The sequence below is a fragment of the Salipiger sp. PrR002 genome (assembly GCF_010500775.1).
Classification (GTDB): domain Bacteria; phylum Pseudomonadota; class Alphaproteobacteria; order Rhodobacterales; family Rhodobacteraceae; genus Salipiger.
On the sequence record NZ_JAAGOU010000040.1, the window covers coordinates 1 to 45,444 of the forward strand.

The 45,444-nt window shown below is 66.4% G+C and carries 41 protein-coding genes and 1 pseudogene; 15 read left to right on the plus strand and 27 right to left on the minus strand.

Going from position 1 to position 45,444, the window contains the following annotated elements; translation table 11 throughout:
• Positions 1-141: 141 nt before the first annotated feature.
• The 10 genes from G0A00_RS23365 to hmgA all read right to left on the minus strand — a co-directional run bounded on the left by G0A00_RS23365 (position 142) and on the right by hmgA (position 9,707).
• The gene (locus G0A00_RS23365; RefSeq protein ID WP_164184657.1) at positions 142-609 is read right to left on the minus strand and encodes a MarR family transcriptional regulator; all 468 of its coding nucleotides are present in this window, start codon (positions 607-609) and stop codon (positions 142-144) included.
• A 20-nt stretch (positions 610-629) separates the two neighbouring features.
• Complete coding sequence (locus tag G0A00_RS23370) at positions 630-1,937, minus strand: TRAP transporter large permease (protein ID WP_164184658.1); 1,308 nt, start codon at positions 1,935-1,937, stop codon at positions 630-632.
• On the minus strand, positions 1,930-2,385 hold the full coding sequence (locus G0A00_RS23375; RefSeq protein ID WP_164184659.1) for a TRAP transporter small permease: 456 nt from the start codon (positions 2,383-2,385) through the stop codon (positions 1,930-1,932). Before G0A00_RS23375 ends, G0A00_RS23370 begins: the two co-directional genes overlap by 8 nt.
• Positions 2,382-3,422, minus strand: a complete 1,041-nt coding sequence (locus tag G0A00_RS23380; protein ID WP_164184660.1) for a TRAP transporter substrate-binding protein — start codon at positions 3,420-3,422, stop codon at positions 2,382-2,384. Before G0A00_RS23380 ends, G0A00_RS23375 begins: the two co-directional genes overlap by 4 nt.
• A gap of 54 nt (positions 3,423-3,476) precedes the next feature.
• Positions 3,477-4,112 (minus strand): maleylacetoacetate isomerase, encoded by a 636-nt coding sequence (maiA, locus tag G0A00_RS23385; RefSeq protein ID WP_164184661.1) that lies wholly within the window; start codon positions 4,110-4,112, stop codon positions 3,477-3,479.
• Positions 4,105-4,299 (minus strand): DUF2783 domain-containing protein, encoded by a 195-nt coding sequence (locus G0A00_RS23390; RefSeq protein WP_203595495.1) that lies wholly within the window; start codon positions 4,297-4,299, stop codon positions 4,105-4,107. Before G0A00_RS23390 ends, maiA begins: the two co-directional genes overlap by 8 nt.
• The gene (locus tag G0A00_RS23395) at positions 4,299-5,912 is read right to left on the minus strand and encodes an FAD-dependent oxidoreductase (protein WP_164184662.1); all 1,614 of its coding nucleotides are present in this window, start codon (positions 5,910-5,912) and stop codon (positions 4,299-4,301) included. Before G0A00_RS23395 ends, G0A00_RS23390 begins: the two co-directional genes overlap by 1 nt.
• Positions 5,913-6,011: 99 nt before the next feature.
• Positions 6,012-6,962 (minus strand): MBL fold metallo-hydrolase, encoded by a 951-nt coding sequence (locus G0A00_RS23400; RefSeq protein ID WP_164184663.1) that lies wholly within the window; start codon positions 6,960-6,962, stop codon positions 6,012-6,014.
• A gap of 11 nt (positions 6,963-6,973) precedes the next feature.
• Positions 6,974-8,215, minus strand: coding sequence for a fumarylacetoacetase (gene fahA, locus G0A00_RS23405; protein ID WP_164184664.1), 1,242 nt, complete (start codon positions 8,213-8,215; stop codon positions 6,974-6,976).
• 124 nt (positions 8,216-8,339) lie between these two features.
• Positions 8,340-9,707: a homogentisate 1,2-dioxygenase gene (hmgA, locus tag G0A00_RS23410; protein WP_164184665.1), complete on the minus strand. Its 1,368-nt coding sequence runs from the start codon at positions 9,705-9,707 to the stop codon at positions 8,340-8,342.
• Positions 9,708-9,738: 31 nt separating this feature from the next.
• Here hmgA and G0A00_RS23415 point away from each other — a divergent pair, with 31 nt between their 5' ends.
• The 7 genes from G0A00_RS23415 (at position 9,739) to G0A00_RS23445 (ending at position 19,341) form a co-directional block, all read left to right on the plus strand.
• Positions 9,739-10,239, plus strand: coding sequence for a MarR family winged helix-turn-helix transcriptional regulator (locus G0A00_RS23415; protein ID WP_368667740.1), 501 nt, complete (start codon positions 9,739-9,741; stop codon positions 10,237-10,239).
• A 275-nt stretch (positions 10,240-10,514) separates the two neighbouring features.
• A complete protein-coding gene (locus G0A00_RS23420; protein ID WP_164184666.1) occupies positions 10,515-11,462 on the plus strand; it encodes a TAXI family TRAP transporter solute-binding subunit in 948 nt (315 codons plus the stop codon).
• A gap of 57 nt (positions 11,463-11,519) precedes the next feature.
• Positions 11,520-13,616, plus strand: a complete 2,097-nt coding sequence (locus G0A00_RS23425; RefSeq protein WP_164184667.1) for a TRAP transporter permease — start codon at positions 11,520-11,522, stop codon at positions 13,614-13,616.
• The gene (locus G0A00_RS23430; RefSeq protein ID WP_164184668.1) at positions 13,613-13,984 is read left to right on the plus strand and encodes a DUF1850 domain-containing protein; all 372 of its coding nucleotides are present in this window, start codon (positions 13,613-13,615) and stop codon (positions 13,982-13,984) included. The genes G0A00_RS23425 and G0A00_RS23430 overlap by 4 nt, the downstream gene beginning before the upstream one ends.
• The gene (locus tag G0A00_RS23435; RefSeq protein ID WP_164184669.1) at positions 13,984-15,777 is read left to right on the plus strand and encodes an ATP-binding protein; all 1,794 of its coding nucleotides are present in this window, start codon (positions 13,984-13,986) and stop codon (positions 15,775-15,777) included. The genes G0A00_RS23430 and G0A00_RS23435 overlap by 1 nt, the downstream gene beginning before the upstream one ends.
• Positions 15,774-17,078 carry a sigma-54 dependent transcriptional regulator gene (locus G0A00_RS23440; protein WP_164184670.1) on the plus strand — a complete coding sequence of 435 codons (1,305 nt, stop codon included), beginning with the start codon at positions 15,774-15,776 and terminating at the stop codon, positions 17,076-17,078. The genes G0A00_RS23435 and G0A00_RS23440 overlap by 4 nt, the downstream gene beginning before the upstream one ends.
• Before the next feature lie 238 nt (positions 17,079-17,316).
• Positions 17,317-19,341, plus strand: coding sequence for a 3-hydroxyacyl-CoA dehydrogenase NAD-binding domain-containing protein (locus G0A00_RS23445; RefSeq protein ID WP_164184671.1), 2,025 nt, complete (start codon positions 17,317-17,319; stop codon positions 19,339-19,341).
• Between the two features lie 74 nt (positions 19,342-19,415).
• Here the strand turns inward: G0A00_RS23445 and G0A00_RS23450 are convergent, their stop codons facing one another.
• The 9 genes from G0A00_RS23450 to G0A00_RS23490 all read right to left on the minus strand — a co-directional run bounded on the left by G0A00_RS23450 (position 19,416) and on the right by G0A00_RS23490 (position 29,841).
• On the minus strand, positions 19,416-20,765 hold the full coding sequence (locus G0A00_RS23450; protein ID WP_164184672.1) for an MmgE/PrpD family protein: 1,350 nt from the start codon (positions 20,763-20,765) through the stop codon (positions 19,416-19,418).
• A gap of 8 nt (positions 20,766-20,773) precedes the next feature.
• A complete protein-coding gene (locus G0A00_RS23455) occupies positions 20,774-22,510 on the minus strand; it encodes an acyl-CoA dehydrogenase family protein (RefSeq protein ID WP_164184673.1) in 1,737 nt (578 codons plus the stop codon).
• Entirely contained in the window at positions 22,507-23,508 is a 1,002-nt protein-coding gene (locus tag G0A00_RS23460; protein ID WP_164184674.1) for a nitronate monooxygenase family protein, read from the minus strand. Before G0A00_RS23460 ends, G0A00_RS23455 begins: the two co-directional genes overlap by 4 nt.
• Before the next feature lie 7 nt (positions 23,509-23,515).
• Entirely contained in the window at positions 23,516-24,445 is a 930-nt protein-coding gene (locus tag G0A00_RS23465) for a CoA ester lyase (protein ID WP_203595496.1), read from the minus strand.
• 73 nt (positions 24,446-24,518) lie between these two features.
• Positions 24,519-25,313, minus strand: coding sequence for a citryl-CoA lyase (locus G0A00_RS23470; protein WP_164184675.1), 795 nt, complete (start codon positions 25,311-25,313; stop codon positions 24,519-24,521).
• A gap of 11 nt (positions 25,314-25,324) precedes the next feature.
• On the minus strand, positions 25,325-25,990 hold the full coding sequence (locus tag G0A00_RS23475) for a 3-oxoacid CoA-transferase subunit B (RefSeq protein ID WP_203595497.1): 666 nt from the start codon (positions 25,988-25,990) through the stop codon (positions 25,325-25,327).
• Complete coding sequence (locus G0A00_RS23480) at positions 25,987-26,652, minus strand: 3-oxoacid CoA-transferase subunit A (protein ID WP_164184676.1); 666 nt, start codon at positions 26,650-26,652, stop codon at positions 25,987-25,989. The genes G0A00_RS23475 and G0A00_RS23480 overlap by 4 nt, the downstream gene beginning before the upstream one ends.
• A gap of 23 nt (positions 26,653-26,675) precedes the next feature.
• Positions 26,676-28,640, minus strand: coding sequence for a TRAP transporter fused permease subunit (locus G0A00_RS23485; protein ID WP_164184677.1), 1,965 nt, complete (start codon positions 28,638-28,640; stop codon positions 26,676-26,678).
• Between the two features lie 70 nt (positions 28,641-28,710).
• Complete coding sequence (locus G0A00_RS23490; RefSeq protein WP_164184678.1) at positions 28,711-29,841, minus strand: TAXI family TRAP transporter solute-binding subunit; 1,131 nt, start codon at positions 29,839-29,841, stop codon at positions 28,711-28,713.
• 178 nt (positions 29,842-30,019) lie between these two features.
• Here G0A00_RS23490 and G0A00_RS23495 point away from each other — a divergent pair, with 178 nt between their 5' ends.
• Complete coding sequence (locus G0A00_RS23495; RefSeq protein ID WP_164184679.1) at positions 30,020-30,946, plus strand: LysR family transcriptional regulator; 927 nt, start codon at positions 30,020-30,022, stop codon at positions 30,944-30,946.
• Positions 30,947-31,027: 81 nt separating this feature from the next.
• Here the strand turns inward: G0A00_RS23495 and G0A00_RS23500 are convergent, their stop codons facing one another.
• The 8 genes from G0A00_RS23500 to G0A00_RS23535 are packed head-to-tail and all read right to left on the minus strand — an operon-like array spanning position 31,028 to position 39,332.
• Positions 31,028-32,470: a hypothetical protein gene (locus G0A00_RS23500; protein WP_164184680.1), complete on the minus strand. Its 1,443-nt coding sequence runs from the start codon at positions 32,468-32,470 to the stop codon at positions 31,028-31,030.
• Complete coding sequence (locus G0A00_RS23505; protein ID WP_164184681.1) at positions 32,464-33,225, minus strand: enoyl-CoA hydratase/isomerase family protein; 762 nt, start codon at positions 33,223-33,225, stop codon at positions 32,464-32,466. The genes G0A00_RS23500 and G0A00_RS23505 overlap by 7 nt, the downstream gene beginning before the upstream one ends.
• Positions 33,222-34,085, minus strand: a complete 864-nt coding sequence (locus tag G0A00_RS23510) for a MaoC/PaaZ C-terminal domain-containing protein (RefSeq protein WP_164184682.1) — start codon at positions 34,083-34,085, stop codon at positions 33,222-33,224. Before G0A00_RS23510 ends, G0A00_RS23505 begins: the two co-directional genes overlap by 4 nt.
• Positions 34,075-36,195 carry an acetate--CoA ligase family protein gene (locus G0A00_RS23515; RefSeq protein WP_164184683.1) on the minus strand — a complete coding sequence of 707 codons (2,121 nt, stop codon included), beginning with the start codon at positions 36,193-36,195 and terminating at the stop codon, positions 34,075-34,077. Before G0A00_RS23515 ends, G0A00_RS23510 begins: the two co-directional genes overlap by 11 nt.
• Entirely contained in the window at positions 36,192-37,343 is a 1,152-nt protein-coding gene (locus G0A00_RS23520) for a thiolase (RefSeq protein ID WP_164184684.1), read from the minus strand. Before G0A00_RS23520 ends, G0A00_RS23515 begins: the two co-directional genes overlap by 4 nt.
• Positions 37,340-37,720: a Zn-ribbon domain-containing OB-fold protein gene (locus G0A00_RS23525; protein WP_164184685.1), complete on the minus strand. Its 381-nt coding sequence runs from the start codon at positions 37,718-37,720 to the stop codon at positions 37,340-37,342. The genes G0A00_RS23520 and G0A00_RS23525 overlap by 4 nt, the downstream gene beginning before the upstream one ends.
• Before the next feature lie 22 nt (positions 37,721-37,742).
• Positions 37,743-38,162, minus strand: coding sequence for a PaaI family thioesterase (locus G0A00_RS23530; protein ID WP_164184686.1), 420 nt, complete (start codon positions 38,160-38,162; stop codon positions 37,743-37,745).
• 3 nt (positions 38,163-38,165) lie between these two features.
• Positions 38,166-39,332: an acyl-CoA dehydrogenase family protein gene (locus tag G0A00_RS23535; RefSeq protein ID WP_164184687.1), complete on the minus strand. Its 1,167-nt coding sequence runs from the start codon at positions 39,330-39,332 to the stop codon at positions 38,166-38,168.
• A gap of 90 nt (positions 39,333-39,422) precedes the next feature.
• On the opposite strand from G0A00_RS23535, the gene G0A00_RS23540 reads away from it, so the two are divergent.
• The 7 genes and pseudogenes from G0A00_RS23540 to G0A00_RS23570 form a co-directional block, all read left to right on the plus strand.
• Positions 39,423-40,199, plus strand: a complete 777-nt coding sequence (locus tag G0A00_RS23540) for an IclR family transcriptional regulator (RefSeq protein ID WP_164184688.1) — start codon at positions 39,423-39,425, stop codon at positions 40,197-40,199.
• 30 nt (positions 40,200-40,229) lie between these two features.
• Positions 40,230-41,150: an SDR family NAD(P)-dependent oxidoreductase gene (locus G0A00_RS23545; protein ID WP_164184689.1), complete on the plus strand. Its 921-nt coding sequence runs from the start codon at positions 40,230-40,232 to the stop codon at positions 41,148-41,150.
• A gap of 215 nt (positions 41,151-41,365) precedes the next feature.
• Positions 41,366-42,529, plus strand: coding sequence for an acyl-CoA dehydrogenase family protein (locus G0A00_RS23550; RefSeq protein ID WP_164184690.1), 1,164 nt, complete (start codon positions 41,366-41,368; stop codon positions 42,527-42,529).
• Positions 42,529-43,623, plus strand: coding sequence for a CaiB/BaiF CoA-transferase family protein (locus G0A00_RS23555; RefSeq protein ID WP_164184691.1), 1,095 nt, complete (start codon positions 42,529-42,531; stop codon positions 43,621-43,623). The genes G0A00_RS23550 and G0A00_RS23555 overlap by 1 nt, the downstream gene beginning before the upstream one ends.
• A gap of 2 nt (positions 43,624-43,625) precedes the next feature.
• Positions 43,626-44,477, plus strand: coding sequence for a MaoC family dehydratase N-terminal domain-containing protein (locus G0A00_RS23560; protein ID WP_164184692.1), 852 nt, complete (start codon positions 43,626-43,628; stop codon positions 44,475-44,477).
• On the plus strand, positions 44,471-45,271 hold the full coding sequence (locus G0A00_RS23565; protein ID WP_164184693.1) for a CoA ester lyase: 801 nt from the start codon (positions 44,471-44,473) through the stop codon (positions 45,269-45,271). The genes G0A00_RS23560 and G0A00_RS23565 overlap by 7 nt, the downstream gene beginning before the upstream one ends.
• Before the next feature lie 63 nt (positions 45,272-45,334).
• A pseudogene (locus G0A00_RS23570) lies at positions 45,335-45,444 on the plus strand (electron transfer flavoprotein subunit beta/FixA family protein); the annotation flags it as partial.

Genomic DNA, 45,444 nt, shown 5'->3' on the forward strand with positions numbered 1-45,444 from the left:
GAGAGTGACATTCCTGAATTGTTCATGGGTGACATTTTAGCTTTGCCGCTACACCACGCAGTACGGATAATGCGCATTATGTAATGCAATGGGCGCAAAAAACGATGCTGGCCGTTGTCGCCGACCACGCGCCCTTCTCGTCTAGCGGGTCACTGGTCCGTCGCACTCCAAGATGAAGGCGTCGAGCAATGCGATCAGTTGCAGGTAGCGCTCGGGGCCGAACCGCTCGGCGAAAGTGTCGGTGATCTCGCGTGACACCGGGGCGAACCGCGCCACCAGAGCCCGGCCCTCGTCCGTGACCGAGACCACCTGCCGCCGGCGGTTTTCACGGTCCTGCGCCCGCTCGACCAGCGCGCGCTCGACCATAGACTGCAGGATGCGAGAGACCGAGGCAGGCTGCAGGCAGGCGGCCTCGGCCAAGCCCTGCACCGAGCAGGGGCCGCTTTCAATGAGCACGCGGAGGATGCGCCACTGTGGTTCGCTCACCCCGGCCTCGGCCAGCATCGGGCGCAGCTCGCGCAGCAGCGTCTCGCGCGCACGGATGAGCACGATGGGCAGCGACTGGGTCGTTGGTGCGAGCGTCGTCTGGTCACTGATGCTGTCGGTCATGGAACCCCCGGTGTCTTGCGTCAGAGGAGACATAGCGAAATCCATGGCACCAGTACCAGCAGCGCGAGCCGTACAAGATCCGCGAGCCAGAATGGGATGATGCCCTTGAAGATGGTCGAGAGCGCGATGTCCGGCATCACCGAGCGCAGCACAAAGACGTTCATCCCCACCGGCGGGGTGATCAGGCTGACCTCGGTGACCACCACCACGACCACGGCGAACCAGATCAGCAGCGCCTCGGGATCGGCGAGCGGGCCGGTGCCGAAGTCGAGCTGCGCGACGATCGGATAGAACACCGGCACGGTCAGCAGGATCATCGACAGGCTCTCGAAGACGCAGCCCATCAGCAGGTAGGTGCCCACCATGATCCAGATCACCGTCCAGGGGCTGACCTCGGCATCGTAGATCAGGTCGACCAGCGCGTCGGGAAGCCCGGCGAAGTTGACGAAGGCCGAGAAAATCTCGGCGCCGATGATGATGGCGAAGATCATCGCCGAGGCCAGAACCGTCTCGCGACAGGCCGAGACAAAGCCTCTCCAGTCGAGCGCCCGCATCGCCAGCGCGAGGCCCAGCGAGGCGATGGCGCCCATGCCCGCAGCCTCGATCGGAGTGAAGAACCCGCCGTAGATGCCGACCATGATGAAGAGGAACAGGCCAAGCGTGCCGGCGACCCCCATTTTGTCGTGGCGGCTCATCGGCTGCGACGCTCCGGCCTCGGGCGCCAGCGAGGGATCGATGCGGACCGCGACCATCACGGCGATCAGGTAGAAGACGATGCCGATGGCGCCGGGCAGCAGCCCCGCGATGAAGAGCTTGCCGATGTCGCTCTCGGTCAGCAGCCCGTAGATGATCATGATCACCGAGGGCGGAATGAGAATGCCCAGCGTGCCACCCGCGGCGATGGACCCGGCGGCAAGGCTGTCGGCATAGCCAAAGCGGCGCATGGGCGGCATGGCGACGCGGCTCATGGTGGCGGCGGTGGCGAGTGACGAGCCCGAAACCGCCGAGAAGCCACCGCAGGAGAGCACCGCCGCCAGCGCCAGCCCGCCGCGCATCCGGCCAAACACCCGGTCGGCCCCGGCAAAGAGCCCCTGAGCGATGCCCGACCCGGCCAGCACATTGCCCATGAAGATGAACAGCGGCACCACAGAAAGTGAATAGCTCAGCCCGGTCTCGAAGACCGCCGCGCCGACCATTGCCCCGGCGGGCTCCCAACCGCGCAGCCAGGCAAAACCGACACCGCCGACAAGGGCCATGGCAAAGGCGATGGGCACGCGGGCGAAGACCAGCGCCAGCAGCAGGACGATGGCGACAATGGATTCAGTCATGTGAGAGTTCTCGCAGCAGTCCGAAAAGCGCTGAAGCAAGGCAGGCGACGCCCCCCAGCGCGGCAAATGGGGCCAGCGGCACGCCGAGCGAAACCGAGCGCGCGCCCTCGTGCCACTGATCCAGCATCAGGCCAAAGAGGGTCCAGGCGAACCAGCACAGCACCAGCGCCGAGACCGCCGCGGCGAAGAGCCCGAGCGCCCTCTGCACCGGGCGGGGCAGTGCGCCGACCAGCAGGTCGACCTCCACATGCGCCCCGGCGCGGCTGACCAGCGGCAGCGCCACAAAGACCAGCGCGCCGAGCATCAGCTCGGTCATCTCGAAGGCGCCCGAGAGCGGCGCGTTGAGCAGGTAGCGCCCCACCACGTCGATCCCGGTCACCGCCATCAGGGCCAGCAGCAAGATTGCCGCCAGCCCCAGGAGGATCGTTTCGAACCGCTTGGCGATCATTGCGCCGCCGACGTGTCGACGCCGGTCATCTCGCGGAAGCGCGCCAGCGCCGCGGTGCCGTCCTCGCCCTCGGGCAGGCTCTCGGCCCAGGCGGTTTCATGCTGCGCGGCTGCGGTTTTCACCGCCTCGAGCACCGGAGCGGAGGCGGCGTAAAGCTCGATCCCTGCCGCGTCGATCTTCTCCTTCGCGGCATCATCGGCATCGTTCCACGCCTGCCCCACCAGCTCGGCAAAGGCCTCGCCAGAGATCGCGTCGATCGCCTGCTGGTCCTCGGACGAGATCTCGTCCCATTTGTCCTCGTCCATCACCAAAAACCAGCTGGTGTTGTAGAGCCCGCCCGGCACGGTCATCGAGTATTTGATGTCATCCGTGAGTTTGAACGCGGTGAGTGCCTCGTAGGTGAAGGCCACCCCGTCGATCACCCCGCGCGACAGCTTCTCGTAGACCTCGGGCGAGGACATGAAGAGCGGCGTCGCGCCCAGATCCTCGGTCAGCCCCGCGATGTAGCCGCCGGGCACGCGGACCTTCATCCCCTCAAGATCGGCGGGGGTCTCGATCTTGCGCAGGTTGTTGTGCAGCAGCCCCGGCCCGTGCATGAAGAGGCCCAGCAGGTGGGTTCCGGCGTGTTCCTCGCGGGCGTTCAGGTCCTCGGTGTAGACGGTCCAGAACGCCTTGGAGGCGGCAATCGCATCGTCGCCAAGGAAGGAGAACTGCCCCAGCTGCGAGCCAGCGAAACGGTCGTCCTGCGTGAAGCTGTGCAGCCCGTAGGTGATGTCGGCCACGCCGTCGCGGGCCATGTCGAAATGCGCCGGCGGGCTGCCCAGCGGCTTGCCCAGCACGCGCACCGAGACGCGCCCCTCGGTCACTTCCTCGACCTTCTCGGCCCAGGGCTTGATCGCATTGACCACGATCGGATGGCGTGGCGGCAGCCAGCTCGACAGCGCCAGCTGCACGTCCTTGGCCTGCGCCACGCCGGTCAGCGCCAGCAGGGCGAGGGTCGCAAGACCCGTCTTCTTGAGCGTCGTTTGGTACGTCATGGGGGTTCCTCCCTTGCGGGGTCGCGGGCTCCTCCGCCCGGACCCGGTGAAATCTCAGATGGGTGCGGGCTGCATCGCCTCGGGCTCGGCCCGGCGAAAGGCGTCAAGGCTGGCGCAGGCCCCTGCGACGCGGGTGATGCGCGGCAGGTCGCCCGTTTCCACGCCCCAGCGCGCGGCGTTGTAGAGTTGCGGGATCAGGCACAGGTCGGCCTGCGTCAGGGTCTCGCCGATGCAATATGGCCCGGTGTCGTCGAGCAGCGCCTCTACCGCCTCCAGCCCGGGGCGGATGAAATGCCGCATCCAGTCGCCGCGGGTGTCGTCCTGCCCGGTCAGCGCGGCGGCATGGGCCGCGACGCGCAGGTTGCAGACCGGGTGCAGGTCGCAGGCGATGGCCTGTGCAATGGACCGCATCCGCGCGGCCTGCGCCGGATCACTGGGGCGCAGCGCGACGCGCCCGGTGTCCTCGAGGTAGTCGAGGATGGCAAGGCTCTGGGTCAGCGCCAGCCCGTCGATCTCGAGCACCGGCACGAGGCCTTGAGGGTTCCGCGCCAGATGTGCCGCGCCGCGCTGATCCCCTGCAAGCAGGTCGACCGGATGGCTTTCCCAGTCGATCCCCGCGAGGTTCAACGCGATGCGGACCCGCCAGCTGGCGGTCGAGCGCCAGTAGTCAAAGAGCACCGCCTCAGGCATAAGAGCGCGCCGTCCCGAAGATCGTCTTCAGCTCGTCGACGTCGCCGAAACGGTTGGCCAGCAGCAGCACGATCCGCACGTTGAGCGCGTGGCTCTGCGCCTCGTCAAGCCCTTCATGCGCGGCCATCAGCGCCTCGTAGAATTCGTCACCACGGGCACCGAGCCCCATCTCGTAGGTCTCGCGCATCACGCCATCTCCCTTTCGCAGCTGCGGCCCATGGCGCGGGCCAGGGCCTCTCTCAGCGTGGTCTCGGCCACCGCGCCCTTGAACACCGCCGCCGCGTGGCCATCGGGCCTCACGAGGTAGGCAACCTCCGTGCCGTAGCGCTGCAGCGCGTAGCCGCTGCGGTCGGCGTGGGTCGGGTAACCCTTGCCGGACTGACCGATGCCAATACGCCGCACGCCCACATCTGGCAGGTCGATCTCTCCGAAGCCGACCAGCGTGAAGGCGCCCTGAACCAGAGGCAGCAACCAACCGTTGCCCAGCGGCGCATCCAGCATCGCTTCGCCCGGGCGCACCAGCCCCTGCCCCGGCGTCTGCAGCGCAAATCCCTCCAGCGAGCAGGGCATAGACAGCCGCCCCGAGTTGATCAGCCGCCGCGCGAAGGGTTGGTCATGCGCCATTCGCAGCGTCTCGCGGCGGAACAGCGCCTCAGTCTCGGTCTTCGGCGTCATGAAGTTGGTCGAGCGCGAAGAGTTGAGGATGTTTTCGGCTGATCCGTGCGAGCGTTCCTCGTGGTAGCTCTCGATCAGCGCCTCGCCCGCCTCGCCGCTCAGCACCGCCGCGAGTTTCCAGCCGAGGTTGTCCACATCCTGGATGCCGCCATTGCCACCGCGCGCGCCGAAAGGGCTGACGACGTGGGCACTGTCACCGACAAAGACCACGCGGCCATGCACGAAGCGGTCCAGCTTGATGCAGCGGAACTTGTAAACCGAGAGCCAGTCGATGCGGAACGGCTTGTCACCGACGATCGCCTTGATGCGGGGGATCACCTTCTCCTCGCTGGCTTCAATCTTGGCGTCCGCGCCAAGGTCGAGCTGCAGGTCGATGCGGTAGATGTTGTCGGGCTGCGCGTGCAGCAGCGCCGACTTGCCGGGATGGAAGGTCGGGTCGAACCAGAACCAGCGCTCGGCGATACCGTGATCGCCGAAGGGGCTCTCGTCCATCTCGATGTCCGCGATGAGGAACTGCTCTTCGAAGGTCTGGCCGGTGAAATCGAGCCCCATGCGCTCGCGCGTTGCCGATTTTGCCCCGTCGCAGGCCAGCAGCCACTCCGCAGCCAACTCATAGCTGCCCTCGGGGGTCTCAACGGTCAGCGACACCCCATCCGCGCGCGCCGCATGGTGCACCACCTTCGACAAAAAGCGGATGTCGATCAGCTCGGGAAATTCGCGGGCTCGCTCAAGCAGATATTGCTCGACGTAATATTGCTGGAGGTTGATGAACGCCGGGTATTTGTGGCCGTCCTCGGGCAGCAGATCAAAGCTGTAGACTTCCTCGTCGCCGTGGAACAGCCGCCCCACCTTCCAGGTCACACCCTTTTCCAGCATGCGCTCGCCGACACCGAGCCGGTCGAAGATCTCGAGTGTGCGCTTGGCCCAGCAGATCGCCCGGCTGCCGACCGAGACGACGTTGTTGTCATCAAGCACCACCGAGCGGATGCCCTGCAGCGCCAGATCGATCGCCATGGCAAGCCCGATGGGCCCGGCTCCGACGATGGCCACCGGCGCGCCGGTGACGCCACCCTCGAGCTCGGGCGGGCGTATGAAGGGCTCCGGTGCATAGCTATATGCGGGCATGGTCTCTCCTCCCTTGCGCATGCGGTCCAGATCCTCCGCCGGGCCGCACGCGGGTCATCTCATGTGGTGTCCGGCGCGGCACCCCGCGCCGGCTGGTGGTCAGCCCTGCAGGTCGGCCCACATCTGCTGGTCGCGCTCGGCGGTCCAGACGCGCGGCGTGTCGATGCCGCGGGCCTCGTCGTAGGCGCGGCCAACGTTGAACGGCAGGCAGTGCTCGTAGATGGCGTAATCGGCGAACTTCGGATCGCACTCGGCGCGCACCGCGTCCCAGGCCTCCTTGAGCGTGCCGCCGCGGGCCACGACGCGGGCCACGGGCTTGTAGGTCGAGCGCACAAAATCGGCGGTGTTCTCCAGCGCCTGCGCCACCTGCGCCTCGCCCACCAGCGCATCCCCCCGACCCGGCGCGATGGCCTTGGGCTCAAAGGCGGCGATATTGGCCAGCGTCTCGGGCCAGTCGGCGAAATGGCCGTCGCCGCAGTAGCAGGCGGAGTGGAACTCGACGATGTCGCCGGTGAACATCACCTCTTGGTCGGGCACCCAGATCACCGCGTCGCCGGCGGTATGAGCACGCCCCAGATGCATGATGTCGACCCGGCGTTTGCCGAGGTAGACGGTCATCCGGTCGCTGAAGGTGGTGGTGGGACGGGTCAGCCCGGGGATTTCCTCATGCCCCTGAAAGAGCCGCGGGAAGCGGCCGAACTCACTGTCCCAGTCCTCCTGCCCGCGCTCTTCCACCATGGCGGCGGCGGTGTCGGACATGATGATCTCGCGTGCGCCATAGGCCGAGGCGCCGAGCACCCGCACCGCGTGGTAGTGGGTCAGCACCAGATGGCTGATCGGCTTGTCGGTGACCCCACGCACGCACTCGATGACCTTGCGCGCCAGCCGCGGGGTGGCCTGCGCCTCGACGATCATCACGCTCTCGTCGCCGATGATGACGCCGGTGTTGGGATCGCCCTCGGCGGTGAAGGCATAAAGCCCCTCGCCCACTTGCGTGAAGCTGATCTTCTTTTCTTCCATGTCGCCTTGCGACGCGAATGCCTTGGCCATGAGAGCCTCCTTCAGTCCTTGGTCCAGTCGGGCTGCGGCACGGCGGGCAGAACCTTGCCCGAGCACGCGCCGAAGCCGATGCGGTAGCCGTTGCCCTGCGCCGCGCCGCGCAGGGTCAGAGTGTCGCCATCCTCGAGGAAGCTGCGGGTCGCGCCGCCGGGCAGCTCAAGCGGCTCCTTGCCGCCCCAGCTCATCTCCAAGAGCGAGCCGCGGCTGCCGGGCGTCGCGCCCGAGATTGTCCCCGAGCCCAGCAGATCGCCGGTGCGCATGGCGCAGCCGCTGCTGGTGTGGTGGCAGAGCTGCTGCGCCGCCGAGTAGTACATCTCCGAATAATTGGTGCGGGCGATCACCGTCTCTTCCGCACCGTCCGGGGCCAGCGCCACCTCGAGGTCGATGTCATAGAGCAACGGCCCCGGCTCGCGCAGGTAGGGCAGCAATTCGCGCTCGCGCTCCGGCGTCGAGGTGCGGAACGGCGCCAGCGCCGCGGCGGTGACGATCCATGGGCTGATCGTGGTCGCCGTCGCCTTCGCCTGGAACGGGCCGAGCGGCTGGTACTCCCAGGCCTGGATGTCGCGCGCCGACCAGTCATTGAGCAGCACGTAGCCAAAGATCATCTCGTCCGCCTGCGCCACCGAGACCATGCCCTGCGACGGCATGCCGACGATGGCGCCCATCTCCAGTTCCAGATCGAAGCGCGCGCAGGGGGCAAAGCGCGGCAACTCGTCCTGCGGTCCCTTCAGCTGCCCCCAGGGCCTGCGCACCTCCGTGCCCGAGACCACCACCGAAGACGCCCGGCCATTGTAGCCGATGGGGATCGACAGCCAGTTTGGCGGCAACGCATTCTCCGGCCCGCGGAACATGGTGCCGACGTTGAAAGCATGATTCTTGGCGGCGTAGAAATCGGTGTACTCGCTGACCGTGAAGGGCATCCGCAGCGCCACACTCTCCAGCGGCACGAGATGCGGCTCGACCGCGGTGCGATGCGCCTCATCTCCGAGTAGCTCCATCAGCCGCGCGCGCAGCGCCGCCCAGACCTGCGGCCCCGCCGCCATCACGGCGTTCCACGACGGCGCGGAAAAAAGCGCCGGGTCCAGCCCGTGATCCACCGCGCCCACGTCGAGCACGAAGTCCCCGATCGCCACGCCCATGCGCGCGCCTTGTCCGGCGTCGAACACCCCATAGGGCAGGTTGTTCAGCGGGAAATCGCAGCCGGGCGCATTCGCCCCGCCGACCCAGCTTTGCATCAAGCTCATTCTGATCCTTCCGGGCGCGTTCGCTTGGGGCCGCCCGCCCCTTCTTCTCTTTCCAAATACGCCGGGGGTGAATTGGCCGCAGGCCAAGAGGGGGCCGCGCCCCCTCCCCCTTGCAAGCGGCGGCTCAGTCCCAGTTGCCCTCGGGCGTGCCGTCGAAGCGTTTCTTCAGGCTGTCCCAGCAGTCGATGTAGTCGTCCTGCAGCGGCGCTTCCTTGGCAGCAAACCGGGTCAGGTGCTGCGGAAAGCGGGTCTCGAACATGAAGCTCATGGTGTTGTCGAGCTTGCCCGGCTTCAGCTCGCCGAAGCTGGCCTTCTCAAAGGCCTCGTTGTCCGGCCCGTGCGGCAGCATCATGTTGTGCAGGCTCATCCCCCCCGGCACGAAGCCCTGCGGCTTGGCGTCATACTCGCCGTAGATATTGCCCATCATCTCGGACATGACGTTCTTGTGGTACCACGGCGGGCGGAAGGTGTTTTCGGCCACCATCCAGCGCTCGCGGAACAGCACGAAGTCGATATTGGCGGTGCCCTCGACGCCCGAGGGCGCGGTCAGCACGGTGAAGATCGACGGGTCGGGGTGATCGAAGAGGATCGCGCCGACCGGGCAATAGGTGCGCAGGTCGTATTTCACCGGCGCGTAATTGCCGTGCCAGGCCACCACGTCGAGCGGCGAGTGGTCGATCCAGGTCTCGTGGAACTGGCCCTGCCACTTGATCACCACGCGGCTCTTGGCGTCGCGGTCCTCGAAAGCGGCAACCGGCGTCTTGAAATCGCGGCGGTTGGCCATGCAGTTGGCACCGATCGGACCGCGGCCCGGCAGGTCGAACTTCTGGCCGTAGTTCTCGCAGACGAAGCCGCGCGCCGGCCCGTCGATCAGCTCGACCCGGTAAACGAGGCCGCGCGGCAGGATGGCGATCTCCTTGGGCTCAAGGTCGATCACCCCAAGCTCGGTGCAGAAGCGCAGCCGCCCTTCCTGCGGCACCACAAGGAGCTCGCTGTCGGCGGAATAGAAATACTCGTCCTGCATCGAGGCGGTGACGAGGTAGATGTGGCTCGCCATGCCGACCTGCGTGTAGACGTCGCCCGCCGTGGTCATCGTGCGCATGCCGGTGAGCCAGGTCAGGCTTTCCTGCGAGTGCGGCACCGGATCCCAGCGGTACTGGCCGAGGCTGATCACATCGGGATCGACGTTGGGCGCGCTCTGCCAGTAGGGCACATCGATCTTCGAGAAGCGGCCGACATGTTTCACCGCCGGGCGGATGCGGTAGCACCACGTGCGCTCGTTCTGGTGGCTCGGCGCGGTGAAGGCGGTGCCCGAAAGCTGCTCGCCGTAGAGACCGTAGGCGCAGCGCTGCGGAGAGTTCATCCCGTCGGGCAGCGCGCCCGGCAGCGCCTCGGTTTCGAAATCATTGCCGAAGCCGGGCATATAGCCCTCGTGCAGGGCGCTGATCCCCGCGGCGCGCGTCAGCCCCGAGATCTTGCTCAGGTCGTTCATCTCCGAAGTCCTCCCTCGACGTATTGATGACATGTTGTTAGTTACTTTTGTAACTAACAAGGGGATTCTTTCAGCGATGAAAAAATTGGCGCAAACCCGCGAGAGCGATGATTTTTTCGAGCTTTCCAGCTTCACGCCTTACCTGCTCAATCAGGCAGCTGAAGCGCAGAGCGACGAGTTTTCAAGGCACTACCGGAACAGATACGGGATGCTGCGGACCGAATGGCGGGTGCTGTTCCATCTGGGCCGCCATGGCGACATGAGCGCCAAGGAGATCTCGGAAAGCGCCTCGATCCACAAGACCAAGGTCTCGCGCGCGGTTCGCGCACTGGAGGAGAAGCGATTCCTCTCGCGCGTCACCAGCCCGGATGATCGGCGCAGCGAACGGCTGTCACTGCGCCCGGCCGGGCAGGAGGCCTTTCGGCATCTGTCACGGGCCGCGCAGGACTACGAGACCGCGCTTGAGGAGCGCCTTGGGAAGCGCGACGCGGGCAAGCTGCGTGTGCTGCTCAAGCGTCTGAGCCAAACGTGAGCAATGGGTCGGCACAGCCGCGAAACACATGACCCATTCGGCGGATTGCTCCGAGGGTCTCGCCCTCTTGGCGTGATCACCGCGCCGTGGGTCGATGCGCTCGCGGAGCATCCCGGGGCAGAGATCTGCCCCGACCGGGGCGGAAATCTGCGATAAAATTTGAAATTCCGCCGCCTCTCATCTTGCCCCGTCGCCGCCGCTTGCCCATGGTTCCCCCACGCCGCGTCAGGACCCGTCAGGTCATTGACGCGTAAGTATTGTCTGGGAGGACCACCATGATCAGAACCTTCGGGCTCGGCGCGTTGATCGCCGGCAGCCTCGTCGTCTCCGCACCTGCTGCGATGGCCACGGAATTCGTCAACGTGCTCACCGGCGGCACCTCTGGCGTCTACTATCCGCTCGGCGTCGCGCTGGCAGATGTCTATGCCAAGAATATCCCCGACTCGCGCACTCAGGTGCAGTCGACCAAAGCCTCGGTCGAGAACCTGAACCTGCTGCAGCAGGGCCGCGGCGAGCTTGGTTTCGCGCTCGGGGACTCGGTGAAAGACGCCTATGAGGGCAACGCCGACGTCGGCTTCTCCAAGCCGCTCGACAAGCTGCGTGCGATCGCGGCGATTTACCCCAACTACATCCAGATCGCCGCTTCGGCGGATGCTGGCGTGACCACCGCAACCGAGCTGGCCGGCAAGTCCGTCTCGGTCGGGGCCGCCAAATCCGGCACCGAGGTCAACGCCCGCAAGATCCTCGGCGCGCTCGGCATGAGCTATGACGATCTGGGCAAGGTCGAATATCTGCCCTTCGCGGAATCGGTCGAACTGATGAAGAACCGTCAGCTTGACGCGACCCTGCAGAGCTCGGGCCTTGGTTCGGCAGCCCTGAAGGATCTGTCGTCGACGCAGGATGTGACCTATGTGTCGATCCCTGCCGAAGTCGCGGACACGCTCGGCGCGCCCTATGCGGCAGGCGTGATCCCCGCTGGCACCTACCCGGGTCAGGACGAGGACATTCCGACGCTGGCGATCACCAACATTCTGGTGACCAGCACCGACGTGTCGGATGAGCTGGCCTATCAGATGACCAAGCTGCTGTTCGAAAACCTCGACCAGCTCAAGGCCGCGCATGCGGCTGCGGGGGCCATCGACATCCAGAACGCGATCAAGAACTCGCCGATCCCGCTGCATCCGGGCGCCGAAAAGTACTACAAAGAACAGGGCCTGCTCTAAGCAGCCCAATGCGGCGGCCCGGCTCTGGCCGGGCTGCCTGCAGGACGGGAGGACCACATGACCGGACAACACGCGGCCGAGCACGGCCGGGCCGAAGAACTGGCCGAATTGCATGACCCGCTGGCCTCGAGCTTTCCGCCGAGCTTGATCGGGCGCTTCCTCTTCTGGCTGGCAGTGGCCTTCTCACTCTACCAGATTTCCATCGCCGCCCATGTCATCGACCTGCCCAGCCAGGTGATGCGCGCCGTGCACGTCGGGTTCCTGATGGCGCTTGGCTACCCGCTGCTGGCACTTGGGCGCGGCTTTGGCGCGCCGCTGCGCGCTCTGTGCTGGCTGCTTGCCGCCGCGGGCGTCGCGGTCGCGGCCTACCAGTGGATCGAATACACGCCGCTGCTGTTCCGCGCAGGCGATCCCAACACCGCCGACCTCGTCTTTGGCTGCGTCGCGGTTGTCACCGTCTTTGTCGCCGCTTGGATGCTGATGGGCCCGGCGCTGCCGATCATCTGCGGGCTCTTCCTTGCCTATGCTCTTTTCGGGCAGCACCTGCCCTCGCCGTTCAACCACCGTGGCTATGCCTTTGAGCAGGTGGTCGAGCAGATCGCTTACGGCACCGAGGGGATCTACGGCATCCCGACCTATGTCTCGGCGACCTATATTTTCCTCTTCATCCTTTTCGGCTCGTTCTTGGAGAAGGCCGGGATGATCAAGCTTTTCACCGATGTCTCGCTGGGGCTTGTCGGGCACCGCATGGGCGGCGCCGCCAAAGTGTCGGTGCTGTCCTCGGGGCTGATGGGCACGATCTCGGGCTCGGGCGTCGCCAACGTGGTCACCACCGGCCAGTTCACCATCCCGCTGATGAAGCGCTTCGGCTACCGGTCGGCCTTTGCCGGGGGGGTCGAGGCGACCGCGTCGATGGGCGGGCAGATCATGCCCCCGGTCATGGGGGCCGTCGCCTTCATCATGGCCGAGACGCTTGGCGTGCAGTACATCGAGGTGGTCAAGGCCGCGCTGGTGCCCGCCATCCTCTATTTCGCCGGGGCCTTCTGGATGGTCCACCTCGAGGCGGGCAAGCGCGATCTGCGCGGCCTTTCCGCCGATGAGATGCCCTCGGCCCGCAAGGCGCTGAAGGAAGGCTGGTATCTGATCCTGCCGCTGGCCGTGCTGGTCTGGCTGCTGTTCTCGGGCTACACGCCGCTTTTCGCAGGCACCATCGGCCTTGCCCTCACCGGCATGCTGATCCTCGGCGCTGCCATCGCCATGGGCATGAACTCGACCGGGGTGCGGGTGATCTTCTGGATCGTGCTCGGCCTCGCCGCTTCGGCTTTCTTCAAGTTCGGGATCAACGCGCTGCTGCTGGTTCTGGCCCTGCTCATCGTCGCCTGCGCCGTCTTCAAGGGCGGCCGCGAGACGCTGAAGGTCTGCCGCGACAGCCTTGCGGACGGTGCCAAAACGGCTCTGCCGGTCGGTATCGCCTGTGCGCTGGTCGGCGTGATCATCGGCGTGATGACCCTGACAGGGGCGGCCAATACCTTCGGCCAGTTCATCGTCTCGGTGGGTCAGAACAGCCTGTTCCTCAGCCTTGTGCTGACGATGATCACCTGCATCATCCTCGGCATGGGCATCCCGACGATCCCCAACTACATCATCACCTCGTCGATCGCCGGTCCCGCGCTGCTCGACCTCGGTGTGCCGCTGATCGTCAGCCATATGTTCGTCTTCTATTTCGGCATTCTCGCGGATCTGACGCCGCCGGTCGCGCTGGCCTGCTTTGCCGCCGCACCCATCGCCAAGGAGAGCGGACTGAAGATCAGCTTCGAGGCAATCAAGGTTGCCGCAGCGGGCTTCGTGGTGCCGTTCATGGCGGTCTATACCCCGGCGCTGATGCTGCAGGACGGCGGCGCGCTGGCAGGCTCCATCGGCTATTGGCCCGCGGTCGCCTATGTCGTGCTGAAGGCGCTGATCGCGCTCGCGCTCTGGGGCGCCTGCGTCATCGGCTGGCTGGGTCGTCCGCTGGCGATCTGGGAGCGGCTGATCGCTGTCGCCGCCGCCTTCACCCTCGTCGCGGCGCTGCCGATCACCGACGAGCTCGGCTTTGCCCTCGCGGTGGTCTTCGGGCTGCTGGTGTGGCGGCGCAAGGCCCCGGTGTCGGCATGACCGGCTGCCTGATGGCAGGGGCGATGATGATCGCCCTTGGCACCGGCAACAGCTTCACGCTGCAATGGACCCATTCGGTCGAGCGTGAGGAATGGCGCGAGACATGGGAAGTCACCAAAGATCATCGCCTCCATCTCACGGAGGCGGCGGTCAAGGGCTCGGGCGCGGGTATGGAGCCCGGCCCGGGCGGGCATTTCGAAGAGGGCTGGTGGGTCTGGGCGCCGGACCTGCCGCCGGTCCCGGCGCTGACCCTCGCCGCCTCGGGCGAGACGCCCTCGGCCTGGACGCTCTGCGGCGCGGACTGCACGCAGCTCGGCGCCACATCCGGACAGCCGGTGCAGGTCGCGCCCTGCCCCGACGCGGGCTGATGCCCCGCCGCCGCGCCCTGCTGCCGCGCCTGCGCTCGGCGTGGCGCCTGCGGCTCGTTCTGGTCACCCTCGGCGCGCTGCTGTGCGGGGCGCTGGCCTGGCAGGTGATCCTTGCCGAACTGCGGCAGGGTCTCGAGCAGGAACTTCTGGTCAGCCATCGCGCTCTGCAGGCAGAGATCGACCGCTTCCGCTCGCTCCCGCGTGTCGCCGGAGAAGACGCCCGGATCCGCGCCGCCCTGATTGCGCCGACCGATCCGAACGCGATCGACGCCGCCAATCGCTATCTCGAGAAGATCGCCACGCAAACCGGCTCGGGTCGGCTCTATTTGCTGAACCACGCCGGGGTGACCCTCGCCTCGTCGAACTGGAACGAGCCCGACAGCTACGTCGGACACGATTACAGCTTCCGCCCCTATTTCACCGACGCCAGCGCCAACGGCAGCGGCGCGGTCTATGCCATCGGCGTCACCACCGGCGAGCCGGGGTATTTCATCTCGACCCGGGTCGATGATCCCGGCCTTGGCGCGCGCGGCGTGATGGTGGTGAAGATCGACCTGCGGCCGCTGGAACAGGCTTGGGCAGAAACCGGCCAGCGCATTGCCGTCACCGACCGTGACGACGTGGTCTTTCTTTCGTCGCAGCCGGATTGGCGCTATCGCCCGCTCACGCCGCTGCCTGCCGACGCCCTTGCCCGGCTTGATGCCTCGCGGCTCTATGCCCGGTCCAACCTCGACGCTGCCGCTCCGCTGCTGCCCAAAGGCTCCGAGTTGGGCCGCGGTGGTGAGGGCCGCGTCACCACGCTGCGCGGCACACCGTTCGAGAATGGCTGGCGGCTGCTCGCGGCCACGCCGCTCTGGCCCGCGCGCGCGGGCGCCGTGGCCACAAGCGCTCTGGTGCTGCTGGCCGGGCTGCTTGGGCTCGGACTGGCCGACATGCGGCGGCACCGGCGCCGCCTCATCGCCCTGCGTCTGCGCCAGACCGAAGTCATGGAGCGCAAGGTGCGCCAGCGCACCGCCGAATTGGCGCGCGAGATCGATGCCCGCCGTCAGGTCGAGGCGGATCTGCGCGCCACACAGGCGACGCTGGTGCAATCCGAGAAGATGGCCGCGCTCGGGCGCATGTCCGCCGCCATCGTGCATGAGGTCAGCCAGCCGCTCGCGGCGATGGAGGCGACACTGACCGCCGCCGAGTTTGGGCTTTCGCGCGCCCCGGAGCAGACCGCCGTGCGGCTGCAATCGGCGCGCGGGCTGATCCGGCGGATGCAGCGGATGACGAAGCATCTCAAGAATTTCTCGCGGCGCGAGGCCGCGCCGCTCTCGCCGGTCGCGGTGACCGAGGTGGCGCGCTCGGCGCTGGCTCTGGCGCAGCCGCGCGCCGATGCGGCGGGCGTTCAGTTGCAGTTCACGCCGCCGGATCGGCCGCTGATGGTGCGCGCCGGTCAGGCCCGGCTCGAGCAGGTACTGGTCAATCTGCTGCACAATGCCATCGAGGCGGTCGAGCCGGGCCATGGCGAGGTGGCGCTGGCTGTCGAGACGCAGGGCGACGAGTTGATCCTGCGGGTGCGCGACAACGGACCGGGCATCCCGCCCGAGGTCCTGCCGCGGGTCACCGAGCCGTTTTTCTCGACCAAGATCGGCGGTGAGGGGCTGGGGCTGGGGCTTGCGATCTGCTTTGAGGTGGTCCAGCAATTCGGCGGGCGGCTCGACATCCGCTCCGGTCCGGGCGGTGGGGCAGAGATCGCGGTGATCCTGCCGCTGCTCGAAACCGACGACAGCAAAGAGGCCGCCGAATGAGTTCGCTGATCCATGTGGTCGAGGACGACCGCGACCATCGCCTCGCGCTCTGTGATCTGATCGAGGCGGCGGGCTACCGCGCCGAGCCCTTCGCGGGGGGCAGCGAGGCGCTGGCGGCGTCCAGCCGTCCCGATCTCATCCTGACCGACCTGCGGATGCCCGGAATGGATGGTCAGGCGCTGCTTGAGGCGGCGCGCGACCGAGACCCGGACTGCCCGGTGGTGATGATCTCTGGCCATGGGGATCTGGCGCAGGCGGTGCAGGCGATGCGTGCCGGGGCCGAAGACTTCCTCGAGAAACCCTATGACGGCATGCACCTTCTGAGCGTGATCGAGCGGAGCCTGCGCAGCCGCGCCGCGCGGGCCGAGATTGGCCGGTTGCAGGATCGCATCGCCCGCCGCGACGAGGGCGGCCTGCTGGGACAATCGGCGGCGATGTCGGCCTTGCGCGCGCGGATCGCCGCGATCGGCCCCACCGATCTCGACGTGGTGATCACCGGCGAGACCGGCACCGGCAAAGAGCTTGTGGCCCGCGCGCTGCATGAGGCCAGCGCCCGTGCTGCCGGTCCCTTCATCGCGGTGAACTGTGCCGCCTTGCCCGAGAGCCTGTTCGAGATCGAGATCTTCGGCCATGTGGCGGGGGCCTTTCCGGGGGCGCAGGACAAGCCGGGCAAGCTCGAGGCTGCCTCGGGCGGGACGCTGATGCTCGACGAGGTCGAGGCCATGCCCGCCGCCATCCAGCCCAAACTGCTGCGCGCGCTGCAGGAGCGCATGGTGGAGCGGCTGGGAGAGAACCGGCTGCGTCCGCTCGATCTGCGCATCATTGCCACCTCCAAGGCCGATCTGCGTCCGCTCACCCTCGATGGCAGTTTCCGCGCCGATCTCTTTTACCGCCTCGCCGGGACCGAGATCACGGTCGAGCCGCTGCGCGCCCTCGGCGACGACATCGTGCTTTTGTTCAGCCATTACGCCGGACTTGCCGCGGCGCGCTATGGACGCGAGGTGCCGCAGCTTCCCTACACGCTGAAGCAGCGCCTGCTGCGCCGTCCTTGGCCCGGCAACGTGCGCGAGCTCAAGGCCGTGGCCGAGCGGTTCGCCCTTGGGCTCGACATCCCGGAGGAGGCCGCCACGCCGATCACCGAGCCGGAAAGCCTCGCCGAGCGGGTCGCCGCCTTCGAGGCGCGCGAGATCCGTCTGGCGCTGGAGCGCTGCCGCGGCAATACCGAGCGGGCCGCGAAAGCGCTCGGCATCGCCCGCCGCACGCTCAACGACAAGATCAGCCGCTACGGCATCCGGGTGTAAGCTCCGGCGCGCTTGGGCGCGCGAAACCCAATGATGCCTGCCGCGCTCTGGCGATGCGGGCTGTTGCTTTGCCAGAGCGGCCAACAATTCTCTTTGTAAAATGCAATTCGCGTGACAGAATGTTGGCGTGCTGGACCCTTGGCTGGTTGTGGCCCTGACACGGCTTGGCCGAGCGTTGGGCGCGCAGCGCCACGCCCGATCCGGCCGCCATATCGCTCCGACTTCCCGAGGAACCTGCATGACCTCCAATGCCGCAGCCGACCGCGTCCGCATCGAGCACAAGGGCACCGCCCTGATCGCGACGTTCTGCAATCCACCGCTCAACGTCATCGACCAACCGCTCCGGCAGGGGCTCGATGACCTCTGCGCCGAAGCCGAAAGACTGCTTGCCGAAGGGGTCATTGATCGCATCGTTCTCACTGGGTCCGGCAAGGCCTTCGTTGCCGGGGCGGATGTGCGCGAGTTCGACGCGCCGCCGCTGGCGCCGCATCTGCCAGAGGTGCTGACGCGGCTGGCCGCGCTTCCCGCGATCGCGGCGATCAACGGCACCGCGCTTGGTGGCGGCTTCGAGATCGCCCTCGCCTGCCGGATCCGCATCGCCGCGCCCTCGGTGACCATGGGGCTGCCCGAGGCGATCCTTGGCGTCTTGCCCGGGGCGGGCGGCACGCAGCGCTTGCCCCGGCTCATCGGCATCACCAAGGCCGTGCCGCTCATCTCCACCGGGCGCGCGGTTGCTGCCCGCGAAGCGCTTGACCTTGGCATGATCGACGGGCTCGACGACGCGCCGCTGGCAGCGGCGCTGGCGCTTGCAGGGACCGATCTTGCGCGCCCGGCGATCGACGATCTTCCGGCGCCGACGCCCGCTCCGGAGGCCGCCGAGGCAGCGCGCCGCGTCGCACGCAAACGCATGCCGGGACAGATCGCCCCGCTGCGAGCCATCGATCTGGTGGAGGCCAGTGCCTTTGCTCCGGTGCCCGACATGCTGCCCAAGGAACGGGCTAGCTTCCTCGAGCTGCGCAAGGGCGCACAGGCGCGGGCGTTGCGACGGGTGTTTTTCGCCGAGCGCGCCGCAGCCCGTCCGGCTGCGCTGCGTTCTGAAACGCCCGCCCCGCTTGAGACCGCGCTGGTTGTCGGCGGCGGCACCATGGGCCGGGGGATCGCCTATGCGCTCTCGAACGCGGGGATGACGGTAACGCTGCTGGAGCAGACCGCCGCTGCGGCGGAAGCCGCGCGCGCGGGGCTCCAAGACCTCTTCGCGCAGGCCGTGGCGCGTGGCAAAGTCACGCCCGACGAGGCCGCGCAGCGGCTTTCCAAAGGGTTTGCCTTTCTGCACGGCTCCGCCCCTCTGCCCCCGGTCGATATCGCCATCGAGGCGATTGTCGAAGATCTTCCGGCGAAACAGGCGCTCTTTCGGCAGCTGTCCGAAACTCTGCCCGAGCGCACGATCCTTGCAACCAACACCTCCTATCTCGATCCCGACCAAATCGCAGCGGACCTGCACCGCCCCGAGCGGTTCCTCGGGCTGCATTTCTTCGCGCCCGCGCACATCATGTCGCTGCTCGAAATCGTGCGGGCGGCACGGACCTCGCCTGCAACGCTGGCCACCGGCTTTGCGCTGGCGCGGCGGCTGGGGAAAGTGGCGGTCGAGGCGGGCATCTGCGAAGGCTTCATCGGCAATCGCATCCTGACCCGCTACCGGGGCGCGGCAGATCGGCTGTTGCTCGAGGGCGCGCTGCCTTGGGAGATCGACGCCGCGATGACCGGCTTCGGCATGGCGATGGGCCCCTATCAGACGCAGGATCTCTCAGGGCTCGATATCGCCCATGCGAACCGGAACCGTCATGGTGAAGTCAGGCGCTCGCATCCGGACTATGTGGCCATTGCAGACCGGCTTGTGGAAGAGCTCGGGCGGCTGGGGCGCAAGTCCAAAGGCGGATGGTATGACTACACAGAAGGACGCGCCGTGCCATCGGACGACGTGCGGCACCTGATCGAGGCCTGTTCGAGCGAGGCTGGGGTTGTCCGCCGCGAGATCTCTGCGGACATGATCCGCGAGCGCTTGCTGGAGGCGATGATCGCGGAGGCCCGCGCAATCCTCGACGAGGGCATCGCCCGGAGGCCCGAAGACATCGACCTCGTGATGATCCATGGCTACGGCTTTCCGCGCTGGCGTGGCGGTCCGATGGCGCTGGCAGAAGAGCGGGCGCGCGCGGCGTCGCCCGAGGCCCCTTGCGCCGCGCTGCCCGGCCACGCGACGGTCTGAGGCGGCGCGATACCCGCCCCCCCCTGCGCGGCAAGCACCCGCGCAGGGGAGACAATGGCTGGCCCTCTACGTTGTCAGGGCGTGGCGAACTCGCGCGGCTCAACCGCCGTGCGCGCGCCGCCGATCCGTTGCGTCAGCGCGGCCAGCCCTCCCTCGCCCGTTCCAAGCCCGGCGATTGCAGCCCAGAGATCCCCGGCAGCCTCGCGGCCAAGCAGCGTTTCCGCCTTCGCGCGAAGGCGCGGCTGGATGCCAGCAGGATCGGCGTCGGCGAGAATGTCGTGATGGGCCTTCAGGGTCTCGCCGCGGGCGCGCACCGTAACCCATGCTTCGCTGTCGCTCAGCGTATCGTCCGGCTGCACCGTCACGCGGTCACGCAGCGCACAAAGGTCATCGCGCGCGCAGGTGGCATCACTGTAGACCTCGAGCGAGGCGGTATCGACACCGGCCAGCATCATCGCGGCGGTCAGCCGGTAGCTGAATTTGGCCTGTAGGCCGGTGGCGGGCTGGGGCTGGTTGCAGACCGCGAGCCAGCGCGGATGGGTCGCGATGGCAATGCTCTCGATGTCGTGCGGGGCAAGACCGCCTGCCCGCAGGTCCCGCGCGGCCTCGAGCATCGCATGAAGACCGTGGCAGCAGGCATGGAACTTGTAGGAAATGCGCGGGAACACCCAGTCCGTCCCCAGAGCGTCGAGGGCCCCGGCCTCGGCGCTGCCCGCATGGGTCGGGCCGAAGCCCTGCACCCCTTCGATGGCCTCGGGGGCTGAGCTTGCCCCGGCGCGCGCCAGCAGCGCAGACGTGACGCCGACCTCGGCGGCAAAGCCCGCGTTGAGCGGTTTGCCCATGGTACCAAACTGGCTTTTGAGCCCGGCGGCGCGTGTGGCGGTGAGGCAGAGCGCCTCGGCCATCGCAGGGGCATCCAGCCCGAATATGCGCGCTGCCGCTGCTGTCGCACCGAACGCGCCCGAGGTGCCGGTCTGGTGGAACCCCGCCTCATAATGCGACCGCCCAAGCCAAGCGCCGATGCGGCAGGCGGTCTCGAGCCCGACCGCCACCGCGCTCAGGAATTCTGCGGGTTTCGCCTGCGCGGTTTCTGCCGCGGCAAGCGCCGCCGGGATGACCGCGACGCTGGGGTGGCCGATGTGGCCGAAATGGGTGTCATCATAGTCGAGTGCGTGGCTCGTGGCGCCATTGACAAGCGCGGCGGCGGCGGCACCGGCGCGGCCCCCGCCGAACAGCGTGGCGCCTTGGGCCGAGGCTGCCGTCTCGAGCGCCATGCTGCGCGCCGCGCGGGCCACCGGCTCATCCGATCCCGCGATGCCGACCGTCGCCCAGTCGAACAGCGAGAGCGTCACGAAGCTGCGCATCCGCGCGTCCTGAACGGTGGCGTTGACGGCAAATTCGGCGAGGGTCTGTGCAAGTGTCATGGCGTCTCTCATTCGGCGGCTATGCGGGAGATCTCGGCGTCGCACCCGGCGCGTGCCAGCACGTCCGGCAGCCAGTCAGGCTCGGGCGCCGCCGGTGCCAGCGGATCGCGGGTGCCCAATTTTTCCGTCAGCACAAGGTCGGCGAGGCGCTGGCGGTCCGCCGCGATCGCGGGGTGGCTGCCCGCGAGGCGGGCGCCCTCCCACGCAAGGAACACGGCCGAGGCGATGTTGTAGACCGCGCTCGCAGCGCGGCGCGTTTCCGAGGCCTCTGCCGGACCCTCCTGACCAGAGGTTGTGCGCAACAGCGCCGCCACCCGGTCAAGCGCCGCGCCAAGCCGCTCTGCCAGCGGCGCGTCGATCTCGGACAGGCAGGCGCGCAGATGCGCGTCAAGCGCGTCGAAGGCACCCTCGCGCCGCGCTGCGCGCAGGACGTCGAGCGCGACGATGTTGCTGGTGCCTTCCCAGATCGAGCCCAGATGCGCGTCGCGCAGCACGCGGGCGTCGGACCATTCCTCGATGTAACCGCAGCCGCCGCGCACCTCCATCGCGTCGCCCGCCACCTTACGGGCATCGCGGCAGGCGCGGAATTTCACCAGCGGTGTAAGGATGCGCAGCACTTTGGCCTTCTCGGCATCACCGCGGTCCGCCGCATCGAGCACCTGCGCGGTATGGAAGACCATGCTGCGGCCCTGCTCTGCGGCCAGCAGCATCTTGGCCAGTTGCCGCCGCATCAGCGGCATGTCCATCAGGGATTTGCCAAAGGCGCGGCGGTGCCGCGAGATGTGCAGCGCCTCGGCGACCGAGCGCCGCATCAGCCCGGCGCTGCGCACGCCGTTGGCGAGCCGCGACATGTTGATCATGTCGGTCATCTGCTTGAAGCCCTGCCCCGCCTCGCCGACCAGATAGGCTTCGGCGCCTTCGAGGACGATCTCGCCCGAGGCCATGGAGCGCGTGCCCATCTTGTCCTTGAGCCGGATGATCCGGTAATCGTTGAGCCGCCCGTCCGGCAGGTGCCGTGGCAGCAGGAAAAGCGACAGGCCACGGGTGCCACTCTCGCCGCCCTCTGGCCGTGCGAGCACCATTGCCAGCGCCGCATCAGGATTCGAGCAGAACCATTTGTCTCCATAGAGCTTCCAGCCGCCGTCCTGCTGGCGTGCCACGGTCTCGACCGCGCCAACGTCGGATCCCGCCGCCTGTTCGGTCATGAACATCGCGCCCTGGAAGAGGTTGTCCATGTCCTGACTCGTCAGACGGTCGAGGTAGCGCGAGACCAGCTCATTCGAGCCGAACTTGCGCAGGGTGCGGGTCAGCGAGTCTGTCATGCTGAGCGGACAGCACAGCCCGAACTCCGCCTGCACGAAGAGATAGACCAGCGCGTATTTCGCCATCGGGTGCAGCTTGTCAGGCGTGCCAAAGACGCCGCCGCGGTGCGACATGGCGGCAAGGCCGAACTCGCCGAAGGCATAGCGCTCGAGCTCTTCATAGGCGGGGTGTTTCTCGATGCGCTGAACCGCCGCGCCGGTCCGGTCGCGCAGCGACAGGGTGGGCGGGTTCTTGTCTGCGGCCAGTGCCAATTGCTCGAGCCGGTCGCCGACCAATGCGCCCATGCGCTCCAGCTGCGGCTCAAGAACCGGGTGCAGGGATTTTGGCACATAGACCGACAGCAGCGCCGCAAAGCTCGGGTCTGCGTGATAGGCGTTCATGCCCCGGCTGTCGGGGACATTGCTCTGGTGGGTCTGGCTCATTGTGCGTCTCCTCCTTGGCCGCAGAGCGCCGTCTTCGCGGCGTGGTATTCGCGTTCGAGCCGTGCAACGACCTCGGCGGCAGGTTGCAGAGCGCGCGATTGCGCCACGGCCTGCCCCGCGCTCCAGACCTGCGACCAAGCGCGCGGCCTGTCGGGATCGGTCTTGGCCCCCATGCGGCGCGGCTGCGCCAGCCGTGCCTCATCGAGATCGACCCCCGCCGCCTCGATGCTCGGCGCGAGGTAATTGGCATGGGTGCCCGAGAACAGCGGCGTATAGAGGATCTGGTCCGAGGCCGCCGCGACGACCATCTGCTTGTGGCCCTCGGGCGCGATCGCCTCTTCGGTGGGAATGAACACCGTTCCGGCATAGGCGAAATCGCAGCCGAGCACCTCAGCGGCGAGGATCGCGCGGCCATTCGCAATGGCGCCCGACAGTGCCAGCGGCCCGTCGTAGAAGCTGCGCACCTCCTCAACCAACGCAAAGGGGCTGAGCGTCCCGGCGTGACCGCCCGCGCCAGAGCAGACGAGGATCAGCCCGTCGACCCCAGCCGCAACCGCACGGCGCGCGTGGCGGGCCTTGACCACGTCATGAAACACCAGACCGCCATAGCCGTGCACCGCCTCGACCACTTTGTCGGGCGCGGAAAGCGAGGTGATCACCAGCGGAACGCGGTGACGCACGATGGTGGCGAGGTCTTCGTCGAGACGGGTGTTGTAGTCATTTACGATCAGGTTCACGCCAAAGGGCGCGGGCGTCTCGCCGGTCTCTTGCCGGTGGGTGTCGAGCTGGGCTTGGATCTCGGTCAGCCATTCATCGAGCTGCGCCGCGGGGCGCGCATTGAGCGAGGGGAAGGTGCCGATGATGCCCGCCTTGCACTGGGCGACAACCAGATCCACCCCCGAGGCCAGAAACATCGGAGCGCCGATCAGCGGCAGTTTCAGGCCAGCCCGCAGCCCGGCGATCTGGTCCTGTGGCGCGATGTGGCGTTGCTCGGTCATGCGATCCTCACTTTCCTGATGGTCCTTGGCCGGGCCGGTCCCGGCCCGCTGGTTGCTGGCGGGCAGAGGGCGCGCTGACCGGAACAGCGATCGCCGATCCTTCGACAGTGCCCTGCCTAGTCTGCGCCTGACCGCGCAGCAGGAGCCGACGCGCCCGCACAACCACCGGCGATCCCAGCACTTCCCCCTCGGCATCGGGCAGCGCGCTGTCTTCTGCCTCGAGCGCATGGCGCGCCCAGTCGAGGTCTTGCGGCTGGGTGCGAAAGCCCGCCCGCGCCGGCGGCAGCTGTCGCGGATGGATCAGGCATTTTCCGCCAAAGCCCAGCTCGCTTGCATGCATGGCGTCATCGGTGATGGCGTCGGCGTCGGTCACGCTTATGGTCACCCCATCGAGCGGCGCCGGGGCTCCGGCCAGCCGTGCCGCCTGCACGAGGCGGCTGCGCAGCGGCAGCAGCGCAATGCGGGTGTGGGCACAGCCCAGATCTTCGGACAGGTCGATGGATCCCAAGGCCAGCCGGTCCGCGACCTGAGCGATTTCCTCGACCCGCGACAGGCCGCGCACTGTCTCGATCTGCGCGATCACCTTCTGCCCCGGGGCGAGTGCTTGGCGCAGCGCGGTGATCTCCTCTGCGCTTTCGCTCTTGGGCAGGACGACCCCGTCGACCCCGGCCATCCGGGCAAAGGCGACGTCATCGCGGTGCCACACCGTGCCGGTGCCATTGACCCGCAGGTAAAGCTTCACCGAGCGTTCTTGCGGCAGCGCGCTTTGCGGGATGCGCCGCACCGCCGCCTTGCTGTCGGGGGCAACCGAGTCCTCGAAGTCGATCACGACCATGTCCGACCCTGCGCTGCACGCGGCGGCAAAGACGTCTGGCCGTGCCGCTGACACAAACAGCGGAAAGCTTGGCGTCTGGTCAGAAAGGCTTTTCATATCCATGAGATGCTCCGGCTATCCCGGCGTCGGACGCTGTCCTGCAGCCGCGCCGTGTTTCCGAACCACGCCCCCGGCATCAGCTGGCCTGCGGGCCGTTGTTGCGCAGAATTTCCTCTTCGGTCCGCTGCCACAGTTCAAAGGCAATCGGGTCGCTGCGCTCTTCGAGGATGTGCCCGACGAGGCCGATCGACCGCGCCATGACCCCGAAACCGCGCACGATCTGCCATGGAAAGCCAAACTGGCAGCAGATCGCTCCGATCGCGCCTGTCGCATTGATCGGCAGGGGTTTGCCACGCGCTGCCTCGGCCTCGCGCTGAATGGCTTGCATAAGCGCGACATACTCGCCCGACAGGCCGTTTTCAGCAGCGATCTCGAACAGGCGCGGCGTGCGCGGATCGACGGGCTTGTGCAGCGGATGACCGAGCCCCGGCAGAATCTGCTTGCGCGCGGCGTAGTCCGCGACCACCTCCTTGGCGATGCGATCAAGGTCGGCCCCGGTGCCGAGCTTTTCTGCGGGCAACGCCTCATAGAGAAGGCGCGCCGCGCCCTCCATCGAGCCGACGAACACCGTGCCAAGGCCGCTCAGCCCCGCCGCCACCGCCGCCTGCAGCGACTCCGGCGCGCCCATATAGGTCAGCCGTGCGACCATGGCCGAGGGGGTGATGCCATGCTCCACCAGCGTGATAACGATGGCGTTGAAGACCTTCGATTCCTCTGGTGTCGGTTTGCGATGCGCCGTGAGCAGGAAGGCAAGATCGCCAAGGTTCATCTCGCCGAGGATCTCGGTCGGCAGATCGAGGCCGCGCACGGTGATCCGATCTGGGGTGCTCCAGCCGATCTCGGAGGTCAGCTTGTCCTTGCGTTTGGGCATGGTCTCCTCCTTCAGGTCAGGATGGTGGCTTCGGTCATCGCCTGCACGTCCGAAAGGCTGTTGCCCGGCGTAAGCTCGACCAGACGGAAACCGGCGGGGGTCACGTCAAGCACGGCAAGATCGGTGTAGACCCGGCTGACAACGCCAAGGCCGGTCAGCGGATACGTGCAGCGTTTGAGCAGCTTCGGCGTGCCATCCCGGTTGACGTGGCGCATCATCACGAAGATCCGCGGCACCCCAACGACGAGGTCCATGGCCCCCCCGACGGCTGGCGGAAACTTCTCGTCCAGCGTCGCCCAATTTGCCAGATCGCCGTTCTCGGCCACTTGGTAGGCGCCAAGCACGGCAATATCGATGTGCCCGCCTCGCATCATTGCAAAGCTGTCGGAATGTTCGAAATAGGCGGCGCCGGGCGCGGCGGTGACATAGCGCTTGCTGGCGTCGATCAGCTCGACGTCCTCTTCGCCCTCGGGCGGGGTCGGCCCAACACCAAGAAGCCCGTTCTCGGAATGATAGGTCACCTCGCGCCCTTCGGGCACATAGGATGAAACATGCGTGGGCTTGCCGATGCCAAGGTTCACATAGGACCCGTCGGGGATGTCCTGCGCGACGCGGGCGGCAAGCTCGGCATCGCTCAGCGCATTCAGGGTTTGGGCGTTCAGCTTCTGGACGGTCATGGGCGCACCCCGTATTCCACGACGCCCTGCACGAAGATGCCCGGCGTCACCACATGTTCCGGATCGAGCGGCTGCTCGGACAGTTCCCGCACTTCGGCCACCGCATGCCGCGAGGCCATCGCCATCACCGGGTTGAAATTGCGTGCCGTGGCGTGGAAGCTGAGATTGCCCCATTTGTCGCCGCGATCCGCCCGCAGCAGCGCGAAATCGGCGTGCAGCGGGGCCTCGAGCACATAGCCGCGCCCATCAATCATCCGCGTCTCCTTGCCCTCGGCGAGCAGCGTGCCAAAGCCCGTGGGGGTCAGGAACCCGCCCAGCCCGGCACCTGCGGCGCGGATGCGTTCGGCCAGCGTGCCCTGCGGCACCACCTCAAGCTCGACTTCCCCGGCCTCGTAGCGCTTTTCGAACCAGATCGAGCCGGGCGAGCGCGGGTAGGAACAGATCACCCGTGCCACGCGCCCCGCCTTCAGCAGCTTGGCGATGCCGGTCTCGCCAGCCCCTGCGTTGTTCGAGATCACCGTGAGCCCCGTGGCGCCCTGTTCGAGCAGCGCATCGATCAGGCCGAACGGAATGCCCGAGGATCCGAAGCCGCCGATCATCACCGACGCGCCGTCGGAGATCGGGGCGACGGCGCTCTCTAGGCCCGTCACACTCTTGTCCATTTGAATGTCTCCTGACTTCTGACTTACGCCTTCACGGCGCTTCTGCGGCGTCCAAGCCCAAGGTTTATGGCGATCACCGCAAGCAGCACCGCTGCGCCGATGAGGCTGGTGGTCAGTTCGGGGAAGAGGATCAGCACGCCCCCGAGGCCAAAGGCGACCCGGCTCAAGGCGCCGATCTTGCCGACCTTGTAGATCCAGGCCTCGAAGGCCGAGGTGATTGCCCAGATCGCCACGAGCGTCAGCGCCACCCGTTCGAGGATTTGCAGCCATGTGCCTTCCATGATCAGCGCCGGGTCGTAGACGAAGATGAAGGGCAGCACGAAGAGCGGCATCCCAAGGCGCATGGCATGGAACCCGGTCTGCATGGGCTTCGATCCGGCGACATTCGCGGCGGTGATCGCGGCCAGCGCCACCGGCGGGGTGATGTAGGACAGCATGCCCCAGTACAGGATGAAGAGGTGGCTGGCGATCGGGTTGAGCCCGGCCTGCACCAGCGCCGGTGCCAGCAGGATCGACAGGAAGATGTAGCAGGCGGTCACCGTCATCCCCATGCCAAGCACAAAGCTCGTCACCGCGCCGGCAATCAGCATAAGCGCCGTGTTGCCACCGGCATAGAGCAGCAGCTCGCGGGAGAACGCCCCGGCGACGCCGGTGTAGGACAGGCCGCCGACCACAAGCCCAATCCCCGCCAGCACGGCGACAAGGCTGGCGATGTTCGCCGAGATGTCGAGCAGCAGCGCCTTGGCCCGGCCCAGTGTCAGACGGGTGTCCTTGTTGAACGCCGTCGCCACCAGCATCACCACAGAGGCGTAATAGGGCGAGCGGGCTTCCATGCGCAGACCCATCAGCACAAAGATCAGCACAGCAAGGCTCAAGAGGTACGGCCAGCCCGACTTCAGCACCGGCCAGATCGCGGGCATCTCGCTGCGCGGCAGGCCCCGCAGACCGCGTCGCGCGGCGTACATATCGACTTGGAACAGCAGCGCCACATAGAACATCAGCGCCGGAATGACCGCGGCGATCACGATGCTGGAATATTGCACCCCAAGGAACGAGGCCATGACAAAGGCGACCGTGCCCATCACCGGCGGCATCAGCGTGGCGCCGGTCGAAGCACAGGCCTCGACGGCGGCTGCGTAATGCGCCGGATAGCCGACGCGCCGCATGGTCGGGATCGAGAAGGGCCCAGAGGTCAGGATGTTCGAGATCACGCTGCCCGAGAGCGAGCCAAGAATGCCCGAACCCATCACCGCCACTTTCGCGGGGCCGCCCCGGCTGTGCCCGAGCAGCGCCGAGGCCAGCTCCATGAAGAAGTCGCTGCCCTTGGTCGCAACTAGGACGGAGCCAAAGATCACAAAGCCGATGACCAGCTCGGCGACCACCTGCATCGGGATGCCGATGATCGACTCGACGCCCAGCACATGCGCCCGGACCGTGCCGACCAGCGAATATTCGGTGCCCCACAGGAAGCCGGGCATATAGTCGGCGTAAAGCGGGTAAGCTCCGAAAAGCAGCGCGGTCACCAGCAGGATCGGCCCGCCCGCGCGGCGCACGCCTTCGAGTACCAGCACGATCAGCACCGAGGCCATCACATCGGCCATCGGCGGCGCATCGTATTCCCAGCCCTTCTGGATAATGTCGAGCCCGTGCATCCCGAGCCATCCGGCGCTGACCAGAGCTGCGACCGCAAGGATCGGATTGATCCACCAGAGCCGCCGCGGGTGCAGGGTGCTGACCGGAAGCAACAGGAAGGCCACGGCCAGAAAGATGCCGATGAGGTAATAAAGATAGGCGTTGCCCAGCGGTTGGAACCCGAAAAGGTTCAACAGGAACTGCTGGTTGATCGCCATGACCACCCCAAGGGCTCCCATCGCCATGACGATCGCTCTGATGAGGGTCTGGCCGGGGAACGGGGGCGGCGCGCTTGCCGTCGGCGCAGGGGGATGTTCTGCGGACGTCGCGGCATCGATGGTCTTGTCGGAATCCATGGTCTCTTCCTGATCAAGGCAAGAAGTGCCCCGGCGCGTCTCGCGCCGGGGAGGTTCAAGGAACTGTGGTTCAGTTCAGGCCCGCGACGACCTCGGCGCGCTTGGCCATCCAGGCTTCGGCGAACTCTTCGTCCGACAGGCCTTCGTTCTGCGGCTTGAACTCGTCCCAAGCGGCCAGCAGCGCGTCCATGCGCTCGATCCGCTTGGCGTTCCAGGCATCATCCTCATCGGTCCAGATGCCTTTTTCCTTGAGATAGCGGATGGCCCCTTCGTGGAACGGCACATCGATCGCAGGCTTGCCGGACTTCTCGAGCGTCCAGCGCGGCATGGTTGCGGTGCCGTCCTTATAAAGGTCATAGCTCTCGTCGAGCGCCTTGATGAAGTTATAGACTTCATCCGCGCTCTTTTCCGCGGTGGTGGTGATCACCGGATACCGATAGGCCGCCATCTTGGCGATCTCGCCTTCCGGGAGACCCGCGGCCACGTCTTCGTCAGACGGCCCCATGATCGGCAGCACCTTCAGCAGCCCTTCCCATCCGGCGGCGTTGTCCGCCTCCAGCGGCGCGTAGTGGATGCCGCGCGGGCTTTCCGCCAGTTCATAGAGCTGGCTGGTGGTCGGCGTGGTGCAGGTCGCGTCGGATTCGTTGCGGGTCATCGAGGACATGGCCGCCGCGTAGGTCGGGAACGTGACGACCTCGACATCGTCGAGGGTCAGCCCGCCGAAGGCGAGGATGGCTTCGCATTTGACGTTCACGGACGGGTTGCCTGCCACGAAGGCGATGCGCTTGCCGCGGGCATCGGCGACATTCTCGATCCCGGCGTCACCCGCCGCGATCAGCGTGATCCCGGCCGGACGACCGGCGACGGCGCGCAGCTCGCGCGGGCCCCACTCGCGGGTGGCGAAATCGAAGGCACCCTCAGCGACGAAAAATGCCTCGGTCGCAAGAAAGGCGTAATCGGCACGACCCTGCAGCAGTGGCTGCAGACGACCGATGCCGCTGCCCGAGGGCTGAATCCGCACGCGGGTGCCGAACTCTTTGCCAAAGGCGTCGGCAATCGCCGAGGCTTCGGCGTATCCGGCCGAGCCGACGTCGTAGGACGTCCAGACCATGGTGTTCGGCAACTCCTGTGCCGCTGCGCCAAACGTGCTCAATGCCACGAGGCCGCCGACAGCGACCCCGAATTTCAATCCGGTCTTCATGCAATCCTCCCTGTGCATCGGAAAACGCAGACGGGTCACTCCTCCAGTGACCCGCATCCCGGGGCTGCCAAAGGCAGGCCGCGCGGGAGTGACGTCTTCCTCCACTCACGAGCTTGGCGAACTGGAAGCCATGTTTCAAATGCATTATGTAGATAACAGAGATGCAAATGAGGTATGAATGGATTTCCGTCAGCTGCGCTACTTCATTCAGGTGGTCGAACTGAGCAGTATCACCGCCGCCGCCGAGCGCCTCAACATCGCACAGCCGGCGCTAAGCCGCGTGGTCAAGGCGCTCGAAGACGAGCTCAGCGTGTCGCTTTTGCGGCGTCACGGGCGCGGTGTCATGCCCACCGAGGAAGGCATTCGGCTGGCCCGCCGCGCGAAGGCGATCCTTGAGGACGTCGAGGACATGGCCGGGGACATCTCGGGCAACCGCGCGCCGCTTTCGGGCACGGTGACGCTGGGCCTGCCGCCCACGGTGTCCGAGATCCTTGCCACCCACCTCATCGAGCGGACTCTGACCAAATTCCCCGATGTGAAGCTGCGCATCATCTCGGGCTTCAGTGGCCATGTTCAAGACTGGCTCTTGCGCGGAAAGATCGATCTGGGTGTGGCGTATGAGGGCCAGAAATCCCCGTCGATCAAGGCGCAACCCATTATTATAGAGCAGCTTTTCCTGATCCAGACCGCAAAGGCCGACGGCGCGCGCGATGGCGTGCCGATTCCCGTGCGCGATGCGCTGGAAAAGCCGCTGATCCTGCCCAACCCCGAGCACGGGCTGCGCGGGCGGGTCGAGGCAATTGCATTGGACGAGCGGATCGATCTCGACGTGGTGCTCGAGATCGATATTCTGCCGACCATGCTCGCCTTCGTCGAGCGCGGTCTTGGCAGCACCATCTTGCCGCTTGTGAGCGTGATCAATCAGGTGCGTGAGGGGCGGCTCATCGCGCGGCCAATCGTTCGGCGTACGATTGACCGGACGCTTGTGCTGATGACGCCTCTGAACCGGCCCGGTTCGCGGCTGACCAGCAACTTTGCAGAGTTCCTGACGGCGGAAGTGCACGCCATGGTGGCAGCGGGGCAATGGCCGGGCACAACGCTTTGAGGATCCGGCAATGCCCATTGGGCATGTCGGCGGGTGGATTTATGCCCAAAGCGAAGTGTTCTTCCGCTAGATCGCGCCGCTCTACATCAAGGCGGTGAGGAACAGCGCCCACGTCAGGAAAATGGCAAGGCAGTAGGGCCCATTCCACACGAGCCCGATCCTGCTGGTGCTGCGGCCCATGATCGTGGCGGCGATGACCAGCGTGGTGATGAACGGCGACAGGCCAATCACCGCTGTCCAGCCGCCGGTGATGGCGAGCGCGATCGCGGTGTTGCTCAGCCCCGGAACCTCCAGCTGCGCCGCGATCGACCCAAAGACTGAGGCCGAGACGATCGGATTCACGCCGCAAAGCGCCATCACCACCGTCAGCAGGCTCAGCCCCAATGTCAGCGACAGCGGACCCAGCCCCAGCGCGACGATGGACGCCCGAAGATCCTCGGTCGGCAGCAAAGCCAGCAACAGCACCGGCAGGAACCCCGCTGCAGCAAAGACGCCAACTTCGGCCCCAAGGTCGGATAGACGAGCCCATGTGGCGCGGGTTGCCGCGCCGACCCCGGCAGACGCCTGCCCCATGGTCCGGCGTCCGGCGGATGCGGCCCAGAGCAGGGCGTAGACCGGAACGGCACAGATCAGGGCCTGCTGAAAGCTGAGGGGCGTCAGCTCGTGTGCGGCGAAAACGCTCGCCCCCAGTGCCAGCACATGCGCAACCAGAGCCACCGCACCGCGCCAGCTGCCGGGCGGCGGGCTTGGACGGGGCAAACCAAGCCTGCGGAAGCGCCGCCCGTCAAGCCGGTCGAGGCTCCAACCGATGGCGACAAACACAAAGGACATGGCAAAGCCGACGGGGCCAAAGTCCATATAGGACACGCCGGGCACCGCGATCAGGATCGCGTTTGTCGCAAAGCCGAAGGGCGACCAGAGCGAGATCATCGAAAAGCCCCGGATCACCGCCAGCGTCATGCGCCGCAGCCGCGCCTCTCGCGCGTCTGCGGGCAGATGGGCGGCGGCTTCGGTGGTCATTGCGCGTTTGGCAAGATCGAGGAGCAGCGCGAGCCCGCCGAAATTGATCAGCACGCCGAAAAGATGCCCACCGAAGGTCATCGCAAGATAGCGGCGCGACGCGGGCTGGTTGGTGACATAGGCCCCGGCCTGCAGCACCTCTGGCGCGATCGCAGCCGCCGAGCGCAAAGTGCCCAGCATCGCGATCAGCGCAGACAGAAAAACCATCCGATCCGCGGCCCGCCAGAGAACCTCGGCGGCGACGCCCTGCCGGAGAGCCAGCACAAGAACAGCGACCGACAGCAGGATCGGCACCCAGGTGCCGGTTCTGAACTGGCGCCATGCCAGAAGCAGGAACAGCACCAGCGCCGCCGCGCCCAGCAATGTCAGGGCGCGCATGTCGACGAAAACCAAAAGCACAGCGGTCGCCATGACAGTGACCATGGCGATCCGCCGCAGGGTCTTGGGCAGGGCCCTGCCGCCTGCCAGATCGTCGGGGGACGCCGCCCCCCGAAGGCTCAGCATCCCCGGAACTGCGGCGGCCTTTTTTCGGCAAAGGCCGCCCGCCCCTCTGCGGCATCCGCGCTGTTCAGAAGGATCGGCTGCATCGCCTGCTCGTATTCAAGCGCCGCCGCCAGATCCCGCGCGAACCAGTCAAGGATCGCCTGCCGGGCCATGGCGGGCCCCTGCGCTTCCTGCAATGCAAGGGCTGAGGCGACGCGCAAAGCTTCGCCCGGGTCCGCAAGCTCGTCCACGATGCCGAGCGTTTCGGCTTCCGGCGCGGCGACGACGCGGTTGCTGAGGATGAGGCGCCGTGCCTTGGCCGCCCCGATCCGCGCGGGCAGCGTGCTCAGCAGCCCCAAGTCGGGCATCAGCGCGATCTTGGTGAAACTGGCCACGAATTTCGCGTCGCGCGAGGCCACGACCAATGGGCAGGCCAGCGCAAGGGCAAAGCCCCCGCCCGCAGCCCAGCCCTCAACCGCAGCAACCAGCGGTTTGGGAAAGCGCGCCATGCGGGTGACCACATCGCCAATGACCGCGAACCGTTCACGGTGGGCACCGAGGCTGCGCTGGCCCTGATCGCGGATATCGCCCCCCGCCGAGAAATGCCCGCCCGCGCCCGTCAGGACAACGGCGCGCACCGCATCGTCGGTTGCAGCCTCGGACAGCGCCTCTGCCAACGCCAGCCGGGCCGCATGGCCGATCGGGTTGCGCCGGTCCGGCTCGTTCAGCGTGATGACGAGAAGCCCGTCCTCGCCCTTTTGCGTCTCGATGCTCATGCCGCCTCCCTCAGCTTGAAAATCCCGTTGCCAATCGCGACCTTGTCGCGTTCCAGCACGCGCGTGCGGAACGATCCGTCGTCCCAAATCTCTGTCCGCAGCGTCTCGCCCGGATAAACGAAGGCGGTGAACCGCCCGTCCATCGCACCAAACCGGTCGGCATCGTAGTCGCACATCACCGCAAGCAGGGCGTGGGCAGCGCAGCCAAAGGTGCAGAGCCCGTGCAGGATGGGCCGTTCGAACCCGGCCTTGGCGGCCACCCGCGGGTCCAGATGCAATGGGTTCGGATCGGCGTTCCAACGGTAGGCAAGCGCTTGCTCGGGCCGGGTCGGCGTGTCGAACACATGGTCGGGCGCGCTCTCCGGCATCGGATGCGGCGGCTTCACCGGGCCGTCCGGACCTCCAAACCCGCCGTCGCCGCGCAGAAAGGTGGTGCCACGGCAGGTCGCCAGCAGCGTGCCGCTCTCGGCCTCGCGGATCTCCTTTTCCGAATAGAGCAGCGCGCCGCGCCCTTCACCCTTGTCGACCAGCCCGGTGACGCGGGTCTTGGCGATCACGCTGCCCTCGGCGGGAAGCGTCTGGTGGATCGTCATGCCCTGCTCGCCGTGCACCAGCTTGACCGCGTTGACCCCGGTCTCCGGGCGCCCCAGCCAGAACCCGGGATGGCCCAGAATGTTGGCCATCGCAGGCATGGCGCGCTGATCGTCGGCCAGCGCGCCGACATAGGCGAGCTGCTTCATGTCCATCGGATCCTGCCCCATGCCGACGGTCAGCCCAAAGCGCGCGACCTCGGCAGGGCCGTAGCTCTGGCGCACCTCGGGAATGTCGAAGTTCATCAGGTGGTCATAGTCAATGGCCATGGGCTGCGGCCTCCTGCCGGTCCAGTTCGATGACCGCGTCGAGCGCAAAGGCCCCCTGCCCCTCGGGCATCGCCAGCACCGGATTAAGGTCGATCGACACCAGCCGCTCGCCCGCGCCCGCCGCAAAGACTGACAGGCGCGAGAGCATCTGGGCCAAAGCGTCGATGTCCGCTGGTGCCTGTCCGCGCGCGCCCTGCAAAATCGCGGCACTGCGGATCGACAGGATCATCTCGCGCGCGGTTTCCGGCCCAAAGGGACAAGCGCGCAGCGCAACGTCATTGAGCAGTTCGACGAAGATACCGCCGAGCCCGAACACGGCGACCGGCCCGAATGTGGGGTCGCGGTTGATCCCCATCAGGCATTCGACCCCGCCCGAGAGTTGCTTGGCGACGAGCACACCGGTCACCGCAGCGTTCGGCGCATGGGTCTGCGCCGCCTTCAGAATGTCGGCATGCGCCGTGCGCACCGCCTCGGCGCTGCGGATGTTCAGCTTGACCGCGCCGATGTCCGACTTGTGCAGGATGTCCGGTGACAGGATCTTCATCACCACCGGGTAGCCAAAGGCCTCGGCGGTCGCGACGGCCTCGTCGGCGCTTTGCACGGCTTGTTCGGGCGCAGCGGCGATCCCGGCGGCGGCAAGCAGGGCCTTGGCCTGCGCCTCGTCCGGCGTCCCCTCTGGAAGCTCGACGGGCGTGGTCTCAGGCGGAGCGGCACCTGCGCCGCGCGCCTGCCCCGCGCCAAGACGCAGGATCGCATCGAGGGCGCGCACCGCTCGGCAGGGATCGTTGAAGATGAGGATGCCCGCGTCGTCGTAGCGCTGTAGCACCTCGCGCTCGCCAAGCGCGCAGAAGGCGATGATCCGGTCCGGGAAGGCCGCGCGCAGCGGTGCCATCGCCTCAAGGATCACGTCGGACATGGCCCGGCTTCCGGCGACATAGGTCAGGAAGCAGAGCACAGCGCCATAGCCGCCGTCCTCGAGCCCTTTGCGGGTGAATAGCTCCAGCAGCGAGGGGTCATTCAGCGCCTGCGCGGTGCAGTCCAGCGGGTTCACCGGCGAGGCATAGGGCAGCGCGGCCTTCAGCGCCGCCTGCGCCGCCTCGGGCATCGCGGGCATCGGCAGGCCCACGCGCTCGGCCTCGTCGCTGGCCACGATGCCTGCGCCGCCGCTCACCGTCACGATGCCAAGCGAATGCTGCGCCGGAAACACCTTCTTGGAGGCTGCGTAGGCGATGTCCATCATCGCTTCGGGATCGCGCAGGATGATCGCGCCGTGATCAGAAAGCACCGCGTCGGCCACAACGGCATCGCCGGTGAGCGAGGCGGTGTGCGAGGCTGCCGCGCGCGCGCCGACCGCTGAACGACCGGACTTCAGCGCCAGCACCGGCTTGCCTGCGGCCCGCGCGACATCAAGCGCCTCGAGCAGCGCGGGGGCGTCGTTGATCGCTTCCATATAGGTGCAGATCACGTCGGTACTGTCGCTTTCGGCCATCCAGCGGATCGCATCGGCGACGGTGATATCGGCCTCATTGCCAGTGGTGATGAGCACCGAGCAACCCAAGCCCTGATCCCGTGCGAGCGCCCCGAGATGCGCGCCGAAGGCTCCGGACTGGCTGGCGATGCCGATATTGCCCGGTCGCGGCAGGCCGGTGTCGAGCGACGAGGAGAAGGTGCCGTAATAGCCGATGTCCACATTGTAGACGCCCAGCGTGTTGGGCCCGAGGATGCGCATGCCGTGACGCCGCGCCAGCGCGACAAGCTCGCGCTGCGCCGCCTCACCCTCCGCGCCGACCTCGGCAAAGCCCGCCGAGAACAACGTCGCGGCCTTGCAGCCCTTGCGCCCAAGCGCCTCGATGGTTTCGGGGACAAGCTTGGCCGGCACTGCGATCAGCGCTGCATCGGGCGTCTCGGGCAGATCGTCAACGCTGGCGTAGCAGGGCAGGCCCTGCACCGTTTCGCGCTTTGGATTGACCGGCAGGATGCGCCCTTCGTAGCCCGCGCGCAGCATCGCGGCGATCGGGCGTCCGCCGATCCGGGTGACGTCGTCCGAGGCGCCGATCACCGCAACCGAACGCGGGGCGATGAGCCCGTCGATATGGGACAGAGTGGTCACAGCGCGGCCTCCGATCCGAGAATTGCGGTACATTGGCTGGACAGCGTGCCGCCGTTGCCGTGGCACAGGGCAAGGTTGCAGTCCTCGATTTGCCGCTCTCCCGCCTCGCCACGGATCTGCGTGACAGCCTCGGCGATGAGAAAGAGGCCATACATCCCCGGATGCACGCATGAGAGGCCGCCGCCATTGGTGTTGACCGCAAGCTCGCCGCCGGGCGCGATGCGCCCATCCTCGACAAAGCGCCCGCCCTCGCCCTTGGGGCAGAAGCCGAGATCCTCGAGGAACAGGATCGTGTTGATGGTGAAGGCGTCATAGACCATCGCCAGATCGAGATCGGCGTGGCGCACCCCGGCCATCTCCATGGCGCGCGGTCCGCTTTCGGCGGCGGCCGTGGTGGTCAGATCCGGCATCGCCACAATCGAGCGGTGATAATTCGCGCCGCCCGCGCCGAGGAAATAGACCGGCTTGCCCGGCAGGTCCTTTGCCCGCTCGGCACGCACCAGCACACAGGCCGCAGCGCCATCGGTCACAAGGCAGCAGTCGGCCTTGGTCAGCGGGTCCGAAATCATCCGCGCCGACAGCACCTCGTCCTTGCTGAGCGGGCCACGGGCAAAGGCCTCGGGATTGAGGTTGGCCCAGCCCCGCGCCGCAAGTGCCACATCGGCCAATTGCTCGCGCGTGGTGCCATATTCGGCCATGTGGCGGCTGGTCGCCAGCGCGTAGGCGGTGATCGGATGGCGCGGCTTGTAGGGGGTTTCGTGCCATTGCGGCTCGCTCATCGAGACGAGGCGGCCGCCCGCGGTGCGCTGGTTCGAGCCGTAGCAGACCAGCGCCGCGTCGCAGAGACCGGCCTCGAGGGCCAGCGTCGCCTGCAGCAGATGCATCTCGAAGCTCGACCCGCCGACATTCGTGCCGTCGAAGAACTTCGGTTTCAGTCCAAGATATTCGACCACGCTCATGGTCGGGAAGGCATGGCTGCTGGTGGCCGCGAAGACGCCGTCGATGTCCTGAAGCTTGAGCCCGGCGTCATTCACCGCCTTGACCGCCGCCTGACCCAGAAGCTCCATGGCCGAAAAGCCCGGCGCCTCACCGACGCCGGCGGTTGCCATCCCTACGATGGCGGATTTTCCCCGCATGCTCTCGCTCATGCCGCGTCCTCCGTGATCAGATCAAAGACCACGCGGGGTCCGTCTTCGGTGTCTTCGATACGGGCCTTCACCCGTGCGCCGATCTCGGCGGTTTCCACGGCGGGCAGCGTCGACATCATGCGGACACCTTCATCAAGCTCGACCAGCGCGACGTTCCAGGAACCAGCCCGGGCGCGGTTGACGGTGATGGCATAGATTGTCCCGGTGCCCTTGGCCTCGATCCATTCGAGATCGGTGGCGCCGGAGGGCGATGTGACCTTGGGCCAGAACACATATTCGCCAGTGCTCTGAGCCCGCTGAATCATGAAGCGACCCGCGGCGAGATACACCTCATAGGCGGCCTGCGGCCCAACGGCCCCTGTCTCGATGTCTTTCATGTCTCCTCCCCTTTCATGCCTCTTAGTCCTTCCAGCCCAGAAACAGGTGGGTCTGGGTCGTGACGCCGACGACCTTGCCGTCGCCCCGCGTCATGGTGATCTGCAGCACCGAGGTCGCCCGGCCCACATGGACCGGCTCGCAGCGCGCGGTCACCGTGTCGCCCAGCTTTACCGGGCGAATGAAATTGGTCTTCGCCTCTACCGTGGTGTTGGAAACGTCCGCCGGGCTGCTGATGAACGAGGCCGTTCCCGCCGCGGTGTCTGACAGGGTCATCAGCGCGCCGCCGTGCAGCACGCCGTTGCGGTTCGACATGTCCTCTGTCACCACCATTGTGCAGACCACTTCCTGCGGAGTGCAGGTGACGATCTCGATCCCCAGAAGGACCGAGAACTTCGACTGCGGCGGCATGTCTGCAAGACTGCGGGGCTGCTGCGCCGCCATGGCTCAGGCCGCCCGCTGCGCGAGCGTACGCCGCGCGATGACCAGTTGCTGGATCTGGCTTGTGCCCTCGTAGATCCGCAGCAGACGGATATCGCGATAGAGCCGCTCGATGTCATATTCGGCCATATATCCCGCGCCGCCATGGATCTGCAGCGCGCGGTCGGCGATGCGGCCCGCAGCTTCGGTGCAGAAATACTTTGTGCAGGAGGCCTCGATGATCGCCTTGCCTTCGCGGTCGAAGGTGTCTGCCGTTGCGCGGACGAGCGCGCGCGCGGCGTGCAACTCGGCCTGACAATCTGCCAGCATACCCTGCACCAGCTGGTGCTCACCGATCGGTTTGCCGAACTGCTTGCGCTCCAGCGCGTAGTCGGTGGCGATGTCGAGCATCCGCTGGCTTTGGCCCACGGCCATGGCACCGACGTGGATGCGTCCGCGATCGAGCACTTTCATCGCTGTGCGGAACCCTTGATTCAACCGCTCCGGACCACCAAGGATGGCGCTTTCGGGAACCCGCACGTTGTCAAAGATGACGTCGGATGTCTTGGTGCCGCGCTGACCGAGCTTTCGGTCGGGTTTGGCAACGGTGATGCCGGGGGTATCCGCCGGAACGATGAAGGCGGAGACGCCGTCGGCCCCGTCTTTCTCGGGGTCGGTGCGCGCAAAGACGGTGAAGACACCGGCGCGCACGGCATTGGTGATATAGCGTTTGGTGCCGTTGATCACGAAATCGCCGCCGTCACGCCGTGCCGAGGTGCGGATACCGGCGGCGTCAGAGCCATTGTCGGGCTCGGTGAGCGCGAAAGACGCGATGATGTCGCCGCTCGCAACGCCGGGCAGCCACTGCTCCTTTTGAGCTTGGGTGCCGTCCATCACGATCCCCTGAGATCCGATCCCGACGTTGGTCCCGATCAGCGAGCGGAAGGTCAGCGAAGCGTAGCACAGCGTCTCGATCAGTCGCGCCTCCTGCGGCACGTTGAGCCCGATGCCGCCGAAGTCTTCGGGGGTTGAGAGACCAAAGAGACCCATCTCTTTCATCTCCGAGACGATCTCTTCGGGGATAGCGTCCTCTTCCTCGACGCGGCGCTCTGCGGGGATCAGTCGCTCTCGGGCGAATCTCTCCACAGTGTCCACAAGTTGTTCAAATACATCACTATCCACGCCAGTCGGCATCGTTCCTTCCTCCCTCGGCACAATTCCGTTCTGGCCTTGATCTAGCAAAGCTATTCTGTATAGTAAATGCAATTCTACATGAGGAATGACATGGCCGACGATACCGGAGTGAAACTCGTACCCGCGGTGCAGAACGCGATGAGCATCATGCGGCTGCTTGCGGCGCAGGGCCGTCCGATGGGGGCGACCCAGATCGCGCGCGAGACCGACCTGAACGTCTCCTCGGCTTTCAACATCCTCAGGACGCTCAGCCACGAAGGGCTGCTGAGCTTCGACCCAGAGGCAAAGACCTACCGCATGGGGATGGGGCTGATGGAGTTTGCGGTGCCCCTGCTCGGCGCCAATCCGGCGGATGTCATCCGCCCGTCGCTGACCGCCATCGCTCAGGACCACCAGACGATGATCGCGCTTTGGCAGATCACGCCGACCGAGCGCATCGTGCTGACGGACCGTTTCACCGCGCCCAACATCCTGCACGCGGTGCTTGCCCAGAACAGCCGCCTGCCCGTGTTCTCGGGCGCGATCGGTCGCTGCTACGCCGCCACAAAGGGCCTGACCGAGGCACAGACGCGCAAAGGGTTCGATACCGTTCGCTGGCAGGATGCGCCGAGCTTTGAAAGCTATTGGGCCGATGTTCTGGAGGCCCGCGAGACGGGCACCGGCTTTGACCGCAGCCAGTTGTTCCGGGGGCTCGATATCGTCGCCTCTCTGGCACGCGATGCCGAAGGGGTGCCCCGGCTGGGCATGAGCAGCATCACCATCGCGGGACAGCAGACGGACGAGAGCCTTGGCGCCATCGCCACTGCGCTGGCCGGGGCTGCAGCGCAGATCGAGCGCTGCCTCTTCGGGCGTCCCGCCGAAACCTGACACAGATTTTCAAGACAAGACGGAGGAGACATGTCTGAAATGAAGCCCCTTGATGGGAAGGTCATGCTTGTGACCGGCGCTGGCGGCGGCATTGGCCGCGCCATCGCGATGGAGGCGGCGAAAGCCGGTGCATCGGTCGTCGTGAACGACATTGGTGCCGCACTCGACGGCCAACGGGAGTCGAGCGCCGCCGCGCAGGAAACGGTGGCCGAGATCGAAAAGGCGGGCGGCCGTGCCGTCGCCAATGGCGACGACGTCACCGACCCGGCGGGTGCGCAAGCGATGGTGAAACAGGCCACCGATGCTTTCGGTCGGCTGGACGCGGTGGTGAACAACGCAGGCATCCTGCGCGACTGCTTCTTCCACAAGATGACCTATGAGAACTTTGACGCCGTGGTGAAGGTCCACCTTTACGGCACGTTCAACGTCAGCCGCGCCGCCGCCGACGTGATGCGCGAACAGGGGTCGGGCAGCCTGATCCATATGACCTCGACCTCGGGGCTGATCGGCAATCTCGCGCAGGCCAATTACTCGGCGGCCAAGCTGGGCATCACCGCCTTGTCGAAATCTCTCGCGCTCGATCTGCAGCGCTGGAACATCCGCTCGAACTGCATCGCCCCCTTCGCATGGAGCCGCATGACTTCGTCGATCAAAGTGGATAGTCCCGAGCAGGAAGAGCGGGTCAATCGCATGAAAGAGATGTCGCCGGAGAAGATCGCACCGGTCGCGCTTTACCTCGCCTCGGACGAGGGCGCGGACACCACCGGCCAAGTCTTTGCGGTGCGGAACAACGAGATCTTCCTGATGTCTCAGCCGCGCCCGGTCCGCTCCGTGCAGCGCAGCGAGGGCTGGTCGCTCGACAGCGTCAAAAGTCACGCCATCCCGGCACTGCGGTCCAGCTATGTCCCACTTGATGTCTCGGCTGACGTGTTCTGCTGGGACCCGGTCTGAGCACAGAGTTAACATCCCCGATGCGTGATCTGACGGCCCGGCTTCGACCGGGCCGTTTTCGCATGTCCAAGCACACGTCCAAGCAGAACTGCACCTCACCCATGCCATTTTGGCATTTCAGGAAGTCCATTCAGATATTTGATTTATGAGTTCCCGGATTCGATGATCGTCAAAACGCGGGGGACCAAAGTCCCAAGACCTTGGAGGAGGCAGACGTGTACGATCAGATCAGCGACGACTTTCAGGATATCCGCGATGCGGTCCGGGCGCTTTGCGCCGATTTCCCGGATGAATACCACCGCAAGGTCGATGAGGCCCGCGCTTATCCCGAAGAGTTCGTCGACGCGCTGACCAAAGCTGGCTGGATGGCCGCGCTCATTCCCGAGGAATACGGCGGCTCGGGGCTGGGGCTTACCGAGGCAGCCGTGATCATGGAAGAGATCAACCGGGCGGGCGGCAACTCGGGCGCCTGCCACGGGCAGATGTACAATATGAACACGCTTGTGCGCCACGGGTCGGAGGAACAGCGCCAGCGCATCCTGCCCAAGCTCGCCAGTGGCGAGCTGCGCCTGCAGTCCATGGGCGTGACCGAGCCGACCACCGGCACAGACACGACGCAGCTCAAGACCACCGCGGTGAAGAAGGGTGACCGCTATGTGGTCAACGGCCAAAAGGTCTGGATCAGCCGCGTGCAGCATTCTGACCTGATGATCCTGTTGGCCCGCACAACGCCGCTCTCGGAGGTGAAGAAGAAGTCCGAGGGGCTGTCGATCTTCCTTGTCGATATCAAGGAGGCGATGAAATCGGGCATGGAGGTGCGTCCGATCCCCAATATGGTCAACCACGAGACCAATGAGCTTTTCTTCGACAACCTCGAGATCCCCGAGGAAAACCTGATCGGTGAAGAGGGTAAGGGCTTCAAGTATATCCTCACCGGGCTCAACGCCGAGCGCACCTTGATCGCGGCGGAATGCATCGGTGACGGCTATTGGTTCACCGATCGCGTGGTGCGCTATGTCTCCGAGCGCAAGGTTTTCGGCCGCGCCATCGGGCAGAACCAAGGCGTGCAGTTCCCCATCGCCGAAGCCTATATCGAGATCGAGGCCGCCAACCTCATGCGCCAGAAGGCGTGCCAGCTTTACGATGCCGGTCAGCCCTGCGGCGCCGAGGCGAATATGGCCAAATACCTTGCTGCCAAAGCCAGCTGGGAGGCCGCCAACGCCTGCATCCAGTTCCACGGCGGCTTTGGGTTTGCCTGCGAATATGATGTCGAGCGCAAATTCCGGGAGACGCGGCTCTATCAGGTGGCGCCGATCTCGACCAACCTCATCCTGTCCTATGTCGCCGAGCATGTGCTTGGCCTGCCGCGGAGCTTCTGATGCGACCTCTCGAAGGGATCAGGGTCGTCGCCATCGAACAGGCGGTCGCGGCGCCTTTTGCCACCTCGCGGCTTGCGGATGCCGGCGCCGAGGTGATCAAGATCGAACGTCCCGAGGGCGATTTCGCCCGAGGCTATGATGACGTGGCCAACGGCCAGTCGAGCTATTTCGTCTGGCTCAACCGCGGCAAGACCTCGGTCGCACTCGACCTCCGCACCGACGCTGGCCGCGCGGAACTGGCACGGCTGCTCGAGGGGGCCGACGTGCTGGTGCAGAACCTCAAGCGCGGCGCACTTGGTCGTCTTGGCTTCACGCCCGAGCGGCTGGCCCGCGACTATCCGAAGCTCATCACCTGCTCGATCACCGGCTATGGCGAGGGCGGACCGATGGCCGACCGCAAAGCCTATGACCTGCTGATCCAAGCGGAGTCGGGTCTTTGTTCGATCACCGGCGGCCCGTCCGAGCCCGCCCGCGTGGGTATCTCGCTCGTCGACATTGCCACCGGGGCCACCGCTCAGTCGGCCATCCTAGAGGCGCTGATCCGGCGCGGCACGACAGGACAGGGTGCCAATATCTCGATCTCTATGTTCGATGTCATGGCCGACTGGCTGACCGTGCCGCTGCTCAACCACGAGGGCGGCAAGAGCCCGCGCCGGGCGGGCATGGCGCATCCCTCGATCTCGCCCTACAGCGCCTTCGAGACCAGCGATGGGCAACTCATTCTGATCTCGATCCAGAGCGACCGGGAATGGCGGATGCTCTGCGAGCACTTCCTGCAGCGGCCCGAGCTTGGCTGCGATCCACGGTTTGCCACCAATGTCGCGCGGGTGGCCAATCGGGCCGAGACCGACGGTATCGTCGCCAAAGCCTTCGGCGAGATGAGCCACGACGACGCCATCGAGGCATTGGGGCGGGCAGATGTGGCCATGGCATCGGTCAATGACATGGCCGGGCTCGCGGCCCACCCGCACTTGCGTCGCATCACGGTCGAAACCCCCAACGGCCCCGTATCCTTTCCCGCGCCCGCGCCGGTCTGGGATCACCCCACGCATGCCTATGGCGCGGTTCCCGCACTGACCCCTGTGGAGGGCTGACATTGCTTACAACTCCCGATCTCGACCTCGAGCACCTGCGCGGCTGGATCGGTCGCGAAGAGACCGCCTCGGAGCTACTGACCCCGACGATTGTCGCGCGCCTCTATGCCACGCTTGACCGCGAAGGCCCCACTGACGACGGGGCCGAGGCGCCGCTGCTCACCCATCACTGCCTGTGCCAACCAGCGGCGCCCACCGCCGCGCTCGGACCGGACGGGCATCCGCAGCGGGGCGGCTTCTTGCCACCGGTGCCCCTGCCCCGGCGCATGTGGGCGGGCGGTGCCCTTAGCTTCAAGACCGCTCCGCGCATCGGCCAGACGGTGACCCGGCGCTCGCTGGTCGAGGATGTGACGATGAAACAAGGGCGCTCCGGGCGGCTTTGCTTCGTCACGGTCACCCATCACGTCAGCAGTGGCGGTCGCGACGTGCTGACCGAGCGGCAGGACATCGTCTATCGCGATGTCACCCCCTCGCGCGGCGGTCCCGCCGCCGCACCGCCACCCGCCCCGACCGGAGAGCATCAGCGCAGCATCAGCACCAGCCCCGAGCGCCTCTTCCGCTACTCGGCGCTGACCTTCAACAGCCACCGCATCCACTTTGATTTCCCCTACACCACAACCGAGGAAGGCTATCCCGGCCTCGTCGTCCATGGGCCGCTGCAGGCGATGCTTCTGGCGCAATATGCCGCCGATCTTCGTGGCCGCGCCCCGCAGCGGTTCCGTTTCCGCAGCCTCTCGCCGGTGTTCGGGGGGGCTCCGCTGCTGCTCAATGCCCAAGACAGCGGAGATGCGCTGGAGCTTTGGACCGCCTGCCCGGATGGCCCTGTGGCCATGGAGGCGCGCGCCGAATGGTAAGTCTCGATCTTATCCGCGCCCCGCTCTTCGTTCCGGCGAACCGGCCCGACCGCTTCGCCAAAGCCGCCGCAAGCGAGGCCGACGCGGTGATCCTCGACCTTGAGGATGCCGTGGGCCCCGAAGCAAAAGAGGCCGCGCGTGCCGAACTCCATTGCGGCTTCACCCAGAAACCTGTGCTCGTGCGCATCAACGCTTGTGGCACGCCCTGGCATGACGCCGATATCGCAGCGGTCCGCGCGCTGCCCGTGGCGGGTGTCATTTTGCCAAAGTCCGAAGGCCCCACCGCAACCGCGGCGGTCTGCCGCCTGCTTGGCGGTCATGCCCCGGTGCTGGCCCTGATCGAGACCGCCCTTGGCCTTGCGCAGGCGAGAAGCATCGCGGCCCTCCCCGGCGTGCAGCGGCTGCTCTTTGGTTCGATCGATTTCTGCGCCGATGTGGGATGCGCGCATGAGCGCGACATCCTGCTGCCGGTGCGCAGCGAATTGGTGCTTGCCTCGCGCCTTGCGGGCAAGCCCGGACCGATCGACGGCGTCACCGCGCGCATTGACCATCTGCCCGAGACCCGCGCCGATGCCGAGCATGCGCGGGCCCTTGGCATGAGCGGGAAGCTGTGCATCCACCCGCGGCAGGTGCCCGAGGTGCTGCGAGGCTTCGCGCCGACAGCCGATGAAATCGACTGGGCGCAGCGCGTCCTCGGCTCGGGCAACGGAGCTGTCGCGGTTGACGGTGCGATGGTCGACGAGCCGGTTCGCATCCGCGCGCGGCATATACTCGAGGCGGCGCGGCCCGCCTGATCGCGGCTTTCGGATCACCGCAGCCGCTCGCAAACCACCCACAACAGAAAGACACCTCTTCCGATGAAACTGCTAGTCCCGGTCAAAAGGGTGATCGACTACAACGTGAAAGTCCGCGTTAAAGCGGACGGCACGGGAGTCGATCTTGCCAACGTCAAGATGTCGATGAACCC

What these genes read in the sequence shown, in the direction of transcription:
- G0A00_RS23365 (WP_164184657.1), bottom strand. Translation starts at nt 609, where the DNA reads ATGACCGACAGCATCAGTGACCAGACGACGCTCGCACCAACGACCCAG.
- G0A00_RS23370 (WP_164184658.1), bottom strand. Translation starts at nt 1,937, where the DNA reads ATGACTGAATCCATTGTCGCCATCGTCCTGCTGCTGGCGCTGGTCTTC.
- G0A00_RS23375 (WP_164184659.1), bottom strand. Translation starts at nt 2,385, where the DNA reads ATGATCGCCAAGCGGTTCGAAACGATCCTCCTGGGGCTGGCGGCAATC.
- G0A00_RS23380 (WP_164184660.1), bottom strand. Translation starts at nt 3,422, where the DNA reads ATGACGTACCAAACGACGCTCAAGAAGACGGGTCTTGCGACCCTCGCC.
- maiA (WP_164184661.1), bottom strand. Translation starts at nt 4,112, where the DNA reads ATGCCTGAGGCGGTGCTCTTTGACTACTGGCGCTCGACCGCCAGCTGG.
- G0A00_RS23390 (WP_203595495.1), bottom strand. Translation starts at nt 4,299, where the DNA reads ATGCGCGAGACCTACGAGATGGGGCTCGGTGCCCGTGGTGACGAATTC.
- G0A00_RS23395 (WP_164184662.1), bottom strand. Translation starts at nt 5,912, where the DNA reads ATGCCCGCATATAGCTATGCACCGGAGCCCTTCATACGCCCGCCCGAG.
- G0A00_RS23400 (WP_164184663.1), bottom strand. Translation starts at nt 6,962, where the DNA reads ATGGCCAAGGCATTCGCGTCGCAAGGCGACATGGAAGAAAAGAAGATC.
- fahA (WP_164184664.1), bottom strand. Translation starts at nt 8,215, where the DNA reads ATGAGCTTGATGCAAAGCTGGGTCGGCGGGGCGAATGCGCCCGGCTGC.
- hmgA (WP_164184665.1), bottom strand. Translation starts at nt 9,707, where the DNA reads ATGAACGACCTGAGCAAGATCTCGGGGCTGACGCGCGCCGCGGGGATC.
- G0A00_RS23415 (WP_368667740.1), top strand. Translation starts at nt 9,739, where the DNA reads ATGTTGTTAGTTACTTTTGTAACTAACAAGGGGATTCTTTCAGCGATG.
- G0A00_RS23420 (WP_164184666.1), top strand. Translation starts at nt 10,515, where the DNA reads ATGATCAGAACCTTCGGGCTCGGCGCGTTGATCGCCGGCAGCCTCGTC.
- G0A00_RS23425 (WP_164184667.1), top strand. Translation starts at nt 11,520, where the DNA reads ATGACCGGACAACACGCGGCCGAGCACGGCCGGGCCGAAGAACTGGCC.
- G0A00_RS23430 (WP_164184668.1), top strand. Translation starts at nt 13,613, where the DNA reads ATGACCGGCTGCCTGATGGCAGGGGCGATGATGATCGCCCTTGGCACC.
- G0A00_RS23435 (WP_164184669.1), top strand. Translation starts at nt 13,984, where the DNA reads ATGCCCCGCCGCCGCGCCCTGCTGCCGCGCCTGCGCTCGGCGTGGCGC.
- G0A00_RS23440 (WP_164184670.1), top strand. Translation starts at nt 15,774, where the DNA reads ATGAGTTCGCTGATCCATGTGGTCGAGGACGACCGCGACCATCGCCTC.
- G0A00_RS23445 (WP_164184671.1), top strand. Translation starts at nt 17,317, where the DNA reads ATGACCTCCAATGCCGCAGCCGACCGCGTCCGCATCGAGCACAAGGGC.
- G0A00_RS23450 (WP_164184672.1), bottom strand. Translation starts at nt 20,765, where the DNA reads ATGACACTTGCACAGACCCTCGCCGAATTTGCCGTCAACGCCACCGTT.
- G0A00_RS23455 (WP_164184673.1), bottom strand. Translation starts at nt 22,510, where the DNA reads ATGAGCCAGACCCACCAGAGCAATGTCCCCGACAGCCGGGGCATGAAC.
- G0A00_RS23460 (WP_164184674.1), bottom strand. Translation starts at nt 23,508, where the DNA reads ATGACCGAGCAACGCCACATCGCGCCACAGGACCAGATCGCCGGGCTG.
- G0A00_RS23465 (WP_203595496.1), bottom strand. Translation starts at nt 24,445, where the DNA reads ATGGATATGAAAAGCCTTTCTGACCAGACGCCAAGCTTTCCGCTGTTT.
- G0A00_RS23470 (WP_164184675.1), bottom strand. Translation starts at nt 25,313, where the DNA reads ATGCCCAAACGCAAGGACAAGCTGACCTCCGAGATCGGCTGGAGCACC.
- G0A00_RS23475 (WP_203595497.1), bottom strand. Translation starts at nt 25,990, where the DNA reads ATGACCGTCCAGAAGCTGAACGCCCAAACCCTGAATGCGCTGAGCGAT.
- G0A00_RS23480 (WP_164184676.1), bottom strand. Translation starts at nt 26,652, where the DNA reads ATGGACAAGAGTGTGACGGGCCTAGAGAGCGCCGTCGCCCCGATCTCC.
- G0A00_RS23485 (WP_164184677.1), bottom strand. Translation starts at nt 28,640, where the DNA reads ATGGATTCCGACAAGACCATCGATGCCGCGACGTCCGCAGAACATCCC.
- G0A00_RS23490 (WP_164184678.1), bottom strand. Translation starts at nt 29,841, where the DNA reads ATGAAGACCGGATTGAAATTCGGGGTCGCTGTCGGCGGCCTCGTGGCA.
- G0A00_RS23495 (WP_164184679.1), top strand. Translation starts at nt 30,020, where the DNA reads ATGGATTTCCGTCAGCTGCGCTACTTCATTCAGGTGGTCGAACTGAGC.
- G0A00_RS23500 (WP_164184680.1), bottom strand. Translation starts at nt 32,470, where the DNA reads ATGCTGAGCCTTCGGGGGGCGGCGTCCCCCGACGATCTGGCAGGCGGC.
- G0A00_RS23505 (WP_164184681.1), bottom strand. Translation starts at nt 33,225, where the DNA reads ATGAGCATCGAGACGCAAAAGGGCGAGGACGGGCTTCTCGTCATCACG.
- G0A00_RS23510 (WP_164184682.1), bottom strand. Translation starts at nt 34,085, where the DNA reads ATGGCCATTGACTATGACCACCTGATGAACTTCGACATTCCCGAGGTG.
- G0A00_RS23520 (WP_164184684.1), bottom strand. Translation starts at nt 37,343, where the DNA reads ATGAGCGAGAGCATGCGGGGAAAATCCGCCATCGTAGGGATGGCAACC.
- G0A00_RS23525 (WP_164184685.1), bottom strand. Translation starts at nt 37,720, where the DNA reads ATGAAAGACATCGAGACAGGGGCCGTTGGGCCGCAGGCCGCCTATGAG.
- G0A00_RS23530 (WP_164184686.1), bottom strand. Translation starts at nt 38,162, where the DNA reads ATGGCGGCGCAGCAGCCCCGCAGTCTTGCAGACATGCCGCCGCAGTCG.
- G0A00_RS23535 (WP_164184687.1), bottom strand. Translation starts at nt 39,332, where the DNA reads ATGCCGACTGGCGTGGATAGTGATGTATTTGAACAACTTGTGGACACT.
- G0A00_RS23540 (WP_164184688.1), top strand. Translation starts at nt 39,423, where the DNA reads ATGGCCGACGATACCGGAGTGAAACTCGTACCCGCGGTGCAGAACGCG.
- G0A00_RS23545 (WP_164184689.1), top strand. Translation starts at nt 40,230, where the DNA reads ATGTCTGAAATGAAGCCCCTTGATGGGAAGGTCATGCTTGTGACCGGC.
- G0A00_RS23555 (WP_164184691.1), top strand. Translation starts at nt 42,529, where the DNA reads ATGCGACCTCTCGAAGGGATCAGGGTCGTCGCCATCGAACAGGCGGTC.
- G0A00_RS23565 (WP_164184693.1), top strand. Translation starts at nt 44,471, where the DNA reads ATGGTAAGTCTCGATCTTATCCGCGCCCCGCTCTTCGTTCCGGCGAAC.